The sequence below is a fragment of the Klebsiella sp. NPDC088457 genome (assembly GCF_044900465.1).
GTDB lineage: Bacteria > Pseudomonadota > Gammaproteobacteria > Enterobacterales > Enterobacteriaceae > Klebsiella.
Genome location: NZ_JBJDNH010000034.1, coordinates 1 through 57,671 on the forward strand (window position 1 = coordinate 1; position 57,671 = coordinate 57,671).

47 protein-coding genes and 1 pseudogene (1 of these 48 running past the window's edge) are annotated in these 57,671 nt (G+C 56.5%); 26 read left to right on the forward strand and 22 right to left on the reverse strand.

Annotation, left to right across the window (positions count from 1 at the left end; translation table 11 throughout):
* From ACI2JR_RS19815 to ACI2JR_RS19840, 6 genes and pseudogenes are all read left to right on the forward strand, one after another.
* Window positions 1–585 (forward strand): annotated as a pseudogene (locus ACI2JR_RS19815) (hypothetical protein); the annotation flags it as partial.
* Window positions 585–965 carry an HNH endonuclease gene (locus tag ACI2JR_RS19820; RefSeq protein WP_462479275.1) on the forward strand — a complete coding sequence of 127 codons (381 nt, stop codon included), beginning with the start codon at window positions 585–587 and terminating at the stop codon, window positions 963–965. The pseudogene ACI2JR_RS19815 and the gene ACI2JR_RS19820, both read left to right, overlap by 1 nt.
* Window positions 962–1,726: a hypothetical protein gene (locus ACI2JR_RS19825; RefSeq protein ID WP_462479276.1), complete on the forward strand. Its 765-nt coding sequence runs from the start codon at window positions 962–964 to the stop codon at window positions 1,724–1,726. Before ACI2JR_RS19820 ends, ACI2JR_RS19825 begins: the two co-directional genes overlap by 4 nt.
* Entirely contained in the window at window positions 1,719–1,958 is a 240-nt protein-coding gene (locus ACI2JR_RS19830) for a hypothetical protein (RefSeq protein WP_462479277.1), read from the forward strand. The genes ACI2JR_RS19825 and ACI2JR_RS19830 overlap by 8 nt, the downstream gene beginning before the upstream one ends.
* 309 nt (window positions 1,959–2,267) lie before the next feature.
* Window positions 2,268–2,477 carry a hypothetical protein gene (locus ACI2JR_RS19835; RefSeq protein WP_064396380.1) on the forward strand — a complete coding sequence of 70 codons (210 nt, stop codon included), beginning with the start codon at window positions 2,268–2,270 and terminating at the stop codon, window positions 2,475–2,477.
* A gap of 2 nt (window positions 2,478–2,479) precedes the next feature.
* Complete coding sequence (locus ACI2JR_RS19840; protein ID WP_462479278.1) at window positions 2,480–3,658, forward strand: phage integrase Arm DNA-binding domain-containing protein; 1,179 nt, start codon at window positions 2,480–2,482, stop codon at window positions 3,656–3,658.
* A 98-nt stretch (window positions 3,659–3,756) separates the two neighbouring features.
* Here ACI2JR_RS19840 and ACI2JR_RS19845 read toward each other — a convergent pair whose 3' ends face one another.
* Both ACI2JR_RS19845 and ACI2JR_RS19850 read right to left on the reverse strand, forming a co-directional pair.
* Complete coding sequence (locus ACI2JR_RS19845; RefSeq protein WP_462479279.1) at window positions 3,757–4,143, reverse strand: hypothetical protein; 387 nt, start codon at window positions 4,141–4,143, stop codon at window positions 3,757–3,759.
* On the reverse strand, window positions 4,130–4,897 hold the full coding sequence (locus ACI2JR_RS19850) for a hypothetical protein (RefSeq protein WP_462479280.1): 768 nt from the start codon (window positions 4,895–4,897) through the stop codon (window positions 4,130–4,132). The genes ACI2JR_RS19845 and ACI2JR_RS19850 overlap by 14 nt, the downstream gene beginning before the upstream one ends.
* 726 nt (window positions 4,898–5,623) lie before the next feature.
* On the opposite strand from ACI2JR_RS19850, the gene ACI2JR_RS19855 reads away from it, so the two are divergent.
* Window positions 5,624–6,733: an AI-2E family transporter gene (locus ACI2JR_RS19855; RefSeq protein WP_132725543.1), complete on the forward strand. Its 1,110-nt coding sequence runs from the start codon at window positions 5,624–5,626 to the stop codon at window positions 6,731–6,733.
* 364 nt (window positions 6,734–7,097) lie between these two features.
* Window positions 7,098–7,589 carry a serine protease inhibitor ecotin gene (eco, locus tag ACI2JR_RS19860; protein WP_132725545.1) on the forward strand — a complete coding sequence of 164 codons (492 nt, stop codon included), beginning with the start codon at window positions 7,098–7,100 and terminating at the stop codon, window positions 7,587–7,589.
* 47 nt (window positions 7,590–7,636) lie between these two features.
* Here the strand turns inward: eco and mqo are convergent, their stop codons facing one another.
* Entirely contained in the window at window positions 7,637–9,268 is a 1,632-nt protein-coding gene (gene mqo, locus ACI2JR_RS19865) for a malate dehydrogenase (quinone) (RefSeq protein ID WP_132725548.1), read from the reverse strand.
* Between the two features lie 274 nt (window positions 9,269–9,542).
* On the opposite strand from mqo, the gene ACI2JR_RS19870 reads away from it, so the two are divergent.
* Complete coding sequence (locus ACI2JR_RS19870) at window positions 9,543–10,790, forward strand: SulP family inorganic anion transporter (protein ID WP_462479282.1); 1,248 nt, start codon at window positions 9,543–9,545, stop codon at window positions 10,788–10,790.
* Here the strand turns inward: ACI2JR_RS19870 and mgtE are convergent.
* The 6 genes from mgtE to ACI2JR_RS19900 all read right to left on the reverse strand — a co-directional run bounded on the left by mgtE (window position 10,753) and on the right by ACI2JR_RS19900 (window position 18,113).
* Entirely contained in the window at window positions 10,753–12,189 is a 1,437-nt protein-coding gene (gene mgtE / locus ACI2JR_RS19875; protein ID WP_132725552.1) for a magnesium transporter, read from the reverse strand. The genes ACI2JR_RS19870 and mgtE overlap by 38 nt on opposite strands.
* A 151-nt stretch (window positions 12,190–12,340) precedes the next feature.
* Window positions 12,341–13,984, reverse strand: a complete 1,644-nt coding sequence (locus ACI2JR_RS19880; protein ID WP_132725555.1) for a multidrug ABC transporter permease/ATP-binding protein — start codon at window positions 13,982–13,984, stop codon at window positions 12,341–12,343.
* A 70-nt stretch (window positions 13,985–14,054) separates the two neighbouring features.
* The gene (gene alkB, locus ACI2JR_RS19885) at window positions 14,055–14,720 is read right to left on the reverse strand and encodes a DNA oxidative demethylase AlkB (protein WP_462479283.1); all 666 of its coding nucleotides are present in this window, start codon (window positions 14,718–14,720) and stop codon (window positions 14,055–14,057) included.
* Complete coding sequence (gene ada, locus ACI2JR_RS19890) at window positions 14,720–15,784, reverse strand: bifunctional DNA-binding transcriptional regulator/O6-methylguanine-DNA methyltransferase Ada (protein ID WP_462479284.1); 1,065 nt, start codon at window positions 15,782–15,784, stop codon at window positions 14,720–14,722. Before ada ends, alkB begins: the two co-directional genes overlap by 1 nt.
* Before the next feature lie 72 nt (window positions 15,785–15,856).
* On the reverse strand, window positions 15,857–16,909 hold the full coding sequence (gene apbE / locus ACI2JR_RS19895; protein ID WP_462479285.1) for an FAD:protein FMN transferase ApbE: 1,053 nt from the start codon (window positions 16,907–16,909) through the stop codon (window positions 15,857–15,859).
* Between the two features lie 103 nt (window positions 16,910–17,012).
* Window positions 17,013–18,113: a porin OmpC gene (locus ACI2JR_RS19900; protein WP_462479286.1), complete on the reverse strand. Its 1,101-nt coding sequence runs from the start codon at window positions 18,111–18,113 to the stop codon at window positions 17,013–17,015.
* A 773-nt stretch (window positions 18,114–18,886) separates the two neighbouring features.
* Between ACI2JR_RS19900 and rcsD the strand changes: the two genes are divergently transcribed.
* Window positions 18,887–21,544 (forward strand): phosphotransferase RcsD, encoded by a 2,658-nt coding sequence (gene rcsD / locus ACI2JR_RS19905; RefSeq protein WP_462479287.1) that lies wholly within the window; start codon window positions 18,887–18,889, stop codon window positions 21,542–21,544.
* Between the two features lie 16 nt (window positions 21,545–21,560).
* Window positions 21,561–22,211 (forward strand): response regulator transcription factor RcsB, encoded by a 651-nt coding sequence (rcsB, locus tag ACI2JR_RS19910; protein ID WP_132725569.1) that lies wholly within the window; start codon window positions 21,561–21,563, stop codon window positions 22,209–22,211.
* Between the two features lie 92 nt (window positions 22,212–22,303).
* Here rcsB and rcsC read toward each other — a convergent pair whose 3' ends face one another.
* Window positions 22,304–25,150: a two-component system sensor histidine kinase RcsC gene (rcsC, locus tag ACI2JR_RS19915; protein ID WP_462479288.1), complete on the reverse strand. Its 2,847-nt coding sequence runs from the start codon at window positions 25,148–25,150 to the stop codon at window positions 22,304–22,306.
* Window positions 25,151–25,321: 171 nt separating this feature from the next.
* Here rcsC and atoS point away from each other — a divergent pair, with 171 nt between their 5' ends.
* The 6 genes from atoS (at window position 25,322) to ACI2JR_RS19945 (ending at window position 32,581) form a co-directional block, all read left to right on the forward strand.
* Window positions 25,322–27,160: a two-component system sensor histidine kinase AtoS gene (atoS, locus tag ACI2JR_RS19920; protein WP_462479289.1), complete on the forward strand. Its 1,839-nt coding sequence runs from the start codon at window positions 25,322–25,324 to the stop codon at window positions 27,158–27,160.
* Entirely contained in the window at window positions 27,157–28,542 is a 1,386-nt protein-coding gene (gene atoC / locus ACI2JR_RS19925) for an acetoacetate metabolism transcriptional regulator AtoC (RefSeq protein WP_462479290.1), read from the forward strand. Before atoS ends, atoC begins: the two co-directional genes overlap by 4 nt.
* 194 nt (window positions 28,543–28,736) lie before the next feature.
* Window positions 28,737–29,396: an acetate CoA-transferase subunit alpha gene (atoD, locus tag ACI2JR_RS19930; RefSeq protein WP_132725579.1), complete on the forward strand. Its 660-nt coding sequence runs from the start codon at window positions 28,737–28,739 to the stop codon at window positions 29,394–29,396.
* Between the two features lie 2 nt (window positions 29,397–29,398).
* The gene (locus ACI2JR_RS19935) at window positions 29,399–30,049 is read left to right on the forward strand and encodes a 3-oxoacid CoA-transferase subunit B (protein ID WP_462479291.1); all 651 of its coding nucleotides are present in this window, start codon (window positions 29,399–29,401) and stop codon (window positions 30,047–30,049) included.
* Window positions 30,046–31,368, forward strand: coding sequence for a TIGR00366 family protein (locus ACI2JR_RS19940; protein ID WP_462479292.1), 1,323 nt, complete (start codon window positions 30,046–30,048; stop codon window positions 31,366–31,368). The genes ACI2JR_RS19935 and ACI2JR_RS19940 overlap by 4 nt, the downstream gene beginning before the upstream one ends.
* Before the next feature lie 28 nt (window positions 31,369–31,396).
* A complete protein-coding gene (locus tag ACI2JR_RS19945) occupies window positions 31,397–32,581 on the forward strand; it encodes an acetyl-CoA C-acetyltransferase (RefSeq protein WP_462479293.1) in 1,185 nt (394 codons plus the stop codon).
* Window positions 32,582–32,629: 48 nt separating this feature from the next.
* Here ACI2JR_RS19945 and gyrA read toward each other — a convergent pair whose 3' ends face one another.
* Window positions 32,630–35,269 (reverse strand): DNA topoisomerase (ATP-hydrolyzing) subunit A, encoded by a 2,640-nt coding sequence (gene gyrA, locus ACI2JR_RS19950; RefSeq protein WP_132725588.1) that lies wholly within the window; start codon window positions 35,267–35,269, stop codon window positions 32,630–32,632.
* Window positions 35,270–35,529: 260 nt separating this feature from the next.
* Here gyrA and ubiG point away from each other — a divergent pair, with 260 nt between their 5' ends.
* The 4 genes from ubiG (at window position 35,530) to yfaE (ending at window position 40,397) form a co-directional block, all read left to right on the forward strand.
* Window positions 35,530–36,258, forward strand: coding sequence for a bifunctional 2-polyprenyl-6-hydroxyphenol methylase/3-demethylubiquinol 3-O-methyltransferase UbiG (gene ubiG, locus ACI2JR_RS19955; RefSeq protein WP_132725589.1), 729 nt, complete (start codon window positions 35,530–35,532; stop codon window positions 36,256–36,258).
* 356 nt (window positions 36,259–36,614) lie between these two features.
* Window positions 36,615–38,900, forward strand: a complete 2,286-nt coding sequence (gene nrdA / locus ACI2JR_RS19960; RefSeq protein WP_462479294.1) for a class 1a ribonucleoside-diphosphate reductase subunit alpha — start codon at window positions 36,615–36,617, stop codon at window positions 38,898–38,900.
* 112 nt (window positions 38,901–39,012) lie between these two features.
* Entirely contained in the window at window positions 39,013–40,143 is a 1,131-nt protein-coding gene (gene nrdB / locus ACI2JR_RS19965) for a class Ia ribonucleoside-diphosphate reductase subunit beta (RefSeq protein WP_032686662.1), read from the forward strand.
* Window positions 40,143–40,397 carry a class I ribonucleotide reductase maintenance protein YfaE gene (gene yfaE, locus ACI2JR_RS19970; RefSeq protein WP_004201692.1) on the forward strand — a complete coding sequence of 85 codons (255 nt, stop codon included), beginning with the start codon at window positions 40,143–40,145 and terminating at the stop codon, window positions 40,395–40,397. Before nrdB ends, yfaE begins: the two co-directional genes overlap by 1 nt.
* Before the next feature lie 62 nt (window positions 40,398–40,459).
* On the opposite strand, the gene glpQ is transcribed toward yfaE, so the two are convergent.
* Both glpQ and glpT read right to left on the reverse strand, forming a co-directional pair.
* Window positions 40,460–41,539: a glycerophosphodiester phosphodiesterase gene (gene glpQ / locus ACI2JR_RS19975; protein ID WP_462479295.1), complete on the reverse strand. Its 1,080-nt coding sequence runs from the start codon at window positions 41,537–41,539 to the stop codon at window positions 40,460–40,462.
* 9 nt (window positions 41,540–41,548) lie between these two features.
* Window positions 41,549–42,895 (reverse strand): glycerol-3-phosphate transporter, encoded by a 1,347-nt coding sequence (glpT, locus tag ACI2JR_RS19980; protein WP_132725599.1) that lies wholly within the window; start codon window positions 42,893–42,895, stop codon window positions 41,549–41,551.
* Window positions 42,896–43,165: 270 nt separating this feature from the next.
* Between glpT and glpA the strand changes: the two genes are divergently transcribed.
* The 3 genes from glpA to glpC are packed head-to-tail and all read left to right on the forward strand — an operon-like array spanning window position 43,166 to window position 47,221.
* Complete coding sequence (gene glpA / locus ACI2JR_RS19985; protein ID WP_462479296.1) at window positions 43,166–44,788, forward strand: anaerobic glycerol-3-phosphate dehydrogenase subunit A; 1,623 nt, start codon at window positions 43,166–43,168, stop codon at window positions 44,786–44,788.
* Window positions 44,778–46,037 carry a glycerol-3-phosphate dehydrogenase subunit GlpB gene (gene glpB, locus ACI2JR_RS19990; protein ID WP_462479297.1) on the forward strand — a complete coding sequence of 420 codons (1,260 nt, stop codon included), beginning with the start codon at window positions 44,778–44,780 and terminating at the stop codon, window positions 46,035–46,037. Before glpA ends, glpB begins: the two co-directional genes overlap by 11 nt.
* On the forward strand, window positions 46,034–47,221 hold the full coding sequence (glpC, locus tag ACI2JR_RS19995; RefSeq protein WP_462479298.1) for an anaerobic glycerol-3-phosphate dehydrogenase subunit GlpC: 1,188 nt from the start codon (window positions 46,034–46,036) through the stop codon (window positions 47,219–47,221). The genes glpB and glpC overlap by 4 nt, the downstream gene beginning before the upstream one ends.
* 7 nt (window positions 47,222–47,228) lie before the next feature.
* Here the strand turns inward: glpC and ACI2JR_RS20000 are convergent, their stop codons facing one another.
* Complete coding sequence (locus ACI2JR_RS20000) at window positions 47,229–48,428, reverse strand: nicotinamide mononucleotide deamidase-related protein YfaY (protein ID WP_132725609.1); 1,200 nt, start codon at window positions 48,426–48,428, stop codon at window positions 47,229–47,231.
* A gap of 145 nt (window positions 48,429–48,573) precedes the next feature.
* A complete protein-coding gene (locus ACI2JR_RS20005; RefSeq protein ID WP_132725612.1) occupies window positions 48,574–49,116 on the reverse strand; it encodes a YfaZ family outer membrane protein in 543 nt (180 codons plus the stop codon).
* A gap of 229 nt (window positions 49,117–49,345) precedes the next feature.
* Here ACI2JR_RS20005 and nudI point away from each other — a divergent pair, with 229 nt between their 5' ends.
* Window positions 49,346–49,771, forward strand: a complete 426-nt coding sequence (gene nudI, locus ACI2JR_RS20010; RefSeq protein ID WP_462479301.1) for a nucleoside triphosphatase NudI — start codon at window positions 49,346–49,348, stop codon at window positions 49,769–49,771.
* Between the two features lie 9 nt (window positions 49,772–49,780).
* Here nudI and menE read toward each other — a convergent pair whose 3' ends face one another.
* The 7 genes from menE to ACI2JR_RS20045 form a co-directional block, all read right to left on the reverse strand.
* Window positions 49,781–51,154 carry an o-succinylbenzoate--CoA ligase gene (menE, locus tag ACI2JR_RS20015; RefSeq protein ID WP_462479302.1) on the reverse strand — a complete coding sequence of 458 codons (1,374 nt, stop codon included), beginning with the start codon at window positions 51,152–51,154 and terminating at the stop codon, window positions 49,781–49,783.
* On the reverse strand, window positions 51,151–52,116 hold the full coding sequence (gene menC / locus ACI2JR_RS20020) for an o-succinylbenzoate synthase (protein WP_462479303.1): 966 nt from the start codon (window positions 52,114–52,116) through the stop codon (window positions 51,151–51,153). Before menC ends, menE begins: the two co-directional genes overlap by 4 nt.
* A complete protein-coding gene (gene menB / locus ACI2JR_RS20025) occupies window positions 52,116–52,973 on the reverse strand; it encodes a 1,4-dihydroxy-2-naphthoyl-CoA synthase (RefSeq protein ID WP_132725623.1) in 858 nt (285 codons plus the stop codon). The genes menC and menB overlap by 1 nt, the downstream gene beginning before the upstream one ends.
* Before the next feature lie 14 nt (window positions 52,974–52,987).
* The gene (gene menH / locus ACI2JR_RS20030; RefSeq protein ID WP_132725626.1) at window positions 52,988–53,746 is read right to left on the reverse strand and encodes a 2-succinyl-6-hydroxy-2,4-cyclohexadiene-1-carboxylate synthase; all 759 of its coding nucleotides are present in this window, start codon (window positions 53,744–53,746) and stop codon (window positions 52,988–52,990) included.
* A complete protein-coding gene (gene menD / locus ACI2JR_RS20035) occupies window positions 53,743–55,413 on the reverse strand; it encodes a 2-succinyl-5-enolpyruvyl-6-hydroxy-3-cyclohexene-1-carboxylic-acid synthase (protein WP_462479304.1) in 1,671 nt (556 codons plus the stop codon). The genes menH and menD overlap by 4 nt, the downstream gene beginning before the upstream one ends.
* Before the next feature lie 72 nt (window positions 55,414–55,485).
* The gene (menF, locus tag ACI2JR_RS20040) at window positions 55,486–56,781 is read right to left on the reverse strand and encodes an isochorismate synthase MenF (protein ID WP_462479305.1); all 1,296 of its coding nucleotides are present in this window, start codon (window positions 56,779–56,781) and stop codon (window positions 55,486–55,488) included.
* A 103-nt stretch (window positions 56,782–56,884) separates the two neighbouring features.
* A complete protein-coding gene (locus tag ACI2JR_RS20045; RefSeq protein WP_132725635.1) occupies window positions 56,885–57,346 on the reverse strand; it encodes a GNAT family N-acetyltransferase in 462 nt (153 codons plus the stop codon).
* Window positions 57,347–57,399: 53 nt separating this feature from the next.
* Here ACI2JR_RS20045 and rnz point away from each other — a divergent pair, with 53 nt between their 5' ends.
* Window positions 57,400–57,671, forward strand: partial view of a ribonuclease Z gene (gene rnz, locus ACI2JR_RS20050; RefSeq protein ID WP_132725638.1) — the 5' end (the start) only. It continues 649 nt past the right edge of the window; the window shows 272 of its 921 coding nt (coding positions 1–272); it begins with the start codon at window positions 57,400–57,402; its stop codon lies off the right edge, out of view.

The window sequence follows — 57,671 nt, forward strand, 5'->3', positions numbered from 1 at the left end:
CCTCGCACTCACGAAATTATCGACCTGAAAGAGAGCATCGCTGAGTTGGAGACCATCCGTGCAGCAGCCGAAAAACTGGTCCGCTGCAAAGGTCGTTATCACAGCGAGCTGAACTATCGCGCACTGGCGGCGCTGTTCGGCGTGAATACTCCAGACCTGCCGCCGCTGGAACATGAGAATGTCCATTATGCCGACGCTGCAGAGATGGAGATTGCCGCACTGCGCCAGCGCATCGCCGAGCTTGAGTTCATCCGTACCAGTGCTGACAAAGTGCAGCGCGAGTTTGCAGAGGAGCTGGGTTGCGCTGGCGACAACGAGTCTATTTTGCAAGCCATTGAAGACCTGAAGGTACAAAGCAACACCTCGCTCGAACTGAAGCAGGCAGCATTAGCTGATAATGCCCATCTCAAGCTTGAACTGGGAATACTGGAGTCCAGCCACAAAAAACTCCAGGAAGGCATGGCGGCGATTTACAACGCTATTTGCGCTGATGGTGCCAGCACATCAGTAAGTGCAATTCTCACATTCGTTAAGCGCGCCCACGCAGAATCCGCCGCCGCTGGCATCAAGGTGGAGGCTGAGTGATGGCACTGACAAAAAAACAGCGCTCTGAGCTGCGTATGAAATTTGGCGGTCGCTGCGCTTACTGTGGCTGTGAGCTTGGCGATAAATGGCACGCTGACCACGTTGAAGCTGTGCGCAGAAATATCAGTAAGGGTTACGCGATGGACAGGCCTGAAAACGACACCATCAATAATATGGTGCCAGCCTGTATTCCCTGCAACCTGTTCAAAATGTGCAGCACCGTTGATGACTTTCGCAGCCGCATCGCGACTCAGGTTGATGTGACGCGCCGGGCGTCGAGAAGTTACCGCACTGCGGAATCGTTCGGGCTGGTCCAGCCGACTAACGCGCCGGTAGTGTTCTGGTTCGAAAAATATCAGGCAGAAGGAGCCAACCAATGACCAGCAAATTAACCCGACTCACTGACGAAGAATTGGCAGAACTTGCGTTTTATGCTGGCGAGTCAACGTGCCATCCGGACCAGAATTACCAGATTGGATTTGAAAGTCTGGCAACCGGTAGCGCTGTTCTGAGTATCGTGCGTGAGCTACAGGAACGCCGCAAGGCCGAGAAGGACAGCGAGCCGGCGGCGTGGACTTGGCAACATCTCGACCAGTGGCATGTCACTAATGACGAGGAGCGCGCACGAGATTTGGCGTGGGATTGCGTCAAGGTTATGCCGCTCTATCGCCACGCGCAGCCAGCGCCAGCAAGCGAGCCGGTATTTTTCATTGAGGTAGAGGGAGACGACTGGATAAACGCGGGGAGGATTGAAGGGAAAAATCGCCCGGATTTAGTCCTGCTACCGGACGGGATTAATTACCTCTACACCGCCCCGCAGCCAGCGCCGGTAGTGCCGGATGCCGCGACTGCAATACGTGCGTGCCTATCTGAGTTCCCCGAAAGCGTCCGCGATATCGTTGAGGAATGCGCAGATATTGCTGAAAGCGCCTGCCGCGCCGCCACGCTACAGGTTGGCAACTATCCGGTAATTCCGGATGGTTATGTGATGGTGCCGAAGGAGCCGACAGCGGAAATGATAGCCGCAGCTATGAACTGCGACGATGTGGAGTTCAATAGCGACGAAACATTCTGCGTTAATTTCGACAACATCTACGCCGCAATGGTCGAAGCCGCCCCGCAGGAGGTGAAAGGTGAATAAGGTCGAACTGCTTGAGAAGATATCGGCGCTCGCTACTGAATGCCACACGCTGGCCTGTGAGCTTGATATTGGTGATGAGCGCACGGAGGCTTTCGAAATCTATGAAGTTCTGAGGCGCGTTCAGCGCAGTGGCGCAGCTGGCGAAATGCTGGCTGCAACTAACCCGCTGCTATGCCCGGGAATTGTGGATGATGCGGAGTGGACGGATATCGACGACGAGGATGACGACTGATGCCCAGCAAACTAAAACGGCGCCGATGGCGGCGGATGCGAGAGGACTTGGCCTGGTATAAAGCAGAAGCCAATGACTGGAAAACCATTGCCTTTGAGCATGCTGCTGAACTATCAGTTCTTCGCCGGCATCCGATTCACATACCGCTGCCAGTACTTGTTCCTGTTGAAATTATTAACCAACTAAATAGAGGTAAACACATAGATCACCCATTATGTAAAACCTGCAATGACGGCCTCCGAGGTGGGTGTTCGTCTTGTGCATATAACGTGAGATAACCGGGTGCAGCCGGTGTATGGAGATCCTGTCATGGCAAAACTAATGAAAGCGAGTCAATGGGGAAAACGCGAATTTACCAAAGACTCTATTCCGGATAATCGAACCATTAAACGTTGGGTCGAAAATGGCCTCCTCACAGGAAAAATCGTCGACGGCTCTGTTTTCGTCTTCGAGTCTGAAAAATGGGGGGTCGACTCGATGGTTAATCATGCGGTTCGCCAACTTATCAATGAGGGTTAACCATGGCAGCCAGGCCAAGAAAAAGAGAATACCGCCATCTACCTGATTATCTAATATTTGATAAAGAGCGCGGCGTTTATAAATTCACCTTAATTACTGGGAAGAAAAAGAACATCGGGAAAGATCGGGCTGTGGCCATTGCTATTGCGCGCGAATACAACCTCAGAATGCGGCAGGTAAATGTTCCGTCAGTTGAATTGCTTATTCGCGATTCTGGCGGTGTGTCGGGTGAGGCTAAACCATTTGCCGAGCACGTTGATCACATCATGGCGCGTGCGATCGAAAATGAACGTCCGTCGCAAAATACGCTCGATGACTGGAACAATGATGCACTGAGGGTGAAAGAATTCTTTAGCAACATACCGGCTTGCGATATTGAGCTGGAGCATGTGAACGCATATATAAACCATTACCATTCCGATGCATCGGCGAACGTACAAAACAGGAAAGTTAGCTTCCTTAAAAAGCTATTCTCCTATGCGATCGATGAATCATTGATGTTCGATAACCCTGCCAGCCGTAAAAAAATGCGCAGAACTGAGGAGAAAAAACGTCAGCGACTGTCACTAAATAACTTTATAGCCATCAGGCGTGCAGCCGAACCATGGCTACGCACCGCGATGGATTTAGCATTGCAGACAACACACGCTCGCCTTGAGGTTTCGCGAATCCGTTACTCTATAAGTGAACCCAAAGACGGCATCTGCGGATGTGTATGGTTGGCTAAGCCGGAAAATGGGATTTATGGCACTCTGTACATACATCGCCAGAAAGTACAGAAGAAAGAGGCCTCGCATGTCGCAATCCCGATCGGGGAAGAGTTGAAGCGGATTATTGACGAAAGCCGCGATAACGTGGCCAGCCCATTTATTGTTCACCGGATTCCAGAACGGCAGGTTAAACGTAGTAAAGAGGTTTCACACCCAACACAGGTTGCACCGGATTATCTTAGCCGGTCCTTTTCCGCTGTGCGCGACAAACTAGGTGTATGCGACAAACTGGCGATGGACGAAAGACCAACCTTTCACGAAATCCGAGCGCTTGCCGCTCACCTTTTCGATCAACAGGGCATCGATCCTCAAGGACGAATGGCACACAGCGATGCTAAGTCGACCAAAATTTACACGCAAAACCATATTGATTGGGTTCTAGTGCCCCATGGAGAAATCAAGGCAGGGTAACATGACATTTACACCCATATAAATCGGCTCTAAATTTCATATATAGAGAGAAATTTTACAATGATATAAGGAACAAAACGCCCCTCAAGGGGCGTTAATTATGATGCTTTGCTTTTTGCCATTTCTTCACATCTTTGCAAAAGTTTTTCAGCTGTTCTTACAGCAACATTTGCCTCAAGCTCTTCAACAGTCACTTCTAACCGGTAATCGCAAATTATTCGCTGATCTTTTAATGACTGTAATGCATAACCTAAAGCCATTAATGTTGTTTTTGGATATGCTTCAGCGCCATCTTTCCAAGCCATTGTTGAAAGGTAGTCAATCAATCCTTGATGATTGTCTTTAGGCCCATGTTTCATATAGGGAAGCACATGATGGTATGCACCATAGTACGCCCTAGCAATAGCATTCCTATAACCAATTTCATCTTTACGCGATGAACAATCCTTCGCGAAGCTGATAAAGTCATTACTAGTTACAGGCATTTGCATCTCCCTGAGTACCGCGATACCAAACACTGAATCTTTTACCTGCCAAGCTTTCATTTTCGGCAAGAGAAAAAGCTATATCAATATTCATATCAGCAATAAGATCAACATCATCTGTTTTTAACGTTAAAATATAAGCAGCTGTTTTTTCTTCTGGCACAAAATAAAATGATATAGACGATGCACGAACACCATAATTGTCAGCGACATCAACCATTCTCTGAGTAATATCTTTGTATTCGTCTTCGGTAAGACCCGATTTATTCCTGAATTTTTCTGATTCAATCGCAATACCGTAAGCATCGTTCTTCATGGCTTCAGCGTCCTTCTCATCAGCGATTGCAATGAAACGATCTGCATAGTATAACGCAGTTTCTATATTTCCAGTAAAAAGATTAGTTTCCCACCCAAAGGTAAGCATTGTCTTAGAGCCATATTTGCTAATAAGACGCTTAACGAGATCTCGTAATTCCTTGTGTGTACCTACCTCAGACAAATAAATTGCATAATTGGTAGCATAGGTATCAACGCCACAGCTTAACGAAGACTCAAAAAACTGCACAGCATCATCTTTGTGGCCACGCGCAGCAAAAGCCAAAGCTTTCAGATAGTCTTCTGAAAAACGATCATTTAACCTGTCGATGTCTCGTAGGTACTTGCGAAAAGTAAATTCGTCGATCTTAGTCTTCGCTCTCAGTACATCTATGAGTTCACTGGCTATTTTATTTGACTTAGGAGCAGCCTTTGGCATCAATGTTTCCTTCGCTATGGATTCTTTTTGGTTGCTTCCGTGTACAGCAATCTTCTTTTGTTGGCTAAGGTTACAGCACACCAATCACAAAATCCAACATGAAATATGAATAAAGCCATATGTCAAGTATTGACTTTAACAAAAACACTATTCTATCAACAAACTGTAAGTCATTACAGTTTAGATTACTAGTAAGTCTGTGGATAACTCCATTTTACTCACATAATTGAGCCTGTCCCAAATTGTAAAAAATCTGTCGATTATGATGGGACCTATGATACGAAGGACAAATACAAGAAGAACCATGGGGAGAAACCACCCCCTAACGCATTGATGTATATAGAGCGGATTTTGCTAAAAAAGCGCTGTTTGTTTATACATACGAATACCCCCTGCCACCAGTAATGACGCGGCTCGCAGCGTTTTATAAACGGCGTCATGGGGTGTCGGGGGTCGGAGGTTCAAATCCTCTCGTGCCGACCAAATCATTCACCGGTAAGTTATTGCAACGACCGGTAACCCCTTAAGAACCCGCATTCTCTCTGAGTTTGCGGGTTTTTTAATGCCCGATTCTGCCCGGCCGCGGCGGCCAGTAATCGCCATGCCAGCCACAGGTGGCAGCCGCCATTTCGGCTGCTGACGAAGAAACTACGATCAATAGTGATTGTAAATCGAAGAATAGCTTCTATTATTCGAGCTACTTGCCTGTATACCGGAACACTGAATATGAGAGTTAATGGACTTACGAAGGGATTTTTTATCCTGATTTTGCTGATGGTCAGCCTCGCCTTTTTTAATGTTCTCTCCCCTTATTACTCCGCCATCCTGTGGGCGGCGATTCTGTCGGTGATTTTTAACCCGATTAAGAATAACCTGCGCGCCCGCCTCGGCGAGCGTAACGGTCTGGCTTCGCTGTTGACCGTGGTGATTATCTGCCTGATTGTCTTTACGCCGTTGGCGATTATTATTTCGTCGCTGGCCTTCGAACTGAACGTGGTGTACACCAAGCTTCAGCACAATGACACACAGTTCCCCGCGGTGGTAGCGAGCCTGTTTGGCCATCTCCCTGAGTGGGCCAGAAGTTTCCTCTCTGAGCATGACCTTGACAGTGCCGAGCAGATTCAGAAACAGCTCTCAGACGCTGCGCTGAAAGGCGGACAGTATCTGGCCGGCAGCGCGTTTTTGATTGGTAAGGGGACCTTTGGCTTTACCGTCAGCTTCGGCATCATGCTCTATCTGCTGTTTTTCCTGCTTAAAGATGGCCCGTATCTGGTGATGCTGTTCCTCGAGGCTCTGCCGCTGTCTAACTACGTTAAGCAGCATCTGTTCGCCAAGTTCGCCGCCGTATCGCGAGCCACCGTTAAAGGCACCGTGGCGGTGGCTCTGGCGCAGGGTATCCTGGGCGGGATTGCATTTTCTATCGCCGGGATTGATGGCAGTATTCTGTGGGGAGCCATCATGGCGTTTCTGTCGCTGATTCCGGCGGTGGGCTCGGCCATTATCTGGGTACCGGCCGCCATCTTCCTCTTCGCGACCGATCAGATATGGCAAGGGGCGTTTATCGTCGGCTTCTTCGTCGTCGTCATCGGTCTGGTAGACAACATTCTGCGCCCGCTGCTGGTGGGTAAAGATACCAAAATGCCGGATTATCTGATCCTGATCGCCACCCTTGGCGGAATGGAGATTTACGGGATCAACGGTTTTGTCATTGGTCCGCTGATCGCCGCGCTGTTTATCGCCTGCTGGAATTTGCTCTCCGGCCGCGAGCATGCCGGTAACACCGATGAGATTGATGAAGATTTTATCGAAGAAGGGAAAATCAGTCGGGATGAGTAATCTTCCGGGGGAAGCCGCCCGCTTCCCCCGAAAGACCTTCTGTTTCCATTCATGTCCCTGATAACGCCTTGTCATTCACAGGTATTGACCCGTCAGGCTGGAATCAGTGCCTCTAAAAACAACTTCGTTTGCTGATTATTAACGTTGGATCGCCGGTTTCTGTTGGTGGCAATATTCCCTCAGGGATAACCAAAAGAATCTTACGCTCAGAGAGCGCAACACGGCAGTGAATGCACGCAAATAAATCAACAAACCCAGTTAATAAGACTATGGAGTATGAAAATAATGGTAAATTATTCTTACCATTTAACTAAAGAGTGTTAGTCTTTGGCCGTTGAAGATCGATAACAAAGGATGACGAATCGTGAAAAAAATCTCTACGCTTGCTGTTTCCCTGCTGGCGGTTGCCTGCGTTTCCACCGGCGCGCTGGCCGCGGAACAGCCTCTGGAAAAGGTCGCCCCTTACCCGAAGGCCGAGAAGGGCATGAAGCGTCAGGTGATTCAGCTGCCGGAACAGCAGGACGAATCCGCCTTAAAAGTTGAGCTGATGATTGGTCAAACGCTGGAAGTCGACTGTAATCGCCATCGCCTCGGCGGCCAGCTGGAAAGCAAAACCCTGCAAGGCTGGGGCTACGATTACTACGTATTTGATAACGTGACCGCCCCGGTTTCCACGATGATGGCCTGCCCGGACGGTAAAAAAGAGCGTAAGTTCATCACCGCAGGATTAGGTGACGCCGGTATGCTGCGCTATAACAGCAAGCTGCCTATCGTGGTCTACACGCCAGCTAACGTCGAAGTGAAATACCGGATCTGGAAAGCCGACGAAACGATTGGCAATGCCGTCGAGCGCTAAGGCGAGAAGGTAAAAACCCGGCGGCCAGCGCTGCCGGGTACAACGTTTTACAGCGCGATATCCGCCATCGGCTTATCGCCGGACAGGGGTTTCAGCTCGGCGAGCGGCACCTGGTCAACCACCGCAACCGGCTCATAGTGCAGTTGCAGCACTTCACTGGTCCACGCCAGCGCCTGTTCAATCGCCGATGGATTACCATCCAGACGCAGGCCGTAGGACGGGACGATCTCTTTCAGCTTCGCCTGCCAGGCGGCTGACTGAACCTTGTCCTTAAAGACCTTCTCCAGCAGCTGCAGCATGATCGGCGCCGCCGTAGAGGCTCCCGGCGAGGCCCCCAGCAGTGCAGCAACGGTCCCTTCATCATCGCTGACGACTTCAGTACCGAGGCGCAGCACCCCTTTCTTACCGTCACGTTTGATGATTTGTACCCGCTGACCGGCCTGCCAGAGACGCCAGTCCTCTTTTCTCGCTTCAGGATAGTATTCGCGCAGCGCTTCGTGGCGATCGTTATCTTTCTGCATCACCTGGCTAATCAGGTATTTCACCAGATCGAAGTTATCCAGACCGACGTTGAGCATCGGCAGAATATTCGAGGTATTGGTTGAAGCCAGCAGATCCCACAGCGAACCGTTTTTCAGAAAGCGGGTGGAGAAGGTGGCGAACGGCCCGAACAGCACCACGCGTTTACCGTCGATAATCCGCGTATCGATATGCGGAACCGACATCGGCGGCGCGCCCACTTCAGCCTGACCGTATACCTTAGCCAGATGGTGATTAACCACTTCCGGATTTTCACAAACCAGGAACTGGCCGCCAACCGGGAAGCCGGCGTACTCTTTTGCCTGCGGAATACCGGTTTCCTGCAGCAGCGTCAGCGCAGCGCCGCCGGCGCCAATAAAGATGAATTTGGCTTTAATGACCCGCTTCTGGCGGCGGTTATCCGCATCGGCCAGCGTTACCGTCCAGCTCTTGTCGGCGTTGCGCTTAAAGCGACGCACGACGGTGCCAAGCTGTAAGGAGAAATTGTCGTGGGTCTGGAGTCCGGCAATCAGCTGACGGGTGATTTCACCGTAGTTAACGTCGGTACCAACTTCAGTGCGGGTTGCCGCCACTTTTTGCTGCGGGTCGCGCCCTTCCATAACCAGCGGCGCCCACTCTTTGATCTGCTGATGATCTTCAGAGTAGCGAATGCCGCGGAATAGCTCGCTCTGCTGCAGAGCCGCGTAGCGCGCGCGCAGGAAATTCACATTGTCTTCGCCCCACACAAAGCTCATGTGCGGCACGCTATTGATAAATGATTTCGGCTTACTGAGTATGCCGCGCGTCACCTGATGAGCCCAAAACTGACGAGAGATATGGAAGGACTCGTTGATATCGACCGCTTTATCGATATTAATCCCGCTGGCGGTTTGCGGCGTGTAGTTCAGCTCCATCAATGCCGCATGGCCGGTACCGGCATTGTTCCAGCCGTTCGAGCTTTCCTCAGCCACGCTGGACATCTGCTCGACCATGGTAATAGACCAGTCCGGCTCAAGTTCCTGCAGCCAGGTTCCCAACGTGGCGCTCATGATGCCACCGCCAATCAACAATACATCCGTCTCTTGCTCATGGCGGGTGTCGGTCCGAGGTGTCTCTGAACCAACCGCCGGAGAGCTGGGTACGGCCATCTTTTTCTTCATCGGATTTGAGCCTTACTTTACTCGCTTTTGTATTTAGCGCAGGTGAAACGATTATCGGAGATCAAGGTAACACCGAAGATCAAAAAATTAAATATTGTTTAAAATTTAAGTTGAGTTTTGAGATCTGTTATAAAAATGTTTAATAAATGTGTACGCTAAATCATATTTTGTACTGGTATAAGCACAGTTCCCGCGCTATCATCCCCTGTTTTGTGACAGACCGCACACAAGCTCAGGCTTATATATCCAGCTTTAACTAACCTGCGAATCTCTTATGCACCAGCCCTCAAACCACGTTTCGTCCTCTTCAACAGGCGCTGTTCGCCACGTATTACGTTCTCCGTCGCAGCTGACGCGGGAAACATTGGCCGGCGTGCTGACCGCCCTGGCGCTGATTCCGGAGGTTATCTCCTTTTCGGTAATTGCCGGCGTGGACCCGAAAGTCAGCCTGATCGCCTCCGTCGTCCTGTGTCTGGCGATGTCGGTGCTCGGCGGCAGGCCGGCAATGGTCACCGCCGCCGCTGGCTCGGTGGCGCTGGTGATTGGCCCGATGGTGCAGCAACACGGCGTGGGGTATATCCTGCCCGCTGTTATTCTGGCGGGTATTATTCAAATTTTGTTTGGCTTGTGCGGTATGGCCCGACTGATGCGCTTTATTCCGCAATCGGTGATGACCGGCTTCGTCAATGCGCTGGGGATCCTCATCTTCTTTGCTCAGATCCCGCATTTCTGGAGCAAGCAGCCGCTGATTCTCGGCCTGTTCGTCCTGACTCTGCTGATTGTGCTGTGGGCGCCGCGCTACATTAAAGCCGTCCCGTCGCCGCTTATCGCCATCGTCCTGTTGACCGTCTTTACCGTCACCACCGGCCAGCTGCTGCCGACCGTCGGCGATGAAGGTTCAATGGGCGGGGGATTACCTGGACTCACCGCCCTGCTGGTACCGCTCGATCGGCAAACCCTGCACATTATCTGGCCCTGCGCGTTAAGTATCGCCTTCGTCGGTCTGATGGAGTCCCTGCTGACGGCAAAGCTGGTGGATGACCTGACCCATACGCCTTCCAGCAAAGCGCGGGAGAGCGCCGGGCTGGGTATCGCCAATATTCTCGCCGGGCTGTATGGCGGGATCGCCGGCTGCGCGATGATCGGTCAAACCATCGTTAACGTGGAAATGGGGAAAGGCCGCAGCCGCGTCTCAACGATTGCCGCAGGCCTGGTACTGCTGCTGCTGGTGACCGCCCTGAGCGAGGTGATGGCGAAAATTCCGATGGTGGTGCTCGCCGGGGTGATGGTAATTGTGGCGGCAAAGACCTTTAGCTGGCATAGCATCCGTCCGGCGGAGCTGGCGCAAACCCCATGGCCGGAAACGCTGGTCATGCTGGTGACCGTCGGCGCCACGGTCGGCACCAGCAATCTGGCGATCGGCGTGCTGGCAGGCCTGGTGGTGATGGCGCTGATCCCCCGCCGTCTGCGCAACAAACCGCAGATTACATCAGAAATATCGTCGCCAGACCGAGAAAAATAAAGAAACCGCCGGTGTCGGTGATCGCGGTGATCATCACGCTGGAGCCGACCGCCGGATCGCGCCCCAGCTTGACCATCACCATCGGGATAATCACCCCCATCATCGCCGCCATCAGCAGATTCAGCATCATCGCCAGCGTCATCACCCCGCCCAGCTGCGGATCGTTATACAGCCACCAGGTGATGGCGCCCATAATGCCGCCCCACACCAGACCGTTAATCAGCGCCACGCCCATTTCACGCATAATCAAGAACGAAAAGCTGCCGGGCTGAATGTGCTGTAACGCCATGGCGCGGACGATCATGGTGATCGTCTGGTTACCGGTGTTACCGCCGATCCCGGCGACGATCGGCATCAACGAGGCGAGCGCCACCAGCTGTGAGATGGTGTGTTCGAAACCGTCGATCACCCGTGAGGCGATAAAAGCGGTACACAAATTGACCGCCAGCCACGCCCAGCGGGTTTTTACCGCTTTGCTGACCGGGGCAAAGACATCTTCATCGCTGCTTAGGCCGCCCATGCCACGCAGGTCGCTGTCCGTCTCTTCATACACCACGTCGACGATTTCGTCGATGGTCAGACGGCCCATCAGCTTACCTTCCGCATCGATCACCGCCGCGCTGAGCAGGTCATCACGTTCGAAGGTGCGCGCGACCTTTTCCGCCTCTTCGTGCGGCTGGAAGGTGACCGGATCCCCTTCCATTACCTCGCCGACCCGCTTTTGCGCGTCATTGAGCAAAATAGTCTGTAGCTCCAGCTCCCCCAACAACAGCTTATTGCGGGTGGTGACAAACAGCTTATCGGTATTCTCCGGCATTTTACCCAGCCGCCGCAGATAGCGCTGCACCGCCGCCAGCGTCATGTCCGGACGCACGATAATGACCTCGAACTCCATGATCGCCCCGACGGTATTGTCGGCATAGCGCATCATCTGGCGCACGCGCGCGCGTTTATCCGGCGGCATCGTCGCCAGCAGGCGGCCGGTCAGATTACGCGGCAGGTGCTGGACCAGATAGACCTGCTCATCGATATCCAACGTTTGTAGCGCGTCCAGCAGCTCGTGGTCGCTCATCTTATCGATGAGATCGCCCCAGACGTTTTCCGATGCCTCGAGCAGCACCTCCCCGCGTTTATCATTGGTGACCAGCTGCCAGAGCGCATTACGCCCGTCGTACGGCAGCGCTTCCAGGGCATCGGCGAGGTCCGGCGGCGGCAGGTGGGAGACCAGCACCTCGACCTCCGCCAGATCGTCTGCCAGCGTGCCGTCGTCGTAGCGTTCGGCGAGGGTCAATTTGCCTAACAATGCCGAGGTGACGGCTTTATCGGTGGCCAGCAGCCAGATCAGGCGGGCACGCTCTTCATCACGCAATCTGGCGCTTTTTTTATGCAAAACGGACATCGGTCAGGCAATCCTTGTGAAAACATGTGGCGGACCAGCAGGCCAGGTGCCATAAGCATAGCGCGGGGAGGGAGAAAAAATAACCGTCGGCGAGTTCAGACGGCGGAAAAATCGCCAGCCGCGCCTCCCGTCGACCAGGAGGCGCGAAGTATCAGGCCGTGCGTGCTACCGCATCACGGCTGGCCAGCTCGCGCTCTTCCCCGATCAGCTCCGTCAGCTGACCGCTGCGCATCTCCAGCAGGCGATCGGCATGCTGGAAGTAGTGATCGTCGTGGCTGATGGCGAAAACGGTTTTGCCCATCTGCTGCATCAGCGGCAACAGCACCTGATAAAACTCGCGGCGGAAGTGCGGGTCCTGGTCCGCAGCCCACTCATCGAGCAGGACGATATCCCGTTCCTCAGCCAGCGCCAGCAGCAGCGCTACGCGCTTCTTCTGTCCCTTCGACAGTTTCAGATCGACAATTCTGCCGTTATCCAGCTGCAGCTTATGCGTCATTTTCAGATAATCCATCCACCGGTCAACCAGCGCCGGATCGGCCGTTTTGCCGCCGGGCCCCAGCAGTTGGTCAAACAGCCAGACGTCGGTGAACACCGCCGAGAAAAGCTTGCGGTAATCCTCCGGCTTGTCCACCGCCAGCGCCTGACCATCCACGAGGATCTGCCCGGAGGCCGGCTGGTACAGCCCGGTCAGCAACATCGCCAGCGTCGATTTTCCGCTGCCGTTACCGCCAATTAAAAAGACCAGCTCGCCGCGCTGCAGGGTCAGGTTAATCGGCCCTACCGCGAAAGTATTATCCGGATACTGGAAGCAGACATCGCGCAGTTCCAGGCTTTGCCAGTGGGGATGCGCATCCGGCGACGGGAAGTCGGCGCGATAGGGCGCCAGCGAAAACCGATGCAGCTTATTGAAGGCCACCTGCGCGCTCAGCAGCGTCGGCAGCGCGCCAACCGCCGAGAGCAGCGGCGTGCGCAGGAACAGCAGGGTCAGCGAGTAGGTCGCCGCCACGGCGGTGTTGGCCCAGCCGAGACCGTTCGCCATCCAGAACACCAGCCCGATAGCGCCGAGCATCATGATATTCGACCAGTTCACCGCGCTGAGGTGGAAGGTGTCGGCGCGAATAATATGGTGACGATATTCGCGGGCATCCGGCAGATAGAGCTGGTTAAACACGTATTCGGCGCGTTCCCGGTTGAGGGTCAGCTCCTTGCGCCCTTCCAGCACCGTCTGATAGTCCTGGTACAGCCGATCCTCGGTTTCCCGCAGCGTCGCCATATGCTTATAGACGCGGGCGACCAGCACAAACCCGCCCCAGATAGTGAGCGCCATCCACAGCGCGGTGACCAGCATCATTTTTCCCGACAGCCAGGCCAGATAGGCGGCGGAGCCAAAGGTCAGGATAATCCCCTGCACCAGCTCCGGCAGGCGAACGAAAGCGATGGTGATATTACGCACGTCGCTGGTTAACCCGGCGAGCAGCGAGGCGCTGCCGATCTTCTCGACCTGTTCGATGGGGGTATCGAGGATACGCTTAATAAATTCGCCGCGCAGACGAAAAACGAAATGGTGCCCGAGAGTGGTCAGCGCCAGCTGGGAACCGAGCGTCACCACCATCAACAGCAGCAATAACCCGAGAAACTCCGGCAGCACCGTCAGCGACGTATCGACCACGGTCATCAGGCGCAGATTAATAAAAGCAATTAGCCCGATACCCAGCGCCGCGCTGAGCAGGCTCAGGGCGATGACGGAAATAAACGGCCAGCGATACTGGCGCCATACAAGAAGGAGGAGTTCCATAAACACGCAATCCGGACAAGCAAAACAGCCAGCAGTTTAAACTGCTCGCCGATGACAGCAAGAATAATTCTTATTTTTGTTCTTTAGTACCCGCATTACCCGCGAGGCGGAAAGTGAGGTTGTAACGACAGGCGCCGGTCTGCGGATGGTCCCCCTCTTTCAGCGGCTGAACGCCGTGATACACCAGGCGTGACTCCCCGCCCCAGACCACCACATCGCCGTGCTCCAGCAACACGCGCTGCAGGGGATCGCTACGCTGCAGCCCGCCAAACTGAAAGACCGCGGGCAGTCCCAGGGATACCGAAACGATAGGCGCCCGCAGATCGCGTTCATCTTTATCCTGATGCAGCGAAAGCTTCGCGCCCGGCGAGTAGCGGTTAAGCAAACAGGCATCGGGCGTAAAACCCGGGTAGCCGCAGGCGAACGCCGCCTCCGCCGCCAGTTCGCGAAATATCGCCGGCATCGCTGGCCAGCGCTGGCCGGTGAGCGGATCGTCAGGGGCATACAGGTAGCCGTGCATATCGGTGGTCCAGCCCAGGCTGCCGCAGTTGGTCATCGCCACCGACATGGTATAGCCGCCGGGCGTCACCATCTGACGAAACGGCGAACGTCCGGCCACCCGATCTATCGCCTGCAGTAAAGCCGGGGCGCGCTGATGCGCGAAGCGCCGCAGAATCGTCGCTCCCGGAGCCAGCGGCTCCTGCCAGGGCGGGGTATCGGCGAATAAATCAAGCATCACTTCTCCTCGTTCTGCGCTTCGCGCGCCAGCAGCTGCGCTTTGCGCGCCGTTCCCCAGCGGTAGCCAGAGAGCGCTCCGCCCTCACGCACCACCCGGTGACAAGGGATGACGATCGCCAGCTTATTCGCCGCACAGGCGCCGGCGACGGCCCTGACCGCACGCGGCTGGCCGATGCTCTGCGCGACCTGACGATAGCTGCGGGTTTCCCCGGCGGGAATCTGCCGCAACGCCTGCCAGACGCGCTGCTGGAAGGCGGTGCCGCGAATGTCCAGCGGTAGGTTGACCGCGTGTCGGTGATCGTCCAGATGAGCGAAAATTTGCGCCACCCGCTGATGAAACAGCCCATCGCCGGGCATCAGCCGCGCGTTGGGGAACAGGCGGCGTAGCTCATTGAGCAGCGACGGATCATCTTCCCCAGGCAACACCGCGCAGACCCCGCGTTCACTCTCCGCCACCAGGCAGCGGCCGACCGCACAGTCGCCGAAGGCATAGACAATATCGATATCCTCACCGCCGCGGCGAAACTGCCGCGCGGTCATGCCCAGCGCGGCATCCGCCTGACGGTAATAGCTGCTGCCCCCGGGGAAGCCGGCGGCCATCACCGCGGGAGTGACCTTTTCGCCCTGCCCCAGCGCATCGCGTAAACGCCGCGCGCGCCACGCCTGCTGCCAGGCCTTTGGCGTCATCCCGGTAACGGATTTGAATAAACGATGGAAATGGTAGGGGCTGATCGCCAGCTCTTCAGCCAACGCAGCCAGGGTAACGGGCGATTCCTGCTCCAGCAGGCGACAGGCCCTGGCCACTTTGTCTATCTTTTGCTGATGCGGGGCGTTTTTATCCGGCTGGCAGCGCTTGCAGGGGCGAAAACCTGCGGCAGTGGCAGCCTCAACGGTGGGGTAAAAACGCACGTTCTCCCGCAGCGCCCGCCGCGAACGGCAGGACGGGCGGCAGCAAATACCGGTAGTCAGTACGGCAAAGACGAACTGACCATCGGCGCGGACATCACGTTCGCAAACCGCCTGCCAGCGGTGGTCATCGGTATCAGCAATAATCGGTTTCATAGCGGGCTCCTGCTTTAAGTGTATCGCCAGTCTGGCCCGGCGCCCGATGAAAAAAACCCGCAATCTTGCTGTTTAATTTTTTTCGCCGACCAGGAAAGTGCGGAACTGCGGCGACATCCAGGTTTTAAACCCGTCGCCCTCTTTGATAATCATATACACCGCCAGGCCTTGTTCGCGCACGACGTCCTGCGCCTTTTGCGGCCCGAGCACCATCAGCCCGGTATCCCAGCCATCCGCTTCCAGCGCCGTTGGCGCAATCACCGTAACCGAGACCAGCTTATGATCAATCGGCCGGCCGGTTTGCGGGTCGATCACGTGCGAGATCCGCTTACCATCCAGTTCATAGTAATTGCGGTAGCTGCCGGAAGTGCTGATCCCATGACCGTTGATATCCACTATTGCCTGAACGGCGTTTTCACGATCGGTCGGTTTCTGAATAGCCACCCGCCACGGTTGCCCGTCGGCGTTCATCCCCCGGCTGACCAACGCCCCGCCGACCGAGACCAGATAGCGGGAAATCCCCTCCTGCTCCATCAGGCGCGCCAGATGATCGGCGGCATAACCCTCGCCGACGGTGGAGAGATCGACAAACAGATCCGCAATATCTTTCTGCAGATACTGGCGATCCGCGTGGTTAATGACCGTCAGATGCTGCAATCCGCTACGCGCTTTCGCGGCGGCGATCTGCGCCGGATCCGGCGTTTTCACCGGCTGCTTATCCGGGCCGAAGCCCCAGAGATTAACCAGCGGACCCACCGTAATATCCATCGCGCCATCGGTTTTGGCGCCGATGCGCAGCGACATTGAGACAATATCGGCCATCGCCTCGCTCACCGGCCATGGCCCGGTGGTGGCGGCATGGTTAAACTGCATCAATGCCGAATCGTTTTTCCAGGTGGAAAGCAGGCGATCGTCGGCATCGAGCTGTGCCTGCACCTTCTGTCGCAGCGCCTGAGCTTTGCTTTCATCCACGCCAATCACGCTGACCCGCCAGAATGTGCCCATCGTCTTGCCGTCCAGCACGGTAGCGGCACTCTTTGGCATGCCAGGAGAAGTGGCTGCATCGCAGCCGGAAAGGAGTACGCAGATGGCAAACAGCGCGGTACGAAAAAAAGTGATATCCATAAAATTGGGTTCCTCTTGCTAAGCCAGCAAGGTTACACCAGACAGTTTAAACGAGGCATAAAAAAAGGCGCCAGAGGCGCCTTTTTTCGAGACTTCAGCGTGCTTAGAACTGGTAAACCAGGCCCAGAGCAACGATATCGTCGGTAGAGATACCGGCGCGTTGGGTGAAGCTGTTGTCGTCCAGCAGGTTGATTTTGTAGTCAACATAGGTGGACATGTTTTTGTTGAAGTAGTAGGTCGCGCCTACGTCAACATATTTCAGGATATCCTGGTCGCCGTAGCCTTCCAGATCCTTACCTTTTGACTGAGAGTAAGCCAGGGACGGACGCAGACCGAAATCGAACTGGTACTGTGCAGCCACTTCGAAGTTCTGTGCTTTGTTAGCAAAGCCCAGGCCGCCAGCGCGGGTTGCGTTGTAGGTCTGAGTGTACTGAGCCGCCAGGTAGATGTTGTTCGCGTCGTATTTCAGACCGCCGGTGTAGGTTTCAGCGTTATCGCCGCGGCCCAGATCCAACTGGTTCTGATCGCCAAGACGTTTAGAGTGAGAGTACGCGAAACCAGCGCTGATGCCGTCCCAGATGTCATAGGTCAGGGAGGTACCGTAACCGTCGCCGTTCTGTTTCAGAGCGCTACGACCGTTGTTGGTCGGAGACAGAGCGCCTTCGCCACTTGGGCTGCCGTTTTTACCCTGGTACTGCAGAGCAAAGTTCAGGCCGTCAACCAGACCGAAGAAGTCAGAGTTACGATAGGTTGCAACGCCGTTAGCACGGGACTGCAGGAAGTTGTCAGAACCGTAGGTGTCGCCGCCGAATTCTGGCAGAACGTCGGTCCAGGAAGTTACGTCGTAAACAACGCCGTAGTTACGACCGTAGTCGAAAGAGCCCGCGTCGCCGAATTTCAGACCAGCAAACGCCAGACGGGTCCATGCCTGATCGCTGGAGCTCTCAGTGTTGTTCGCCTGAACGTTGTATTCCCACTGGCCGTAACCGGTCAGCTGGTCGTTGATCTGAGTTTCGCCTTTCACGCCGATACGCATGTAGGTCTGGTCGCCGTCAGCGCTCTTATCATCAGAGAAATAGTGCAGACCGTCGATTTTACCGTAGAGGTCTAATTTGTTGCCGTCTTTGTTATAAATTTCAGCCGCATTTGCTGCGCCTGCTACCAGCAGAGCCGGTACCAGGAGGGACAGTACTTTAACTTTCATGTTATTAACCCTCTGTTTGTTATATGCCTTTTATTATTGCCACTGCTTACTGATTACCCTTCTAATCAGTCGGCTATATTCATTGTGCTGTAAAATGCAGAATAATCCAACAAGAATATGATACGAAAACTTCTAAGGTGTTTCAAAATGCGCACAAGATGTTTCAATTTGTAAACGAAGGGGAACTTTTTCCCACCAATGGGAATCAAGAAAATAAGCACCAATAATCAAGAAAATAATTTTTCTCAAACAACATCATGAAGTTAGACACAGCTACATCTATAGCACTGAATGACAAAACAAAATCCCCCCCGACGACTAGAATAACCCTCGCTATCATCATTAACTTTATTTATTACCGTCATTCAGTTCTGAATGTCTGTTTACCCCTATTTGAGCCGGATGCTTCGCATTCGGTTTTTTTTTACCCTTCTTTACACAACTTTAATTCCCTCTGTTTGGCGCGCGAAAAAAAATAACGTTTATTAATCAAACACCTCACCATTGAGCACATCCTTATTCCGGTAATTTCTTGTTATTTAGTGCTATTCACAAAAATAAATCGGTAAATAATTGTACAAAATTCACCGGGCTGTACACCTTCTCCGCACTCACTTCTTTAAGATAAATCTCAGGATTAAAAAAATTGCAGAACGGCAATCTGTAGTATGGATTTGATAAATTAGCCTTTATACTGCTTACAGTATTCACTCTGCTGCCAGCTATCTGGCGCAACGTCCTGCTTACACACTGATGAGTCGCTCCGTCACACGATGACCCAAAAAAAATTTTCCCTGATGCCAGGCAGCATCACCCGCTTCTTCATTTTAATGGTCATCGTCCTGCTGGCGACGATGGGTGTCATGATTCAAAGCGCGGTCAATACCTGGCTGAAAGATAAAAGTTATCAGGTCATCGACGTGAGCCACGCGCTGCATAAACGCATCGATGCCTGGCGCTACGCGACCTGGCAAATTTATGACAATATTGCCGCCACCTCTTCCAGCACCGCCGGCGATGGCTTACAAGAAACGCGATTGAAACAAGATGTCTACTACCTGGAAAAGCCGCGGCGGAAAACCGAAGCGCTGATTTTTGGTTCTCATGACAGCTCGACGCTGGAAATGACGCAAAAAATCTCCAGCTACCTCGACATTCTGTGGGGCGCGGAAACCATCCCCTGGTCGATGTACTATCTGAACGGCCTCGATAACAGCCTGATTCTGGTTTCGACGCTGCCGCTGAAAGATCTGTCATCAAGTTTTAAAGAGTCGACGATCGCCAGCGTCGTAGAGTCCCGCCGCGCGGAAATGCTGTTGCAGGCCAACACCCTGGATGAGCGCGAAACCTTTTCGTCGCTGCGCCACCTCTCCTGGCAAAACGGGCACTATTTCACCCTGCGCACCACGTTTAACCAACCGGGCCATCTGGCGACCGTTGTCGCCTTCGATCTGCCGATTAACGACCTGATACCGCCAGGTATGTCGCTGGATAATTTTCGGATTGAACCCGACCCGGCGCAAAGCGCGGCCACCAGCCCGGATAAAGAAACCGCTGATAACGTCAACGTCGACTTTAACGGCGCGCGAATCGAGATCACCACCAACATCAGTACCAGCGGAATGCGCCTGATCTGGGTCGTTCCATTCAGCACATTGCTGATGCAATCCCTGCAGAGCGTTCTTCTGCCGCTGCTGCTGATCGTCGGCTTGCTGGCATTGACCCTGTTCGGGTTTACGACATTTCGCCACTACAGCGGCCGCAGCCGTCAGAGCGGCACCGGCGTCTCTTCCGCCGCCAACGGTGAATTACGCACCCTGCGCGCCATTAATGAAGAGATCGTATCGCTGTTGCCGCTGGGGCTGCTGGTCCACGATCAGGAAGCCAACCGGACGCTTATCAGCAACCCGATTGCCGACCATCTTCTGCCGCATCTGAACCTGCAGAACATCACCAATATGGCGGATCAGCATCAGGGGGTCATTCAGGCCACCATCAATAACGAGCTGTATGAAATTCGTCAGTATCGTAGCCAGGTAGCGCCGCGGACGCAGATTTTCATTATTCGCGATCAGGACCGGGAGGTGCTGGTCAGTAAAAAGCTGAAGCAGGCGCAGCGGCTGTATGAAAAAAACCAGTACGGTCGCGCCGCGTTTATGCAGCATATCGGAAGCGCGTTGAAGCAACCGGCGCAGACGCTGGCGGAAGAAGCCGCGGCGCTTGGTATCGCCGAGAGCCGTAAGCTGGCGCAGCATGCCGATCGGCTGGTACAGCTGGTGGATGAAATTCAGCTCGCCAACCTGCTGGAGAACGATTGCTGGAAAAGTAGCCCCGGGCTGTTCTCCATCCAGGAGCTGATCGATGAAGTGGTGCCAGAGGTGCTGCCGCTCATCAAACGTAAAGGCCTGCAGCTACTGATTAACAACGCGCTACCGGCGAGTGAACAACGCTATGGCGATCGCGATGCCCTGCGCCGCACCCTGCTGCTGTTAATTCAATATTCGGTGACCACGACGCAAATCGGTAAAATCACCCTCGAAGTGAGTAAAGACGAGTCGGCAGACGATCGCCTGACCTTCCGTATTCTGGACACCGGCAACGGCGTATCCGGCAACGAAATTGACAATATGCACTTCCCGTTCCTCAACGAGACTCAGTCAGACCTGTATGGTAAGGCTAACGCCCTCACCTTCTGGCTCTGCGATCGCCTGACGCGTAAGCTTGGCGGCCAGATGAATATCAAAGCGCGCGAGTCGCTGGGCACCCGCTATTCACTGCATCTCAAAATGCCGGCCAGTGGCGAAGAGCACGAGGCTGGCGAGCATCTGCTGGATGATGTCGTGGCGATGCTGGATATTACCGCCAATGAAGTGCGACGGATCGTCGTGCGCCAGCTTGAAAGCTGGGGGGCAAGCTGCATCACCCCGGACGAAAGGCTGACAAATCAAGAATACGATCTCTTTTTAACGGATAATCCGTCTAATCTTACTGCTTCAGGCTTGCTTTTAAGCGATGATGAGGTTGGGATACGCAAAATTGGCCCAGGCCAGCTGCGTGTCAATTTTAATATCAGCGCAGCCATGCAGGAAGCGATTCTGCAACTGATTGAGCAGCAGCTGGCGCAGGAAGAGGTTCAGCCCGCCTCTCCAGGCAGCGAAAGTAATGCCGAGCTCCACGCCAGCGGCTATTACGCACTGTTTGCCGATACGGTTCCGGATGATGTTCAGAGGCTGTATACTGAACTGGCCACAAGCGATTTAGCTGCGTTGGCGCAGACAGCGCACCGCCTTAAAGGGGCGTTTGCTATGCTTAATCTGACACCCGGCAAACAGTTATGTGAAACGCTTGAGCATCTGATTCGCGAAAAAGATGCGCAAGGCATAGAAAAATATATCAGCGACATTGACGTTTACGTCAAGAGCTTGCTGTAGCAAGGTAGCCTAATACATGAACACTATGAACGTAATTATTGCCGATGACCATCCGATCGTACTGTTCGGTATTCGTAAATCACTCGAGCAAATCGAGTGGGTAAACGTTGTTGGCGAATTTGAAGACTCCACGGCCCTGATCAACAATCTGCCTAAATTAGACGCACACGTTCTGATTACCGACCTGTCGATGCCCGGCGACAAATATGGCGACGGGATCACCTTGATCAAATACATCAAGCGCCATTTCCCGGATCTGTCGATCATCGTTCTGACAATGAACAACAACCCGGCGATTCTCAGCGCGGTGCTGGATCTGGATATCGAAGGGATCGTGCTGAAACAGGGCGCGCCGACCGATCTGCCAAAAGCGCTGGCCGCGCTGCAGAAAGGCAAAAAATTCACCCCGGAAAGCGTCTCACGCTTGCTGGAAAAAATCAGCGCCAGTGGCTACGGCGATAAACGCCTGTCGCCAAAAGAGAGCGAAGTGCTGCGCCTGTTCGCCGAAGGTTTCCTGGTGACGGAGATTGCCAAAAAGCTCAACCGCAGCATTAAAACCATCAGTAGCCAGAAGAAATCGGCGATGATGAAACTGGGCGTGGAAAACGATATCGCCCTGCTGAACTACCTTTCTTCCGTTTCTCTGAGCGCCAGCGACAAAGAGTAACGTTCCCGCCCGGACGGCGGCGCCCCGCGCCCGATCCTGGCCAGAAGAGATCCCGGACGAGCGCGCCCCGCGCCGCCGGGAAATTCCCCGGTCTATTCCCTGCTCTTGCGCACCCGCGCGGCATACAGCGCCAGGGTTTGTTTAAGGATATCCAGGGTCACCGGTTTCGACAGACAGCTATCCATTCCGGATTCCAGGCAGCGCTGTTTCTCTTCGGCCAGCGCGTTGGCGGTCACTCCGATAACCGGTAGCGTCATCTCCAGCTGGCGGATACGCTGCGTCAGACGATAGCCGTCCATGTTTGGCATGTTGACATCGCTCAATACGATATCGATATGCTGTTTACTCAGCACGCCCAGCGCATCGACCCCATCGTTGGCGGTCACGCACTGGTATCCCAGCGAACCAAGCTGGTCAGCCAGCAGCCGGCGGTTGATCGGATGATCGTCTACCACCAGGATCATCATGTCATCATTATTGGCGAGCTGCGTTTCCGGCGCCGACAGCGCAGGCCCATGCTCGGGGCTCGTCACGGCAATACTGAAGATGCGTCCCAGCAGCGGCAACAGCTCATGCGGCGTGGTCACGCTATGGATCCATTCACCCGGCGCGCGCTCCAGCGGAATACCAATATGGCGGCGGCAGAAAATCACCGCCGCACCGCCCTGCCAGCGCGCGTCCGGCTCATCATCGGTCAGCAAAATATCATCCGCCCCCGACGGCTGCCCGTCATAGACATGCGCCTGGATGCCGTGGTGTCTGAGTAGCGACGTAATAAACAACGCCAGCGACGTATTGTGTATCGCCAGCCAGCAGCATTTTTCCGCCAGCCCTTCCGCTATCAGCGGCGAGCGGTTTTGCACCCCATATAGCGGGATACGAATGGTGAAACGGCTGCCCATCCCCGGTTCGGTTTCGACGGCAATATCGCCATCCATCATGCTGATCAGCTTTTCGCAGATCGCCAGCCCCAGACCGGTCCCCTGGAAATTACGCTGTACGCCGGTCCCGACCTGGAAGAAAGGATCAAACAGGCGCACCACCTCTTTCGCCGGGATCCCTTCCCCGGTATCACGCACGCTAATTTGCAGATAATCCCCGGCGCACTGGACATGCAGAATAATACAACCGGTGTCGGTAAATTTGATGGCGTTACTGAGCAGGTTAGAAATGACCTGCTGCAGACGCATCGGATCGCCGGACATCAGCTGCGGGACGTCGGGCTCTATAAAGCAGTACAGTCCCAGCTGTTTACGCACCACCAGCGGCAGATAGTTGGCAGAGATATGGTTCATCACCTCGCGGGGAGAAAACTCACCGGGTTCAATTTTCAGCTGCTCGGACTCAATTTTCGAGAAGTCGAGGATATCGCTGATGATCTTCAGCAGCAGGCTGGAAGAGTTATTCATCGCCGTTACCAGCCTGTCGACGCCCTTCGGTAACTCTTTGGTTTGCAGGAGATCGAGGTTACCGATAATCCCGTACAGCGGCGTGCGTAATTCATGGCTGACGGTGGCGAGGAACATCGATTTCGACTGGCTGGCCTGCTCCGCGGCCTGCGCCATTTCCTGCAACGACTCTTCCATTTTGACGCGCGCGCTGACGTCCACCAGCACGCAGATAGCGACGTTTTCGTTGCGATAGCGCGAATGCACAAAGCTGATTTGCAGGTTGGTGTTGTTGCTGGTCAACACATCCACAAAGTTAACCTGCTGGCCGCAGATTATCTGCGTTAGCCGCTGTCGGTCCTCATGGGTCAACATGTTGAGGTAGTTATGCGCCAGCTCATTGCTCAGGATATTGGTGCCATCGAGCGTGCGCAGAATGCAAATGCCGACCGGCGCCGACGCGACGATTTTACGGTTGAACTGCTCATGCTCCTCCAGCCGCTGGGCGTCGTTTTCCGCCGGGATAAAGATCCGCCGTTCATACATCCGCGCCAGAGCGAACAGAATCACCCCGGTCAGGATATTGAGGATAATCGCGTTGATGATCAGCATCCGGATACGTTCGAGCACCTGATCGACCGACACCGAATAGACAATGCTCAATGACGACGGCGGCAGGCTCTTCTTCAGCGCCAGCTCGCGAAAACCGGCGGTGTAGCCAAACCAGACCCGCTCCTGCATCCACCGGGCTTCACTCTTAATTTTGTTATCCGCCCCGGCAAGCGAAATTAACGGCTGCCCGTTGTCGTCGAGAATGGTGACGCTCATCGGCAGACTGCCCGGCGTGAAGAAGCTCTCCATCCGGATCGTTTGCTCAATGCCCAACATCGCCTGCAGACGGTTTGCCATATACACCGGCGTCAGCGCGTAAAAATACCCCACTCCCGGGCGCACGCCCTGGCTTATCCAGAACAGATTGCTGCCGCGCTCGTTTTGCGGCGCATCGCGATACTGTTCGATGCGCTGGTGCAGAACCTTCAGCGCCTGATCGCGCTCGAGCGGCATTTCGCGCAGGCCAAAGTTGGCCATACACAGATTATCGCTCCCGATCAAAAAGATGCGGTTCAGATCATAGGCGGCGGAAAAATTATCGCGCCAGTAGCGCATAAACCACGCCAGCGACTGCAAAGAATTGTGCCAGGTGGTGCCCATGGTTCCACAATCCGAATCGGGATACAGCGGTTCGAAATCGGGCACGGCGATGCTGCCATTCGGCACAGACGAAGCCGTGCTCTCACCGCCGCTGAGCGGCCGGTTACCGGCGACGTATTTCAACTCTTTAATAACGTCTGCGGTCCGCTGGATATAGCGTTGCGCCTGATCGGCATTGAGATTAAATTCCTGACGGATTTCCGACTCTCTATCATGCAGGGCATTGACGATATAAAACACGGAGACGAAAGCGATCAGCATCCAGAGCAGTACCGCCAGCGCCCGGAACAGGTAGCGTGAAACCTTTAGCGTGGTATGAAAAGAGGCAAGATATTTCAATGTGGCGATACTCGGCCGTCAGGGACTCAACAGAATGGGGTTAAGGTAGCGGTAAATGACCGACGTCGCAATGCTCTCTCTTTACGGGAATATGATACACCGCCGAGAAACCTGCGGCCTCCCCCTCGATAATAGGCGTTTGCCTGAAAAACATTCAACATGGACATCAGCATGCGCTATCTAAAAGGGATAATACGCCGGATCTATCCTCGGCGTTTGCGAAACCAAATGATTCTGATGGCTATACTGATGGTTTGCATACCGATAATCGCTATTGGTTATATCGTAGAAACAGAGGGCCGTTCAGCAGTCTTATCTGAAAAAGAGAAAAAACTCTCAGCCGTCGTTAACCTGCTGAATACTGCTCTGGCCGATCGCTTTAATCACTATAGCCATTTACCCCGTGATGAACGCATCCGGGCTCTTAATCATGAGCTAGGTCCCATTACCGAACGTATTACTGATGCCTTCCCCGGTATCGGCGCAGGGTATTACAATAAGGCGCTGGATGCCATTATCACGTATGCTCCCGCACAACTTTTTCAGGACACCGTCGGCATCACCATTACAGCAGAGCATCCTGGCCGTAGGGTCATGAACACCAACGCTCCGCTGGTATTTTCTGGCAAGCAGGTTCGCGGCGATATTCTCAACTCCATGATTCCAATCGAACGGCATGGTGAAGTCATCGGCTATATCTGGGCCAATGAGCTGACAGAAGATATTCGCCAGCAGGCATGGAAGATGGACGTCCGGATTATTGCAGTCCTGGCGGTGGGATTGATGAGTAGCCTGCTGCTGATTGTCCTCTTTTCACGGCGATTCAGTGCCAACATTGATATTATCACCGACAGTCTCTCCACCCTTGCGCAGAATAACCCTACGCGATTACCCAATCTGCCAGGCGAACTGGGACAAATTAGCCGTAGCGTAAATGCGTTGGCGCAAACGCTACGCGAGACCAAAACCCTTAACGATCTGATCATAGAAAACGCCGCCGACGGGGTTATCGCCATCGACAGACAGGGCGATGTCACGACGATCAATCCCGCAGCAGAACAGATTACCGGCTATAAGCAGCATGAACTGGTCGGGCAACCGTATGCCACTCTGTTTACCGATCCGCATTTCCGTAGCCCCGTTCTCGACACGCTGGCGCACGGCATTGAGCATCTCGCTCAGGAGGTCAGTTTTCCGGCGCGCGACCGCACTATTGAACTTAGCGTGACGACCAGCCGAATCCACAACGCGCGGGGCGAGTTGATCGGCGCGCTGGTTATTTTTTCTGATTTGACGGCCCGTAAAGAGGCGCAGCGCCGGCTGACCCAAACGGAGAGGCTCGCCACCCTGGGCGAATTAATGGCCGGCGTGGCTCATGAAGTCCGGAACCCGCTGACGGCAATCCGTGGCTACGTGCAAATCATCCTCCAGCAAACTCCCCTGCCCGTGCATCAAGAATATTTATCTATCGTGCTCAATGAAATTGATTCAATCAATAAGGTCATCCAACAGCTGCTGGCTTTCTCCCGGCCCCGGCAAAGCCAATGGCAAAAAATCCATCTGAACGCCCTGATTGAAGAGGCGTTGATTCTGGTACAAACCTCCGGCGTGCAGGCCAGAATCACCTTCGTTACGCAATTTGACGCCAACCAACCCGCGATCGTCGCGGATCGTGAATTGCTTAAGCAGGTACTCCTCAATCTGTTGATTAATGCGGTACAGGCAATAGGGGCACGAGGGGAAATTCGCATTCGAACGTGGCAATACACGCCAACGCAGCTGGCGGTCGCGATTAAGGATGATGGTTGCGGTATTGATCTCGCACTGCAAAAAAAGATATTTGACCCCTTTTTCACGACCAAAGCCTCAGGTACCGGTCTTGGGCTGGCGCTGAGCCAGCGGATCATCAATGCACATCAAGGAGATATCCGCGTTACCAGCACGCCAGGATGCGGTACAACCTTCACCCTTATTTTACCGCTCAATCCCCGGGAGAACCCGCGCGTATGAAATCCACCTACCGTATTCTCATCGTTGATGACGAAGAGAACGTTCGCCGAATGTTGACTACGGCATTTTCCTTACAGGGACACGAAACGCACTCCGTTAGTAATGGCCAGGACGCGCTACGAACCTTTGCTCAAACGCAGCCAGATGTGGTGTTGATGGATATTCGGATGCCGGAAATGGACGGTATCGCGGCGCTGAAAGCCATGCGGGCGATGGAGCCAGGGATCCCCATCATTTTGATGACCGCCTATGCGGAAGTGGAGACGGCAGTAGAAGCCTTACGCAGCGGAGCATTCGATTATGTGATCAAACCTTTCGATCTTGACGAACTAACCTTAGTGATTCAACGAGCGCTACAGCTTCAGGCGATGAAGCAAGAGATCCGCAGCCTGCATAAGGCGCTGAGCACCAGCTGGCAGTGGGGGCATATTCTGACGAACAGCCCGGCAATGATGGATATCTGCAAAGACACGGCCAAAATCGCCCTCTCGCAGGCCAGCGTACTGGTTAGCGGCGAAAGCGGGACCGGGAAAGAGCTGATCGCCCGCGCGATTCACTATAATTCCCGCCGCTCAAACGGCCCGTTTATCAAGATTAACTGCGCCGCTTTACCGGAATCATTACTGGAAAGCGAGCTCTTTGGTCATGAAAAAGGCGCTTTTACCGGCGCGCAGACCCTACGTCAGGGACTGTTTGAACGAGCGCATCGGGGAACGCTGTTACTCGATGAGATTGGCGAAATGCCGCCGATCCTCCAGGCTAAACTACTGCGCATTCTGCAGGAAAGAGAATTTGAGCGCATTGGCGGACATCAAACCATTAAGGTCGATATTCGCATTATCGCCGCCACCAACCGGGATCTACAGGCGATGGTGAAAGAAGGCCGTTTTCGCGAAGACCTGTTTTACCGCCTGAATGTGATTCATCTGATGCTGCCGCCGCTAAGAGAGCGGCGAGAAGATATCGCCCTGCTGGCCAACCATTTTCTGCAGAAATTCAGTTCGGAAAATCAGCGCGATATCATTGAGATTGACCCGGCGGCGCTCTCGCTGCTCGCCACCTGGCCATGGCCGGGCAATATCCGCGAGCTATCCAACGTCATTGAACGCGCGGTGGTGATGAGCACCGGCGCGGTCATTTTCGCCGAAGACTTACCCGCTCAGTTCCGTCATCCCATCAGCACGACGACGGAAATGAAGCCGGCGCAGGCGGGAGAACGAAATCTGAAAGAGGAGATCAAGCGTGAAGAGAAACGGATCATTCTTGAGGTGCTCGAACAGCAGGAGGGAAATCGCACCCGCACCGCATTAATGCTGGGTATCAGCCGACGTGCCTTGATGTATAAACTGCAGGAGTACGATATCGACCCGGCGGGTATCTAATACCAAAATCTGCTATGCAGGATTTTGCACAGTGCGCAAAATCCTGCATAGTTTCCGCCGTCACCATCGACAAAAAAGCCAAACAAACCTTTAAATTCAATCAATTAATAAAAACCACTTCAAATTCCAACTCTGGCACCCCGCTTGCTATCCCCTTGGTGTACCCAACACGGAGTATGCAAAAGGGAAACACAATGAAAAATAAACTGATTACCTTACAGGACGCCTCTGGCTTCTTTCGTGACGGCATGACCATTATGGTTGGTGGCTTTATGGGGGTTGGCACCCCGCCCCGCCTTGTCGCGGCGTTACTTGAATCCGGCGTCAGAGATCTCACCCTCATTGCCAACGATACTGCATTCGTTGATACCGGCATTGGTCCACTGATCGTCAATGGCCGGGTTAGCAAAGTTATCGCTTCCCATATTGGCACCAATCCCGAAACGGGTCGCCGCATGATTGCCGAAGAGATGGAGGTTCAGCTGGTTCCGCAAGGTACCCTGATTGAACAAATCCGCTGCGGCGGCGCAGGCCTCGGCGGCTTTTTGACGGCAACCGGCGTCGGTACCGTCGTAGAGGAGGGTAAGCAGACCCTCACTCTTGACGGCAAAACCTGGCTCCTGGAACGCCCTTTACGTGCGGATCTGGCGCTTATCCGCGCCCATCAAGCCGACTCATCTGGCAACCTCACCTACCGACTCAGCGCCCGCAATTTCAACCCGCTTATTGCTCTCGCAGCCGACATTGCGCTGGCTGAACCCGATGAACTGGTCGACACCGGCGCGCTCCAACCTGACCAGATCGTGACCCCTGGCGCCGTTATCGACCATATCCTCATGCCGCAGGAGAAATAATCATGGATGCTAAACAACGTATCGCGCGCCGCGTGGCGCAAGAACTTCGCGATGGCGACATCGTTAACCTCGGCATTGGCCTGCCAACAATGGTGGCAAACTTCCTGCCGAACGACATTCACATCACGCTGCAATCCGAGAACGGTTTTCTGGGTCTGGGGCCGGTGACCACAGTCCATCCCGATCTGGTAAACGCAGGCGGGCAACCCTGCGGGATTTTGCCCGGCGCGGCGATGTTCGACAGCGCGATGTCCTTCTCGCTAATTCGCGGCGGTCATGTTGATGCCTGCGTTCTTGGCGGACTGCAGGTAGATGAGCAGGCTAACCTCGCCAACTGGGTGGTCCCCGGCAAAATGGTGCCCGGTATGGGCGGCGCAATGGATCTGGTTACCGGCGCACGCAAAGTCATTATCGCAATGGAACATTGCGCCAAAGATGGTTCGGCGAAGATTCTGCGCCAATGTACGATGCCGCTTACCGCACAACATGCGGTGCACATGCTGGTGACCGAGCTTGCGGTGTTCCGCTTTATTGACGGCAAGATGTGGCTCACCGAAATCGTCGAAGGATGCGGCCTCGACACCCTGCACGCAAAAACCGAAGCACATTTCGCCATCGCCGCGGACCTGCTAATACAACGAGGTGACGCATGATTGGCCGTATCTCGCGTTTTATGACGCGTATCGTCAGCCGCTGGCTTCCCGATCCTCTGATCTTTGCCATGCTGTTAACTCTGCTGACCTTTGCCATTGCGCTCTGGCTCACGCCGCAAACGCCAGTCAGCATGGTGAAACTATGGGGCGACGGTTTCTGGAATCTGCTGGCTTTCGGTATGCAAATGGCGCTGATTATTGTCACAGGTCATGCCCTGGCAAGCTCAGGACCGGTAAAAAGCCTGCTGCGTACCGCCGCCTCAGCAGCCAAAACGCCGGCCCAGGGCGTGATGCTGGTCACCTTCTTTGGCTCGGTCGCCTGCGTAATCAACTGGGGCTTCGGCCTGGTGGTCGGGGCGATGTTTGCCCGCGAAGTCGCTCGTCGGGTGCCCGGTTCCGACTATCCGCTACTGATTGCCTGCGCCTATATCGGGTTTCTCACCTGGGGCGGCGGCTTCTCTGGATCCATGCCTCTGCTGGCGGCCACGCCGGGCAACCCGGTCGAACATATCGCCGGATTAATCCCGGTCGGCGATACCCTGTTCACCAGATTCAACATCTTTATCACGCTCGGACTGATCGTGGTGATGCCATTCATTACCCGGATGATGACGCCAAAACCGTCGGACGTGGTCAGTATCGATCCGGCATTGCTGCTGGAAGAGGCCGATTTTCAGAAGAAATTGCCGGCTGATGCTCCGCCATCGGAACGGCTGGAGGAGAGCCGTATCCTGGCATTGATCGTTGGCGCGCTGGGCATTGCTTACCTCGCACTCTATTTCGCTGAGAAGGGATTTAACATCACCATCAATACCGTCAATCTGATGTTTATGATTGCCGGCCTGCTGCTGCACAAGACGCCGATGGCCTATATGCGCGCCATCAGCGCCGCGGTACGTAGTACCGCCGGAATTCTGGTGCAGTTTCCCTTTTATGCCGGGATCCAACTGATGATGGAACATTCCGGTCTCGGCGGCCTTATCACGGAATTCTTCATTAACGTTGCCAATAAAGACACCTTCCCGGTAATGACCTTCTTTAGCTCTGCGCTGATTAACTTTGCCGTTCCCTCGGGCGGCGGCCACTGGGTAATCCAGGGACCGTTCGTTATGCCTGCGGCCCAGGCGCTAGGGGCCGATCTCGGTAAATCGGTGATGGCAATCGCCTACGGCGAACAGTGGATGAACATGGCGCAACCGTTCTGGGCGCTACCTGCGCTGGCCATTGCCGGACTGGGGGTACGCGACATTATGGGGTACTGCATCACCGCCCTGCTCTTCTCCGGCGTCATTTTTGTCATTGGTTTGACCTTGTTCTGACGGCAACCCTCACTTTAAGGAACAGAAGATGAAAAATTGTGTCATCGTCAGTGCGGCACGTACCGCCATCGGCAGCTTTAATGGCGCGCTAGCAACCACCAGCGCGATAGATCTTGGAGCAATCGTGATTAAAGCCGTTCTCGAACGCGCCCAGCTCGATCCACTGCGGGTTGATGAAGTCATTATGGGGAACGTGCTGCAGGCCGGGCTTGGACAAAACCCGGCGCGCCAGGCTCTGTTGAAAAGCGGTCTCGCCGAAACGGTCTGCGGTTTTACCGTGAACAAGGTTTGCGGCTCCGGTCTTAAAAGCGTCGCGCTTGTTGCCCAGGCGATTCAGGCTGGACAGGCGCAGGCGATAGTGGCGGGCGGTATGGAGAACATGAGCCTGGCGCCGTACCTGCTGGGCGCGAAAGCCCGCTGGGGCTATCGTCTCGGCGACGGAGAGCTATCCGACGTTATTCTCCGCGACGGCCTGATCTGCGCTACGCACGGCTATCATATGGGCATCACTGCCGAAAATGTCGCCCGGGAGTACGGCATCAGCCGGGAGATGCAGGATGAACTTTCACTGCAATCGCAGCTTAAGGCGATCACGGCTATCGAGAATGGTGCATTTCAGGCGGAAATCGTCCCCGTCAACGTGGTATCGCGCAAGAAAACCGTTGTTTTTGACCGCGATGAATTCCCCAAAGCCGACTCCACGACGGAAGGTCTCGCCGCGTTGCGCCCGGCCTTCGATAAAGCAGGTACCGTAACCGCCGGTAACGCCTCAGGGATCAACGACGGTGCGGCGGCCCTGGTAGTGATGGAGGAAGCGGCGGCGCTGGCGGCGGGGCTTAAACCCCTTGCCCGTATCAAAGCCTATGCCAGCTGCGGCGTCGCTCCGGCGCTGATGGGCATGGGGCCGGTTCCCGCCACGCAAAAGGCGCTGCAACAGTGCGGACTACAGCTTTCTGATATCGATCTGATTGAAGCCAATGAGGCATTTGCGGCACAGTTCCTTGCCGTCGGGAAAACGCTCGGCTTTGATCGGCAGAAAGTGAACGTCAACGGCGGGGCTATCGCGCTTGGGCACCCTATTGGCGCCAGCGGCGCGCGAATCCTGGTGACGCTGCTGCATGCCCTCTCTGCGCGGGATAAAACGCTCGGGCTGGCAACGCTGTGTATTGGCGGCGGCCAGGGAATTGCCATGATTGTCGAAAGAATGAATTAAAAAAAGGCCGGGGTATCCCCCCGGCCCTCTTCGCACAGCTACCGCAGATTATTCTTCATCTTCGGCGATGTCATCATCGGCATCAGCGTCGGTTTCCGGCGCGATATCATCATCGCCTTCCGCAACGCTGCCATCGATGGCATCCAGCTCTTCGTCATCAACCGGCTCAGCCACGCGCTGCAGACCCACGACGTTTTCGTCTTCCGCAGTACGAATCAGAATAACGCCCTGAGTGTTACGACCGACGATGCTAACTTCCGATACGCGAGTACGCACCAGGGTGCCAGCATCGGTGATCATCATGATCTGATCGCAATCATCAACCTGCACCGCACCGACCACGGAACCATTACGTTCGGTGACCTTGATGGAGATAACGCCCTGGGTCGCACGAGACTTGGTCGGATACTCTTCCGCCGCCGTACGTTTACCGTAACCATTCTGCGTAACGGTCAAGATCGCCCCTTCGCCGCGCGGAATAATCAGCGAGACCACTTTATCTTCACCGGCCAGCTTAATACCGCGAACGCCGGTTGCCGTACGGCCCATCGCGCGGACCGCGCTCTCTTTAAAGCGCACCACTTTGCCGGCCGCGGAGAACAGCATCGCTTCGTCGTTACCGTTAGTCAGGTCAACGCCAATCAGTTCATCGCCTTCATTCAGGTTAACGGCAATAATACCGGCTGAACGCGGACGGCTGAACTCGGTCAGCGCGGTTTTCTTCACGGTACCGCTGGCGGTCGCCATAAAGACGTTCACGCCCTCTTCGTACTCGCGTACCGGCAGAATGGCGGTGATACGTTCGTTGGCTTCCAGCGGCAGCAGGTTGACGATTGGACGCCCGCGCGCCCCACGGCTGGCTTCCGGCAGCTGATAGACCTTCATCCAGTACAGGCGACCACGGCTCGAGAAGCAGAGGATCGTGTCATGGGTATTGGCCACCAGCAGGCGGTCGATAAAGTCTTCTTCTTTAATACGGGCGGCTGATTTACCTTTGCCACCGCGGCGCTGCGCCTCATAGTCGGTCAGCGGCTGATACTTCACATAGCCCTGGTGAGACAGGGTGACCACCACATCTTCCTGGTTGATCAGATCTTCGATGTTGATATCCGCGGTGTTGGCGGTGATTTCGGTACGACGCTGATCGCCGAACTGCTCGCGCATGGCTTCCAGCTCTTCGCGAATCACTTCCATCAGACGATCGGCGCTGCCGAGGATATGCAGCAGCTCAGCAATCTGTTCCAGCAGCTCTTTATATTCGTCGAGCAGTTTTTCGTGCTCAAGGCCGGTTAGTTTCTGCAAACGCAGATCCAGAATCGCCTGCGCCTGCTGTTCGGTCAGATAGTATTGACCGTCGCGCACGCCGAACTCTGGCTCCAGCCACTCCGGACGCGCAGCATCATCACCGGCGCGTTCCAGCATCGCCGCCACGTTACCCAGATCCCATGGGCGAGCAATCAGGCCGGCTTTGGCTTCCGCAGGCGTTGGCGCACGGCGGATAAGCTCGATGATCGGATCGATGTTGGCCAGCGCAATCGCCAGCGCTTCCAGGATATGCGCACGATCGCGAGCTTTACGCAGTTCGAAAATGGTACGACGCGTCACCACTTCACGACGGTGGCGCACGAACGCTGAAAGGATATCTTTCAGGTTCATGATTTTCGGCTGACCATGGTGCAACGCAACCATGTTAATGCCGAAGGAGACCTGCAGCTGCGTCTGGGAATAGAGGTTGTTGAGAACCACTTCACCCACCGCATCGCGCTTCACTTCAATCACGATGCGCATCCCGTCTTTATCAGACTCGTCACGCAGCGCGCTGATACCTTCAACGCGTTTGTCTTTCACCAGCTCGGCAATTTTCTCAATCAGGCGCGCTTTGTTCACCTGATACGGAATTTCGTGCACGATGATGGTTTCACGACCCGTTTTGGCATCGGTTTCCACCTCAGCGCGGGCGCGGATATAAATTTTACCGCGACCGGTACGGTAAGCTTCCTCAATACCACGACGACCATTAATAATGGCGGCGGTCGGGAAGTCCGGCCCCGGGATGTGTTCCATCAGCCCTTCGACGGAGATATCTTCATCGTCGATATAGGCCAGGCAGCCGTTGATCACTTCCGTCAGGTTGTGTGGCGGAATGTTGGTCGCCATCCCGACTGCGATACCGGACGAACCGTTTACCAGCAGGTTAGGGATTTTGGTCGGCATGACGTCAGGGATGCGCTCCGTACCGTCATAGTTATCAACGAAATCAACCGTCTCTTTTTCCAGGTCGGCCATCAGCTCGTGGGCGATTTTCGACATACGGATTTCCGTATAACGCATCGCTGCGGCGGAGTCGCCATCGACAGAACCGAAGTTACCCTGGCCATCGACCAGCATATAACGCAAGGAGAATGGCTGCGCCATACGGACAATGGTGTCATAAACGGCGGTATCACCATGAGGGTGGTATTTACCGATGACGTCACCAACGACACGGGCGGATTTTTTATAGGCTTTGTTCCAGTCATTGCCCAATACGTTCATGGCGTAAAGTACGCGACGGTGTACCGGTTTCAGGCCATCTCGGACATCCGGCAGCGCACGGCCAACAATGACCGACATCGCATAATCCAGATACGAGCTCTTAAGCTCTTCCTCAATGTTGACCGGTGTAATTTCTCTCGCAAGGTCGCTCATCTAACCGCTATCCCTCTACTGTATCCCGGATTCAAAGGTCGCAAATTATAACACAGCCACGGTGATACGGGTAAACCTATACCCAATGAATTTCGCGCTGCGTCAGGCCGGCAAATGCCGGAGTCCTGCTGAGCTGACTTTAGTCAGTGATTCCCGGGCTAATGAACGGGCGCGGCGAAAGGCGATGGGTATATACGGTTTATTCATGGCGGCCAACTGATATACTCGCCGGTCTGAACAGAAAAGGAGTAAGAGCGCCCATGAATGCCGAAAAACAGCCGGTGGCCCACAACGTTGATCACCATGAAATCGCTAAATTTGAAGCCGTCGCCTCGCGCTGGTGGGATTTAGAGGGCGAGTTCAAACCATTACATCGCATCAACCCGCTGCGTCTTGGCTATATTGCCGAGCGTTCCGGCGGTCTGTTTGGCAAGAAGGTGCTCGATGTCGGCTGCGGCGGCGGCATCCTGGCAGAAAGCATGGCGCGCGAAGGTGCGACGGTGACCGGGCTCGACATGGGCTTTGAACCGCTGCAGGTGGCAAAGCTCCACGCGCTGGAAAGCGGCGTACAGGTGGAATACGTCCAGGAGACGGTAGAAGAACACGCGGCGAAGCACGCGCAGCAGTACGATGTGGTGACCTGTATGGAGATGCTCGAGCACGTTCCCGACCCGCAATCGGTGGTGCATGCCTGCGCGCGGCTGGTGAAGCCCGGCGGCCAGGTGTTCTTTTCCACCATTAATCGTAACGGGAAAGCGTGGCTGATGGCGGTCGTCGGCGCAGAGTACGTGATGAAAATGGTGCCGAAGGGCACCCATGACGTGAAGAAGTTTATTAAGCCGTCAGAGCTGATCGGCTGGGTTGATCAGACTAATCTGAAAGAGCAGCATATTACCGGTCTGCATTACAATCCGTTGACCAATACTTTCAAGCTGGCGCCCGGCGTTGATGTTAACTATATGTTGCATACAACCGCGAAAAACGCATAACGTCAGCAGTTTTTCATATGACGATCCGGTGATGATTGCGCGGCATCAAGCCGCGTAATTTTTACATCCGTTGAAGAAATCAGCACTCGATCAAATTTTCATTTTTATTTTCCAGTTTATTGACATCTTCGCCAGGCCTTATGCGACGTGGGCCAGGCGATTATTACGCTTGTGCAACCTCAAATTAACGTCAAAATCAACCCTTGTACTCAAAAGAATCCTTACTAAAATACTCACCATATAGCGTTTCTTTTATCTACAACCCCCTATATATAGTATTTATCCACAGAGTTAGTCACAACGACGGTCTGTGGATAAACGGGGGATATTTTCTCTCACGGACAGGTATAATCCACATGAATCAGAGTCTGCTGGTGACAAAGCGCGACGGTAGCACCGAGCGCATTAATCTCGACAAAATCCATCGTGTACTGGATTGGGCGGCAGAAGGACTGAATAACGTTTCGATTTCTCAGGTAGAACTGCGCTCCCACATTCAGTTCTACGACGGTATCAAAACCGCCGATATTCACGAAACCATCATTAAGGCGGCTGCGGACCTGATCTCCCGCGATGCGCCGGATTACCAGTATCTTGCCGCGCGCCTGGCGATTTTCCACCTGCGTAAAAAAGCCTACGGCCAGTTTGAGCCGCCGGCACTGTATGACCACGTCACTAAAATGGTGAAGAACGGTAAATACGACACGCATCTGCTGGAAGACTACACGGAAGAAGAGTTCAAGCAGATGGACTCGTTCATCGTGCACGATCGCGATATGAGCTTCTCCTACGCTGCCGTTAAACAGCTGGAAGGCAAATATCTGGTGCAGAACCGCGTGACCGGCGAAATTTCTGAAAGCGCCCAGTTCCTCTATTTTCTGGTCGCCGCCTGCCTGTTCTCCAACTACCCGCGCGCGACGCGCCTGGATTACATCAAGCGTTTCTACGACGCCGTATCCACGTTCAAAATCTCGCTGCCGACGCCGATTATGTCCGGCGTGCGTACCCCAACCCGTCAGTTCAGCTCCTGCGTGCTGATCGAGTGCGGCGATAGCCTGGACTCCATCAACGCCACCTCCAGCGCCATCGTGAAATACGTTTCTCAGCGCGCCGGTATCGGGATTAACGCCGGCCGCATCCGTGCGCTGGGCAGCCCGATTCGCGGCGGTGAAGCGTTCCACACCGGCTGTATCCCGTTCTACAAGCACTTCCAGACCGCGGTGAAGTCCTGCTCGCAGGGCGGCGTACGCGGCGGTGCGGCGACGCTGTTCTACCCGATGTGGCACCTGGAAGTTGAAACCCTGCTGGTGCTGAAAAACAACCGCGGTACCGACGCAAACCGCGTTCGCCACATGGATTACGGCGTACAGATCAACAAACTGATGTACACCCGTCTGCTGAAAGGCGAAGACATCACCCTGTTCAGCCCGTCTGACGTCCCGGGCCTGTATGATGCCTTCTTCGCCGATCAGGACGAGTTCGAGCGTCTGTACACTCTGTATGAAAAAGACGACAGCATTCGCAAACAGCGGATTAAAGCCGTTGAACTGTTCTCCCTGATGATGCAGGAACGCGCCTCCACCGGCCGTATCTACATTCAGAACGTTGACCACTGCAACACCCACAGCCCGTTTGACCCGGTTATCGCTCCGGTTCGCCAGTCCAACCTGTGCCTGGAAATCGCTCTGCCGACCAAACCGCTGGACGATGTCAACGATGAAAACGGCGAAATCGCGCTGTGTACGCTGTCCGCCTTCAACCTTGGCGCCATTGAGAGCCTGGATGAGCTGGAAGAGCTGGCGGTGCTGGCGGTGCGTGCGCTGGATGCCCTGCTGGATTACCAGGACTACCCGATTCTGGCGGCCAAGCGCGGCGCGATGGGCCGTCGTACCCTAGGTATTGGGGTGATCAACTTCGCTTACTACCTGGCGAGACACGGTAAACGCTACTCCGACGGTAGCGCCAACAACCTGACGCATAAAACCTTTGAAGCCATCCAGTACTACCTGCTGAAAGCTTCTAACGAGCTGGCGATTGAGCAAGGCGCGTGCCCGTGGTTCAACGAAACCACCTATGCCAAAGGTGTGCTGCCGATCGATACCTATAAAAAGGATCTCGACGCTATCGTCAGCGAGCCGCTGCATTACGATTGGGAAGCGCTGCGTGAGTCGATTAAAACCCACGGTCTGCGTAACTCGACCCTCTCCGCACTGATGCCGTCCGAGACCTCTTCGCAGATCTCTAACGCCACCAACGGGATTGAGCCGCCGCGCGGCCACGTGAGCATCAAAGCCTCGAAAGACGGCATTCTGCGTCAGGTGGTGCCGGACTATGAAAAACTGCAGAACAGCTACGAGCTGCTGTGGGAAATGCCGAACAATGACGGCTATCTGCAGCTGGTCGGCATCATGCAGAAGTTTATCGATCAGTCGATTTCCGCCAACACCAACTACGACCCGACGCGTTTCCAGTCCGGGAAAGTCCCGATGCAGCAGTTGCTGAAAGACTTGCTCAATGCCTATAAATTCGGCGTGAAAACTCTGTACTATCACAACACCCGTGATGGCGCGGAAGATGCGCAAGACGATATGGCGCCGTCCATCCAGGACGACGGCTGCGAAAGCGGCGCGTGTAAGATCTGATCCCCTCCTCGCTCTGGCGAGCGAGGAAACCTAAAAGCTCCGTACGATTTTCCCCCTCTCCTCCGGGAGAGGGTCGGGGTGAGGGGCAATAACACCACAGGACTCACATTTAATGGCATATACCACTTTTTCACAGACAAAAAACGATCAGCTGCTTGAGCCGATGTTTTTTGGCCAGCCGGTTAACGTGGCCCGTTACGATCAGCAAAAATATGACATCTTCGAAAAGCTGATCGAAAAGCAGCTCTCCTTTTTCTGGCGTCCGGAAGAGGTTGACGTCTCCCGCGACCGTATCGATTACCAGGCGCTGCCAGAACATGAAAAACATATTTTCATCAGCAATCTGAAGTATCAGACGCTGCTGGACTCCATCCAGGGGCGTAGCCCGAACGTGGCGCTGCTGCCGCTGATCTCGATCCCGGAACTGGAAACCTGGGTTGAAACCTGGGCGTTCTCTGAGACGATTCACTCTCGCTCCTACACCCATATCATCCGTAACATCGTCAACGATCCGGCGATGGTTTTTGACGATATCGTCACTAACGAGCAGATTCAGAAACGAGCGGAAGGTATTTCCCACTATTACGACACGCTGATCGAACTGACCAGCTACTGGCATCTGCTGGGGGAAGGCACGCACACCGTCAACGGTAAAACCATCACCGTCAACCTGCGCGAGCTGAAAAAGAAACTCTACCTGTGCCTGATGAGCGTTAACGCGCTGGAAGCGATCCGCTTCTACGTCAGCTTCGCCTGCTCCTTCGCGTTCGCCGAACGTAAGCTGATGGAAGGCAACGCCAAAATCATCCGGCTGATCGCCCGTGACGAAGCGCTGCACTTGACCGGCACCCAGCATATGCTGAACCTGCTGCGTTCCGGCGTAGACGACCCGGAGATGGCGGAAATTGCCGAAGAGTGTAAGCAGGAGTGCTACGATCTGTTCGTACTGGCCGCACAGCAGGAGAAAGAGTGGGCGGATTACCTGTTCCGCGATGGTTCGATGATTGGCCTGAACAAAGATATTCTCTGTCAGTATGTCGAATACATCACCAATATCCGCATGCAGGCGGTAGGCCTCGACCTGCCCTTCCAGACCCGCTCCAACCCGATTCCGTGGATCAACACCTGGCTGGTGTCCGATAACGTGCAGGTGGCGCCGCAGGAAGTAGAGGTCAGCTCCTACCTGGTCGGCCAGATCGATTCCGAAGTCGATGCCGACGATCTGAGCAACTTCCAGCTCTGATGAAACGCATTTTTTTGAAAATTTCTGACACTCGCCTGGAGTGTCAGGATGAACACCCTTCCCTGTTGGCCGCCCTGGAATCACATAACATCGACGTGGAGTATCAGTGCCGCGCGGGCTATTGTGGTTCCTGCCGCACGCGGCTGGTCTCCGGTCAGGTTGACTGGCTGACCGAGCCGCTGGCGTTTATCCAACCGGGAGAAATTTTGCCCTGCTGCTGCCGGGCGAAGGGTGATATCGAAATAGAGATGTAGCCGCTTAGCGAAATCCCATCCGCGCCGGCCGGCGCGGACAGGTTTTCCGCTCACACCGCGGGTTAGCGGTGTTCCCCCTCTTGTTGCAGGAACTGCACCGCCTTATCCGGGAAGTCGCTGAACAGCCCATCGACACCGGCCTTGTTGTACAGCAGGTCGAACAGCTGATCGACATTGGTGACGTAATCCGGCAGCTGGTCGGCGCGCACGGTATACGGGTGTACCACCAGATGCTGCTGATGCGCCTCTTGCACCATATTGGTCAACGCCACCTCGCCCGGTCTGGCCTGTGCCGCCACCAGCATATGGTAGTCCGGGCCAATACCGTCGGCGTATTGTGCGATCTGCCCCATCGCGCCGGGCTTAAACATCCAGTCGTAGCTGTAGTTAACCCATTTGCCGTCCGCCTGGCGCTGCTGGGTTTCGTTCCAGTCGGTGTAAGCGATCAGCTGCACCAGATTCAGGTTCATCCCCATCTTCGGCTCCAGCTCGTTCTTGATGCGCTTGAGCTCGTTAGCATCAAAGCATTGCAGATACACTTTATCCCGCTTGCTGGTGTAACCATACTTCTTCAGCACCTGCAGAACGCTGGCGGCGATATCCTTGCCTTCCTGATGGTGGAACCACGGCGCTTTAATCTCCGGGTAGATACCGATATTTTTCCCCGTGGAATGATTCAACCCCTGAACGAACTCAATCTCCTCTTCAAAGGTATGAACGCGGAAATCCGATTTTCCCATCGGAAAGCGTCCCGGGAAGGTCTGTACATGCTTACCGTCTTTAGGCTCGAACCCTTCGCTGAACCGCAGCGATTTGATCTCCGCCAGGGTGAAGTCGATCGCGTAAAAGCGGCCATCCTGACGCGCGCGCTGCGGGAATTTCTCCGCCACATCGGTGACCCGATCGAGATAGTGGTCATGCAGCACCACCAGCCGATCGTCTTTGGTCATCACCAGGTCCTGCTCGAGATAATCGGCTCCCTGGGCATAGGCCATCGCTTTCGCCGGCAGCGTATGCTCGGGCAGATAGCCGCTGGCGCCGCGGTGGGCGATGACTATCTTATCCCCTGCCAGCGCGGCAAAGCTTAGCGTGCAACCTGCCAGTAAAATCCCGGTCATCAAGGTCGTTATTGCCGTTTTCATACGCATTCCTTAAGACTGTTTCAGTTGCTGGTGATGGCGTTTTTCGCCGATCATCACCACCAGCAGCAGCAGTACCGCCAGTACGCTACCGCCGATCATCACCATGAAACCGCCATCCCAGCCGAAGAAGTCGACGGTGTAGCCGACAATCGCGCTGGCGGCGACGGAACCGCCGAGGTAGCCAAACAGACCGGTAAAGCCCGCGGCGGTGCCGGCGGCTTTCTTCGGCGCCAGCTCCAGGGCGTGCAGACCAATCAGCATCACTGGGCCATAAATCAGGAAGCCGATGACGATCATACAGGTCATGTCGATGCCCGGGTTGCCCGGCGGGTTAAGCCAGTAAACCACGGTCGCAATGGTCACCAACGTCATAAAGAAGACCCCGGTCGCCCCGCGATTCCCCTTAAACACCTTATCCGACATCCAGCCGCAAATCAGCGTTCCCGGAATACCCGCATACTCATATAAGAAGTAGGTCCAGGAGGATTTATCCAGCGCGAAGTGCTTCACCTCTTTCAGATAGGTCGGCGACCAGTCGAGAATGCCGTAGCGCAACAGATAGACAAAGACGTTCGCCACGGCGATATACCACAGCAGCTTGTTCGGCAGAATATACTGCTTAAAGATCTGGCTGGCGGTCAGCTCCTCTTCATGCTTTTCGCTGTAATCGTCCGGGTAGTCGTTCTTGTACTCTTCAATCGGCGGCAGGCCGCAGGACTGCGGGGTATCACGCATCATGGCAAAGGCAAACACCGCCAGCAGAATGGCGCCGAAAGCCGGCATATACAGCGCCGCGTGCCAGTCGTTAAACCAGGCCATCCCCAGCAGGAACAGCAGCGGCGGGATCCCGCCGCCAACGTTATGCGCGCAGTTCCACACCGAGACAATACCGCCGCGCTCTTTCTGCGACCACCAGTGCACCATCGTCCGGCCGCACGGCGGCCAGCCCATCCCCTGGAACCAGCCGCACAGGAACAGCAGAACAAACATCACCATAATGCTGGAGGTCGCCCAGGGCACGAACCCCATCACCAGCATCACCAGCGCGGCCAGGATCAACCCTGCCGGCAGGAAAATGCGCGGATTCGAACGATCGGATACCGACCCCATGATGAATTTCGAAAATCCATAGGCGATGGAAATACCCGAGAGCGCGAAACCGAGATCGCCGCGCGAAAACCCTTGCTCAACCAGGTAGGGCATGGCCAAAGCAAAGTTCTTACGAACCAGATAGTAAGCGGCATATCCGAAGAAGATGCCGATAAAAATTTGCCAGCGCAGACGGCGATATAGCGGGTCGATTTCCGCCTCTGGCAAACGCGCTTTATGTGGCGCAGGTTTAAAAATAGTTAACATAGCAGCCTCCGTGGCCATTTCTTTTCTACTGATACCGATAAGAAAAATCTAATCTAATCACCCACTTCTGATGCTGCGGGATGGTAGGCAAAGCCCGGCTCAGATACTGTGAAATATCGCACGTTTTGTTACAAAAATATGACAAAAAATTCCATTGTGAGCATGAAATCACATAACACGCTCGAATAACGCGCGAATATGCTCGAAATCAAACAACACACACTGTTTGTATGGCTAAATGGCGCAAAACGAACATAGAGGGACTTGAAGATGGCCGATAGCGGTGAATGTGATGTCATCATCATTGGCGGCGGCGCAACCGGCGCAGGGATCGCGCGCGACTGTGCGCTTCGCGGGCTGCGCGTAACGTTAGTGGAACGCCACGATATCGCCACCGGGGCGACCGGGCGCAATCATGGGCTGTTGCACAGCGGCGCGCGCTATGCCGTAACCGATGGCGAATCGGCCCGGGAATGCATCAGTGAAAACCGCATCCTGCGCCGCATCGCCCGCCACTGTATTGAACCCACTAACGGACTGTTTATCACCCTTCCCGAGGACGACCTGGCCTGGCAGCAGACCTTTATCAGCGCCTGTCAGCAGGCCGGTATCGAGACCCGCCAGCTGTCGCCAGCGGAAGCGCTGCGCATTGAGCCGACCGTTAATCCGGCTCTGCTCGGCGCCGTTCAGGTTCCCGATGGCACCATCGACCCGTTTCGTCTCACCGCCGCCAACATGCTCGACGCCCGCGAGCATGGCGCCACCATTCTCACCGGCTGCGAAATTACCGCGCTGATCCGCCACGCGGATCGCGTTTGCGGCGTACAGTTTTACGATCATCAACGACGCGAAACGCGCGCGCTGCGCGCCAGCATGGTGGTTAATGCCGCCGGGATCTGGGGCCAGCGGATCGCGGAATATGCCGATCTGCGCGTTGCGATGTTTCCGGCCAAAGGCTCGCTGCTGATCCTCGACCATCGTATTAATCGCCAGGTGATCAACCGCTGCCGTAAACCCGCCGACGCCGATATTCTGGTGCCCGGGGATACCATTTCGCTGATTGGCACCACCTCTGAGCATATTCCCTACGCCGAGATAGACGACAATCGGGTCACCGCCGCCGAAGTCGACATCCTGCTGCGGGAAGGTGAAAAGCTGGCGCCGGTACTTGGCCGCACCCGCGTACTCCGCGCCTATTCCGGCGTGCGTCCGCTGGTGGCCAGCGATAATGACCCCAGCGGACGCAGCGTCAGCCGCGGCATTGTCCTGCTCGATCACGCCGAGCGCGACGGAATGGAGGGTTTTCTCACCATCACCGGCGGCAAGCTGATGACCTACCGTCTGATGGCGGAGTGGGCGACGGATGCCGTCTGTCGCAAACTGGGCAACGGCGCCCCCTGTACCACCGCCGATATCCCGCTACCGGGCTCACAGGAAGCCAGCGAAACCACGGTGAAAAAAATCATCTCCCTGTCCGCCCCGCTGCGCGGTTCCGCCATCTATCGCCACGGCGACCGGACTCCCGCCTGGCTGGGGGATACCCGCCAGCATCGCAGCCTGATCTGCGAATGCGAAATGGTCACCGCCGGGGAAGTGCAGTACGCGGTCGAAAACTTAGCGGTCAACAGCCTGCTCGATTTGCGCCGCCGCACGCGGATCGGAATGGGTACCTGCCAGGGGGAGCTGTGCGCCTGCCGCGCGGCCGGGCTGCTACAACGCTTCAATATCACCACGCCGGCGCAGTCGCTGACCCAGCTTTCCGCCTTTCTCAACGAACGCTGGAGGGGTGTACAGCCCGTCGCCTGGGGCGATGCGTTACGCGAAAGCGAATTCACCCGCTGGGTCTACCTCGGGCTGTGCGGACTGCAGAAGGAGCATCAGGATGAAATTTGATTGCGTTATTATCGGCGGCGGGCTGGCCGGCCTGCTTTGCGGCCTGAGTCTCAACCAGCACGGCCTGCGCTGCGCGATCGTTAGCCGGGGCCAGAGCGCGCTGCACTTCTCCTCCGCATCGCTGGACCTGCTCTGCGCCCTTCCCGATGGCGAAGTCGTCACCGACGTGGCCCACGGGATCGCCCGTCTGGCAGAGCAGCTTCCCGCTCATCCCTACGCAACGCTGGGCGCCGACCTGGTGATGGCCTACGCCGCGCAAACCGAAGCGCTGCTGGCGGCCAGCGGGATCCGGATGCACGGCGCTGCGCACCAGCCGCATTGGCGCGTCACGCCGTTAGGCACTCTGCGCCCGACATGGCTTTCCCCGCAGGAAGTGCCGGTGGCCCCGTTAACCACCGGCCGGGTGGGCGTGATCGGGATCAGCGGTTTCGCCGACTTCCAGCCGCATCTGGCCGCCGCCTCGCTCCATCAGCAAGGCGTCAACGCCACGGCAGAGGAGATCGACCTGCCGCTGCTGGACATCCTGCGGGATAACCCGAGTGAATTTCGCGCCGCGAATATTGCCCGAATGCTCGACGAAGAGCGCCACTGGCCCTCCCTTCTCGCCGCATTACGCCCGCTGGCGCTGGCGTACGATTTACTGATCATGCCCGCCTGTTTCGGCCTCAATGACGGTGCGCTATACGCGTGGTTACAGGCGCAGCTGCCCTGTACGCTGCGCCTGGTGCCGACGCTACCGCCTTCGGTGCCGGGCATGCGTCTGCACCACCAGCTCCAGCGCCGTTTTATCCGCGGCGGGGGAACCTGGCTGGCGGGCGACGAGGTGACGCAAATCGGTCATCAGGATGGCGCGGTCACCGCCATCTGGACCCGTCAGCACGGGGATGTTGCGCTGCGCCCGCGCTTCGCGGTCCTGGCCAGCGGCAGTTTTTTCAGCAATGGCCTGATTGCCGACAAAGAGCGGGTGCGGGAACCGATTCTCGGCCTCGATCTCCAGCAGACCTCCCCGCGGGAGAGCTGGTATCAACGCGACTTCTTCGCCTCGCAGCCCTGGCAGAGCTTTGGTCTGAAAACCGATGCGCGGCTGCGTCCACTGCTACACGGCCAGCCGCTGGGCAATCTGTTTGCCATCGGTTCGCTGTTGGGCGGTTTTGATGCCATTCAGCTGGGGTGCGGCGGCGGCGTTTGCGCGGTGACGGCGCTGCACGTCGCAAAACAGATCAATGACCTTGCCGGAGGCGCGCGATGAACGATACCCGCTTTGAGAGCTGTATTAAATGTACCGTCTGTACGACCGCCTGTCCGGTCAGCCGGGTCAATCCCCGCTACCCCGGCCCGAAACAGGCGGGGCCGGATGGCGAACGTCTGCGGCTGAAAGACGGGGCGCTGTACGACGAAGCCTTAAAATATTGTATTAACTGCAAGCGCTGCGAAGTGGCCTGCCCCTCCGACGTCAAAATCGGCGACATTATTCAGCGGGCACGGGCGCAGTACAGTCAGCAAAAGCCGACGCTGCGCGATGCCATCCTCAGCCATACCGACCTGATGGGTACCCTTTCTACGCCGTTTGCTCCGCTGGTCAACGCCGCGACGGGACTCAAACCGGTGCGCCGGCTGCTGGATGCGACGCTAAAGATTGACCATCGCCGCAGCCTGCCGAAATATGGCTTCGGCACTTTTCCCCGGGCGTACCGTCAGCAGGCGGACCGCCAGGCGCAGTTCAGCGAACAGGTGGCGTTCTTTCACGGCTGTTACGTCAACTACAACCATCCGCAGCTCGGTCACGATCTGATCCGCGTCCTTAACGCTATGGGTACCGGCGTGCAGCTGTTAAGCAAAGAAAAATGCTGCGGCGTGCCGCTCATCGCCAACGGCTTTTTTGCCAAAGCCCGCAGGCAGGCGCTCAGCAACGTCGCCGCCATGCGGGAGAAGCCGCTGCCGATCGTGGCCACCTCATCGACCTGTACCTTTACCCTGCGGGATGAATACCCGCACCTGCTGGACGTCGACAACGGCGATATTCGCGATCGGGTCGAACTGGCGACGCGCTGGATCTGGCGCCAGCTGGATGCCGGGCGCCCCCTGCCGCTACGGTCGCTGCCGCTTAAGGTGGTCTATCACACGCCGTGTCATATGGAGAAAATGGGCTGGTCGCTGTATACCCTCGAACTGCTGCGGCAGATCCCGGGCTTACAGCTGGAGGTGCTGGATTCACAGTGCTGCGGCATTGCCGGCACCTACGGTTTTAAATCGGAGAATTATCCCTCTTCGCAGGCGATTGGCGCCCCGCTGTTTCGCCAGATTGAGGAGAGCGGGGCCGACCTTGTGGTCACCGATTGTGAAACCTGCAAGTGGCAAATCGAGATGTCCACCAGCAAACGCTGTGAACACCCGATCACCTTACTGGCGCAGGCGCTGGATGCGCCTGCCTGAGGAAAGATCAGTCGATGAACAAGGTATCCACGACGTTAATCCACCCGTGTTCACCGGCTACCGGCTGGCCGTTCAGCCAGCGGCGCAGCATGTTGAGGGCCATCATCGCGCAGACTTCCTGGCGAACCGCTACGCTATGGCGGGTCACGCTGAATTTAACCCGTAGCGCATGGGTCCCCTGCGGCGTCGACAGCACAAAGTTCAGGAAATCGGCCTCCTGGCCGCTGACCGCCAGCGCCAGGCCGGCGAAATGGTTGACCCGCCGTTCCGCCGTCCAGCGGGCCGACTGGGCCAGCGACTCTTCCTGGGAGGGCACCACTTCGCTTGCCAGCAGCGGCGCGTTAGCCCGCGAAAGCTGGAGCGCCAGCAGACCACCGGTAAACTGTTCGCTTAGCGTCAGGCTCAGCTGACGCTCCTGTAAACGACGGGCGATCTGCGCCGGCAGCCCTTCGGTGCCCTCAAAGATCAGGCTCTCCCCCGCCACCTTTTTCACTTCTGGCCACAGCGCCAGCATCGCTTCCCGCTGTGAATCCGGGCCGGTGAGCTTCAGCTCAATAATTGGCATCGAAGACCGGTAGCCCATCACCACGCCGGGAGGTAACGCTAACGGCTCGAGGCTTTGCGCCAGCTCGCTTTCCGAACGGCCAAAGGTGGTCAGACGCAGGCACAACGGCGGCGCAGACAGCGGGAAGCGCTGGCGGAGACGCGGTAAAATCTCCTGCTCCACCATCACTTTAAATTCCGACGGTACGCCGGGGGTGAAAAACATCAGGCAACGATTGAGCTGCACGGCAAAACCGCAGGCCGTGCCAACCGGATTGTTGATCATCTCCGCGCTGGCGGGGATTTCCGCCTGCTTGCGGTTGCTTGCTGCCATCGGCCGCCCGCGTTCAGCGAAGAAGCGGGTCATCGTCTCCAGCCATCCGGCGTGCAGAACCAGCCCTTCCCCCTTGGCGGTCGCCGCGGCCAGCGCGCTCAGATCGTCGCTGGTCGGCCCCAGGCCGCCGTTAACGATCAGCACATCCGCCTGCTCGCTACGCTCGCGTAAAACCGCCACCAGGGCGTCAAGATCGTCGCCGACGGTATTGCGGCGCGTTAACGGTAACCCCTGATTGAAAAAGAAATCTGCCAGCCACGCGGCGTTGGTATCAACAATTTGTCCGTGCAGTACTTCATCGCCGGTGGACAGCATTTCCACATTTAACATTTTTCACTCCTTGCCTGCCAGGTGGGAATACTATACACGTCATCCGCGCGGCTGCCTCGTTGTTGGCGAGCTTAATGCATCCGGAATGATGTGGTACGGACGGCGCGGGCAGGATACGGCGCGGACAGGCCGCGCCATGGTAGGATCAGAAGCTGGCGCTGACGCCGACGTACGGGCCGTCTGCGATCGTATTGTCTTTGTTGCCGTCTTTTCCTTCGAGGGTCAGATAGCGATAGCCCGCTTGAATGCTCAGAGGACGCATGATTGTCCAGCTCGCGCCGGCATTGGCTTCCTGATAGCTCTGGATACCGCTGGAGAGCGAGTCCGGAGAATAATAGTATTCGCCGAACAGGCGGAAACTGTCGCCAATTTTCCACTGCAGGCCGCCGCCGACTGCCGCCGCGTAACCTTCATCGCCGCTCTTCGGGTTGGTATAAACCCCCTTCCCGCCGACCGTAGCCAGGAACGGACCCAGCGGGACATTCAGGCCGAGGCCTAAGCCTGCCGCATCACCGTCATTATCGCTGTGCATCCAGTTGCCGGTGACCGCCAGCCCGGTTGATTCGGTACCAAAACCGACGCCAAGGTTGGTGTAGTGCTCGCCCACCTGCCCGGTCACGCCGATCGCGTTGGCCGCCGTCGAGACCAGCATCATGCCCGCCAGGCCTAAAAACATGCTCTTTTTCATTTTTACTCTATCCAGAAAACAAGAATCAAAAAAGTCCCAAAAACCGCAGAATTGTACTGCCGAATGCTGAGGAATCAATGCACTAAAACGACCTTTATTCGCGTGATTGTAAACAGTTGCTACGAATGTTCTGACACAGAGGGTGGCAATGATGCTTGCAGTTTAACGAGGCGGCTCGCAAACTGGTTCTCCTGAACATTTTGTCGATCGTCAACTCAAGGAGATAACCATGCGTCAAAGGACTATTGTCTGCCCGCTGATTCAAAACGAAGGCCACTACCTGCTGTGCAAAATGGCCGACGATCGCGGCGTATTCCCCGGACAGTGGGCGCTTTCCGGCGGCGGCGTGGAGCCTGGCGAGCGCATTGAGGCGGCGCTGCGTCGGGAGGTTCGCGAGGAGCTGGGGGAAGCCCTGCAGCTAACGAGCATCACCCCGTGGACCTTCAGAGACGATATTCGGGTCAAAACCTATGCCGACGGCCGCCGGGAAGAGATTTATATGATCTACCTGATTTTCGACTGCATCAGCGCCAATCGCGACGTCACCATTAATGAAGAGTTTCAGGAGTATGCCTGGGTTAGCCCCGAGGATTTATCGCGTTATGACCTGAATGTCGCCACCCGTCAGACCTTAACCCTGAAGGGCCTGCTGTGACTGCGTCGGCTAATCCGCCGCGCGCAACGTGGCATTGACCCATTCACTTAACGCCCGGCGGGAGATTTTAATTCCGCCGGTTTTCAACCTTTCAGGTAGCGTCAACCAGCGAACCGGCTGCTGAAAGCGCGCCAGCTTATCCTCCGCCCAGGCCGCTAAACTGGCGATGTCGCACTGCGCATCGCACTCCACCACCGCCACCGGGCGTTGACCAAACTCGCGATCGGCCAGCGGGACGATAAACACCTGCTGCACCTGCGGATGGTTCACAATCACCCGCTCCACCTCTTCAGGCTGAATACCTTCGCCGCCGCTGAAAAAGAGATTATCCATCCGCCCGAGGATCGTCAGTTTACCGTCGCGCAGCTCACCGCGATCGCGGGTGGCAAACCAGCCCTGCTCGTTCACCAGCGGCTGAACGCCGCCGTCACGCCAGTAGCCCGCCGCCATGCTGTCGGCACGCAGCCAGACTTCGCCCGCGACAACTTTCAGCGCTCGCCCCGGCAGCGGCCGCCCGACATCCGGCGCGCCGTCGGCCGCTTTTCCGCACACCGTCGAGGCGAACTCCGTCAGGCCGTAGCCGCACCAGCAGCGGATCCCGCGTTCGCGGGCCTGTTCGGTAAGCGCTACGGGAATCGCCGCGCCGCCCAGCAGCACCGCTTGCAACGAGATCTCCGCCGCGCTGTTGAGCAACCGCCACAGCTGCGTCGGCACCAGCGAAGCATGGCTGCAGCCCCGTAACGCCTGCTCCAGCGGCTGTTTTTCCCGTACCGTCAGGCGCGCTCCGGCCAGCAGCCAGCGCCAGACGATGCCCTGCCCGGAGACATGAAACAGCGGCAGCGACAGCAGCCAGTCATCCTCAGGCGCCAACGGCATCATCGCCAGAACCCCCTGCGCGCTGGCCAGATGCGCACGACAGCTGTGGACGGCGGCTTTCGGCAGGCCGGTGGAACCAGAGGTCAGCGTCATCGACGCCAGACGCTCTGCGCACCAGGCTGCCGCATGTTCACCCGTAGCGCGATGTAGCGTCAGCGGCTGATAATCCCGCGCCAGCGGCTCGCCGTTCAGTTCCAGGGCGTAGCGGAGATCGAGGGTGGGTAACAGCGCCGTCAGCAGGGAAGACGGCAGCTGTGGATTCAGCGGCAAGACCCGCGCGCCGCACTGAAGCAGCGCCAGCCATGCCAGCAGGGTTGACGGCTGATTGTAGGCCCGCAGCAGCACCCCCTCCCCCGCGCTCACCCCCTGAGCGCAGAACCCGGCGGCCAGCGCATCCACTCTGGCACACAGCTGTCGCCAGTTCAGAACGTCGTCGTTCAGGCGCAGCGCAGGGGCAGCGCCACGCTGCTGGCGCCAGTGGCGCCACGGCCAGTCGCTGAATATCACAACAGCGGCTCCAGGGTATCGCTCTTCAGGCAGGGCAACGTGCTGTCCGGCCATGGGCGAATCAGCTGCGCACGCATCAGCGCCAGGGTATCGAGGCCGGGGATAGTCTGCGGCGTCAGCCATGCGGCAATCCGCGCCAGCTGTGTCAGACCCAGGCTCGATTCAATCGACGAGCTGATCACCGCCGTCAGCCCCAGCGCGTGGGCCGCCGCGACCTGTTCCTGCACTTTTTGCAGGCTACCGGTCAGGGTCGGCTTAATCACTAGCGCTTTCAGCCCCGGCTCGGCCTGAAAGCGAAAATCCGCTTCACGCAGACTCTCATCCCAGGCAATCGCGATACCGGTCTCTCTGGCGAAGGCCCGGGAATCGTCGCGGCTTTTGCACGGCTCCTCAAGGAAGGCGATGCGCTCGCGGTATTGCGGATTGACGTATTTCGCAAACTGCTGCGCTTTGAGCGGCGTCCAGGCGCGGTTGGCATCAAGGCGCAGCGACAGCTCAGGTATGGCTTCCAGCAGCAGGTTCACCACCATCCCGTCGCGCACCGCCTCATACAGACCGACCTTAACCTTTGCCACCTTCTCGCCGGGCATCGCCGCCAGCCTGGCAAACAGTTCATCCGGGTCGCCGGTACACAGCGGCGCCGCGCGATAATCCGCGCTCTGCGGCAGCTCATCGCGCAGTTCCGCCAGCGCGCAGCTAACGCCGAAGGCCGCCGAAGGTGGAACCGGATAAGGCGGCTGTTCGCCTTGCCGCCAGGCCGTAGCCCACGCCAGCAGCGCGGACTGCGCCTGTTCCAGCGTCTCCGGGCTGAATCCCGGCAGAGGAGAAACTTCCCCCCATCCCTGGCGCTCGCCCTCCTGCAGGTGGATGAACAGCCCGTCGCGAGTTTTTAGCCGCCGTTCACGCAGGACCACACCCGCGTCCATCGGGACCTGCCAGCGGTATACCTGCGCCTGACGCATTATGGATTCCGTTTAAATTTGCTGAAGTCCGGCTGACGTTTCTGGTTAAAGGCGTTACGTCCTTCCTGACCCTCTTCGGTCATGTAGAATAGCATGGTGGCATTGCCCGCCAGCTCCTGCAGCCCCGCCTGACCATCGCAGTCGGCGTTTAGCGCCGCCTTCAGGCAACGCAGCGCCATCGGGCTGTTTTGCAGCATTTCACGACACCAGCGCACGGTCTCTTTTTCCAGATCCGCCAGCGGGACGACGGTGTTGACCAGCCCCATATCCAGCGCCTGCTGCGCATCGTACTGACGGCACAGGAACCAGATTTCACGCGCTTTTTTCTGCCCGACGATGCGTGCCATATAGGATGCGCCCCAGCCGCCGTCGAACGAACCCACTTTCGGGCCGGTCTGGCCGAAAATGGCATTCTCTGCGGCAATCGTCAGATCGCACATCATATGCAGCACGTGGCCGCCGCCGATAGAGAAGCCCGCCACCATCGCCACGACCGGTTTCGGACAGGTACGGATTTGACGCTGGAAGTCGAGCACGTTGAGATGATGAACGCCGGAATCATCCTGATAACCGCCGTAATCGCCGCGCACTTTCTGGTCGCCGCCGGCGCAGAAGGCCTTATCGCCTTCGCCGGTCAGGATGATGACGCCGATATTGTCATCATAGCGGGCGTCAGACAGCGCCTGGATCATCTCTTTCACCGTCAGCGGGCGGAAGGCGTTGCGCACCTGCGGACGGTTAATGGTGATTTTAGCAATCCCATCCGTCGATTTCTGGTAACGAATATCGGTATAGCCTTCGGAGCAATCCTGCCATTCCACAGGGGCGTAGAGTATTGCTTCATCAAGAGAAATCATAGAATGTCCTTTGGTTAACTCGCTAAAAACTGTGCCAGACACGACACCACCGCCGTGGGATTTTCCCGATGCGCGTTATGCCCGGCATGCTGAATAAGATGTCGCGTCGCGGCAAGATCGCGTGCAATCGCGCGAAATTTGTCATCATGTTCGCCGCAAAGATAATGAAAAGGGTAGCGGCAAGCGCGCAATGACGCGCGGAGATCGGGCTGCGAGGCCAATGACGTCGCCTCCAGCATCGCAGCCAGATTGGCGCCGTCATTGCGGCTGCGCAACGCAATGAGCGTCTCCCGCTGCTGCGGGCTGAGGGAGGCGAAAACCGGCTGTTGATACCAGTCGGCAAAGACCGCGGAGAGCGGCTCGCGGCGAAAACGCGCCGCCCACCCGGCATCGGCGCGACGGCGCAGCAAACGCTGGTCGTCATCCTGCAATCCAGGATGAGCGCCCTCCACCACCAGGCCGCGCAGCCCCTGGCGCGGCTCGCTGGCAAAAACCATCGCAACCCGTCCACCGAGGGAGTAGCCAATCAACCAATAGTCGCGTATGCGATAGTCCGCGAGGGTTTCCTGCAACCGCAGGCAGACATCGGCGAATCCGCTGACCTCAACATCGCGCGAAGCGCCATGACCCGGCAGGTCGATATAGAGGCGCGGATACGCCGCGAACGCGTCGCCGACCGCTTGCCATTCCCGACGATCGCCGGAAAAGCCGTGCAAAAAGACCAGCCAGGGATAGCCCGGCCGCCCCTTTTCACTCGCGGCATGCAGCGTCATAGCCGGCTGACCTGAGCCAGCAGCTGCTGCAGGGTATGCGTCCCCTCGGTTTCGTTAACCACCAGCTCGATCAGCGTCGCCCCCGGCAGGCGCCAGGCACCGGCTAACGCCGCCTCCAGCTCATCCCAGTTCGTCGGGCGATGATAAGCAAGATCAAACATCGCCGCGGCGTGGCGGAAATGGACATCCTGCGGCATCAGATAAAACTGCCGCCGCTGTTCCTGCGGCGTCGGCAGCAGAGAGAAGATCTGTCCGCCGTTGTTGTTCACGACGATCAGCACCAGCGGCGCGGAGGCCTGACGCAGCAGCGCCAGGGAGTTCAGATCGTAGAGCGCGGAAAGATCGCCGACGATCGCCAGCAGCGGGCGCGCATTAGCCCGCTGGACGCCCGCGGCGGTCGCCAGCAGGCCATCAATACCGCTGGCGCCGCGGTTGCTGTAGACCGGGTAACCCGCCGGAAGCTGCGACAGGGCATCGATTAAGCGCACCACCAGGCTGTTGCCGACAAACAGCTGTCCTTGTTCCGGCAGATAGCGACTGATCCGCTGGGCCAGCTGGGCTTCGCCGAAGGTTTCGCTACAAGCGACCGCCGCCTGCCAGGCCTGTTTCGCCAGGACCGGGATCGCCGTCGCCCAGGGCTGGCGGTTTTCCGCCGGGTGCAGGTCCAGCCAGCGATCCACCGGGCAAACCAGACGGCGGCCGCGGTGATGCGCCGGATCCAGGCGCCCGGGTAAATGATCCACTATCCAGTATTCATCCGCTTCGCAGGTTGCCTGCCACTGCAGCACGCGCTTGCCGGTCAGGCTGCTGCCCAGCTGGACCACGATTTGCGCCTGTTGCAGTTCGCTGACCGCCTTGCCGTTGGCCAGCCACAGATCGGCACACGGCAGCGGCTGTCCGGTTTGGGAAAGGACATCGCCAATCAGCGGCCAGCCGAGGGTTTTCGCCCACTCCGCTGCCTTTTTACCTTCGGCGGCGCTCATGCGCCCGGCCACCACCACCCCGCGCTTCTGCCGCCAGAAAAACCAGTCGCGCTGTTTTTCACTTTCCAGATGCAGCGACTGGCTCAGCCAGGGCTTATCGCTGTGCCACCACTCGCCAAGCTGCTGCTGCCAGGCCACGCCGGTATCATCCACCTCGCCGTACAGAGGCTCGGCAAACGGACAGTTAATATGGACGCCGCCGGAATGCAGCGCCCCCAGCGCCTGGTCAATCGCCGATACCAGCCAGCGCGCGGGTACCTCCTGCGACGGGCGCGGCAACGCGAGGGTCTGCGACGGATGGGAGGCGAACATCCCCGGCTGGCGAATCGCCTGGTTAGCCCCGCAGTCAATCAGCTCAGGGGGACGATCGGCGGTCAGCAGGATCAGCTTTTCCCCGGTGAGCCCCGCCTCAATCAAGGCCGGATAGAGATTGGCCGTCGCCGTACCGGAGGTGACAATCACCGCCACCGGCTGCCTGCTGGCTTTCGCCAGCCCCAGCGCCAGATGACCAAGACCGCGTTCGTCAAAATGAGTATGGGGAATCAATGCGCGGTTTTCCGCCGCTGCCAGCGTTAAGGGTGTCGAGCGCGAGCCCGGCGCAATGCAGATATGCTGCACGCCGTGGCGGGTTAATGCTTCGAGGATCACCGCCGCCCAGCGTCGGTTAAATGCGCTTACTGACATGAAATTGTCCGGTATCAAATATTGAGGCTAAGTATAGGTAATACATAGTGATGGAGTTTTGATATGCATCATCTACGTTTTTGTCAGTAACAACGAGCGTAGCCCGGCCGCTTTATTCTCAATCTCCTGCCACTCCTGTTCAGGATCGGAACCGCTGACAATACCGGCACCGGCATACAGCCTGAGCGTCTCGTTGTCGATTTTCGCCGAACGCAGAGCCACGCAGAACTCGCTTTGCGCCAGCGACAGATAGCCGGCGGAACCGGCGTACCATTCCCGGGTGAAGGGTTCATGACGGGTAATAAAATCCAGCGCCGCCCGGCGCGGTAACCCGGCAACGGCCGCGGTGGGCTGCAGCTGATGCAGGCAGCGCGCATCATCCGGCTGATACAGCTCGCCCCGGATGCATCGGCGCAGGTGCTGCACCTTGCGCAGCCGCACCACCTGCGGCGGCAGCACGTCCAGCGCACGGACGTCATCCCGCAGCCGCTGGCAGATATCCTCCACCACCAACCGATTTTCACGCTGGTTCTTATCGTCTTTCATCAGCCAGTCGGCCAGGCGCTGCGCCTGCCGATCGTCGCTATGGCTGGCCACGGTTCCCGCCAGCGCTTCAGTACGCAGCAAGGTTCCATCCCGCCGCCACAGCCGTTCCGGCGTGGAGCCTAAAAAGGCCTGCTGCGGGTTAAAGGCCATCATAAAATGAAAACAGCGGCGGTTGCTGCGACGGCTGGCGGCCACGATCGCCCGCGGATCGAGTGGTCCGGCAAACCGCACATCCGTCGCCCGCGCCAGCACCACTTTATCCAACTCCCCGGCGGCAATCGCCCGGGTCGCCTGCACAACCAGCCCGCGCCACTGCGGATAGGGTGGAAAATGCCGCTCGCCGACCATCGCCGGCAGCGCCGCCGGCTGCGACTGTTCAGGCGTTAAGGTACGGAGAAATTCGCGGGCCGCGGCGGCATCTTCACGCAGCGACGTCTCGCTGCACAGCACCAGGCGCAGGCTTGCCCGATCGCCGACGCGGCGCCATTCCAGCCTCGGCAGGAGTAAGCTCCCCTGCTGCGGATCAAACGCATTAAGGCCGCAAATGCGCAAATCCTCGCGCCCGTGATGTTGCAAAAAGCGATGGGCTTCCGTCAGCGAAGCGAACGTCCTGGCCGCGCCGAGCGCGGCAAGCTCTTCATCCCCCTGCCGCTGCCGCCAGTAAAACTGCGGCCAATGCGCCTGATGACCGCACCACAGCAGAGGATCAAAGGCGTCATCGGGAGGGAAAGGAATAGCGAAAATTCGCGTGCCGCAAGACGGCGGAAAATCCTCAGCCAGACAGCCATGTAAGCGTTCGAGCGCAGTGGAAACAGACAGCACGCAAACCTCCACGCATTAAAAACCACACATTATACGGGGTACTACCCGGAAATAGCAGTACCCATGATGAGGGAGAGGGCTTTAAGCGGGGAGGCGAAGTCGCTTAATTCACCGCCGCTTCGCGGGCCATACCAATATGGGCAATGCCATCTTCATCATAAATATCCGTCACCGGCTGAAAACCGAAGCGGCCATAGAATCCCTGCAGGTGCGCCTGAGCGCCGAGGTAGATAGCCTTATCCGGCCAATGCCGCTGACAGCTGGCCAGCGCATGCTCCATCAATTGATACCCCAGCTTTTCACCGCGCACCGCCGGGCTGACGATGACCCGACCAATCACCACCGGTTCAATATCTTCAGCGCTTTTCAAAATGCGCGCATAGGCCACCAGCTCATCCCCGCGCCAGCCGAGAAGATGGCGGTTTTCACCGACCAGATCATCGCCGTCGATATCCAGGTAGGGGCAGGTTTGCTCGACAACAAACACTTCGCAACGCAGTTTCAGGAAAGCGTATAGCTGCGTAACGGTCAGCTCACCGTGATGAAGATCCTGCCATGTAATCATTAACTGCTCCTGTATACTCTGTTTTTTCACCCGCGCCCTGAGGACACTGGACGATGGAATTAACATTTTTGGGGACATCCGCAGGCGTGCCTACCCGTACGCGTAATATGACGTCTATCGTGCTGAATTTGCAACAGCCGACGGCGGCGGAGATGTGGCTGTTCGACTGTGGGGAAGGCACCCAGCATCAGTTTCTGCATACCCCATATCACCCCGGTAAACTGAATAAAATTTTTATCACCCACCTGCACGGCGACCATCTGTTCGGTCTCCCCGGCCTGCTGTGCAGCCGCTCCATGCAGGGAAACTCGCTGCCGCTGACGCT

Bases quoted from the DNA above. Each gene is read 5' to 3' on its own strand.
- ACI2JR_RS19820 (WP_462479275.1), top strand. From the start codon at position 585: ATGGCACTGACAAAAAAACAGCGCTCTGAGCTGCGTATGAAATTTGGC.
- ACI2JR_RS19825 (WP_462479276.1), top strand. From the start codon at position 962: ATGACCAGCAAATTAACCCGACTCACTGACGAAGAATTGGCAGAACTT.
- ACI2JR_RS19835 (WP_064396380.1), top strand. From the start codon at position 2,268: ATGGCAAAACTAATGAAAGCGAGTCAATGGGGAAAACGCGAATTTACC.
- ACI2JR_RS19840 (WP_462479278.1), top strand. From the start codon at position 2,480: ATGGCAGCCAGGCCAAGAAAAAGAGAATACCGCCATCTACCTGATTAT.
- ACI2JR_RS19845 (WP_462479279.1), bottom strand. From the start codon at position 4,143: ATGCCTGTAACTAGTAATGACTTTATCAGCTTCGCGAAGGATTGTTCA.
- ACI2JR_RS19850 (WP_462479280.1), bottom strand. From the start codon at position 4,897: ATGCCAAAGGCTGCTCCTAAGTCAAATAAAATAGCCAGTGAACTCATA.
- ACI2JR_RS19855 (WP_132725543.1), top strand. From the start codon at position 5,624: ATGAGAGTTAATGGACTTACGAAGGGATTTTTTATCCTGATTTTGCTG.
- mqo (WP_132725548.1), bottom strand. From the start codon at position 9,268: ATGAAGAAAAAGATGGCCGTACCCAGCTCTCCGGCGGTTGGTTCAGAG.
- ACI2JR_RS19870 (WP_462479282.1), top strand. From the start codon at position 9,543: ATGCACCAGCCCTCAAACCACGTTTCGTCCTCTTCAACAGGCGCTGTT.
- mgtE (WP_132725552.1), bottom strand. From the start codon at position 12,189: ATGTCCGTTTTGCATAAAAAAAGCGCCAGATTGCGTGATGAAGAGCGT.
- ACI2JR_RS19880 (WP_132725555.1), bottom strand. From the start codon at position 13,984: ATGGAACTCCTCCTTCTTGTATGGCGCCAGTATCGCTGGCCGTTTATT.
- alkB (WP_462479283.1), bottom strand. From the start codon at position 14,720: ATGCTTGATTTATTCGCCGATACCCCGCCCTGGCAGGAGCCGCTGGCT.
- ada (WP_462479284.1), bottom strand. From the start codon at position 15,784: ATGAAACCGATTATTGCTGATACCGATGACCACCGCTGGCAGGCGGTT.
- apbE (WP_462479285.1), bottom strand. From the start codon at position 16,909: ATGGATATCACTTTTTTTCGTACCGCGCTGTTTGCCATCTGCGTACTC.
- ACI2JR_RS19900 (WP_462479286.1), bottom strand. From the start codon at position 18,113: ATGAAAGTTAAAGTACTGTCCCTCCTGGTACCGGCTCTGCTGGTAGCA.
- rcsD (WP_462479287.1), top strand. From the start codon at position 18,887: ATGACCCAAAAAAAATTTTCCCTGATGCCAGGCAGCATCACCCGCTTC.
- rcsB (WP_132725569.1), top strand. From the start codon at position 21,561: ATGAACACTATGAACGTAATTATTGCCGATGACCATCCGATCGTACTG.
- atoS (WP_462479289.1), top strand. From the start codon at position 25,322: ATGCGCTATCTAAAAGGGATAATACGCCGGATCTATCCTCGGCGTTTG.
- atoC (WP_462479290.1), top strand. From the start codon at position 27,157: ATGAAATCCACCTACCGTATTCTCATCGTTGATGACGAAGAGAACGTT.
- atoD (WP_132725579.1), top strand. From the start codon at position 28,737: ATGAAAAATAAACTGATTACCTTACAGGACGCCTCTGGCTTCTTTCGT.
- ACI2JR_RS19935 (WP_462479291.1), top strand. From the start codon at position 29,399: ATGGATGCTAAACAACGTATCGCGCGCCGCGTGGCGCAAGAACTTCGC.
- ACI2JR_RS19940 (WP_462479292.1), top strand. From the start codon at position 30,046: ATGATTGGCCGTATCTCGCGTTTTATGACGCGTATCGTCAGCCGCTGG.
- ACI2JR_RS19945 (WP_462479293.1), top strand. From the start codon at position 31,397: ATGAAAAATTGTGTCATCGTCAGTGCGGCACGTACCGCCATCGGCAGC.
- gyrA (WP_132725588.1), bottom strand. From the start codon at position 35,269: ATGAGCGACCTTGCGAGAGAAATTACACCGGTCAACATTGAGGAAGAG.
- ubiG (WP_132725589.1), top strand. From the start codon at position 35,530: ATGAATGCCGAAAAACAGCCGGTGGCCCACAACGTTGATCACCATGAA.
- nrdA (WP_462479294.1), top strand. From the start codon at position 36,615: ATGAATCAGAGTCTGCTGGTGACAAAGCGCGACGGTAGCACCGAGCGC.
- nrdB (WP_032686662.1), top strand. From the start codon at position 39,013: ATGGCATATACCACTTTTTCACAGACAAAAAACGATCAGCTGCTTGAG.
- yfaE (WP_004201692.1), top strand. From the start codon at position 40,143: ATGAAACGCATTTTTTTGAAAATTTCTGACACTCGCCTGGAGTGTCAG.
- glpQ (WP_462479295.1), bottom strand. From the start codon at position 41,539: ATGAAAACGGCAATAACGACCTTGATGACCGGGATTTTACTGGCAGGT.
- glpT (WP_132725599.1), bottom strand. From the start codon at position 42,895: ATGTTAACTATTTTTAAACCTGCGCCACATAAAGCGCGTTTGCCAGAG.
- glpA (WP_462479296.1), top strand. From the start codon at position 43,166: ATGGCCGATAGCGGTGAATGTGATGTCATCATCATTGGCGGCGGCGCA.
- glpB (WP_462479297.1), top strand. From the start codon at position 44,778: ATGAAATTTGATTGCGTTATTATCGGCGGCGGGCTGGCCGGCCTGCTT.
- glpC (WP_462479298.1), top strand. From the start codon at position 46,034: ATGAACGATACCCGCTTTGAGAGCTGTATTAAATGTACCGTCTGTACG.
- ACI2JR_RS20000 (WP_132725609.1), bottom strand. From the start codon at position 48,428: ATGTTAAATGTGGAAATGCTGTCCACCGGCGATGAAGTACTGCACGGA.
- ACI2JR_RS20005 (WP_132725612.1), bottom strand. From the start codon at position 49,116: ATGAAAAAGAGCATGTTTTTAGGCCTGGCGGGCATGATGCTGGTCTCG.
- nudI (WP_462479301.1), top strand. From the start codon at position 49,346: ATGCGTCAAAGGACTATTGTCTGCCCGCTGATTCAAAACGAAGGCCAC.
- menC (WP_462479303.1), bottom strand. From the start codon at position 52,116: ATGCGTCAGGCGCAGGTATACCGCTGGCAGGTCCCGATGGACGCGGGT.
- menB (WP_132725623.1), bottom strand. From the start codon at position 52,973: ATGATTTCTCTTGATGAAGCAATACTCTACGCCCCTGTGGAATGGCAG.
- menH (WP_132725626.1), bottom strand. From the start codon at position 53,746: ATGACGCTGCATGCCGCGAGTGAAAAGGGGCGGCCGGGCTATCCCTGG.
- menD (WP_462479304.1), bottom strand. From the start codon at position 55,413: ATGTCAGTAAGCGCATTTAACCGACGCTGGGCGGCGGTGATCCTCGAA.
- ACI2JR_RS20045 (WP_132725635.1), bottom strand. From the start codon at position 57,346: ATGATTACATGGCAGGATCTTCATCACGGTGAGCTGACCGTTACGCAG.